The organism is Coprococcus sp. AM11-30B (assembly GCF_027674365.1).
GTDB lineage: Bacteria > Bacillota > Clostridia > Lachnospirales > Lachnospiraceae > Allocoprococcus > Allocoprococcus comes.
On sequence record NZ_JAQDVB010000007.1, the window covers coordinates 57987 to 115657 of the forward strand.

General features: G+C 42.9%; 51 protein-coding genes and 1 riboswitch (2 of these 52 cut by a window edge). Of the genes, 41 read left to right on the forward strand and 10 right to left on the reverse strand.

The window, feature by feature from the left end:
• The 16 genes from holB to PGU50_RS06245 all read left to right on the forward strand — a co-directional run.
• A protein-coding gene (holB, locus tag PGU50_RS06170; RefSeq protein WP_117558721.1) for a DNA polymerase III subunit delta' crosses the window boundary here: on the forward strand, positions 1-935 show its 3' portion. 55 nt of this gene lie to the left of the window's left edge; only the last 935 of its 990 coding nucleotides appear in the window; its start codon lies beyond the left edge, outside the window; its stop codon occupies positions 933-935.
• 3 nt (positions 936-938) lie between these two features.
• Positions 939-1850, forward strand: a complete 912-nt coding sequence (locus tag PGU50_RS06175) for a PSP1 domain-containing protein (protein WP_117558723.1) — start codon at positions 939-941, stop codon at positions 1848-1850.
• Positions 1840-2595, forward strand: coding sequence for a tRNA1(Val) (adenine(37)-N6)-methyltransferase (locus tag PGU50_RS06180; RefSeq protein WP_117558725.1), 756 nt, complete (start codon positions 1840-1842; stop codon positions 2593-2595). The genes PGU50_RS06175 and PGU50_RS06180 overlap by 11 nt, the downstream gene beginning before the upstream one ends.
• A gap of 2 nt (positions 2596-2597) precedes the next feature.
• Positions 2598-3437, forward strand: a complete 840-nt coding sequence (gene rsmI / locus PGU50_RS06185) for a 16S rRNA (cytidine(1402)-2'-O)-methyltransferase (protein ID WP_118218430.1) — start codon at positions 2598-2600, stop codon at positions 3435-3437.
• Between the two features lie 148 nt (positions 3438-3585).
• A complete protein-coding gene (locus PGU50_RS06190; RefSeq protein ID WP_117558729.1) occupies positions 3586-4698 on the forward strand; it encodes an ABC transporter ATP-binding protein in 1113 nt (370 codons plus the stop codon).
• A 302-nt stretch (positions 4699-5000) separates the two neighbouring features.
• The gene (locus tag PGU50_RS06195) at positions 5001-7610 is read left to right on the forward strand and encodes a cation-translocating P-type ATPase (RefSeq protein WP_195502287.1); all 2610 of its coding nucleotides are present in this window, start codon (positions 5001-5003) and stop codon (positions 7608-7610) included.
• 71 nt (positions 7611-7681) lie between these two features.
• Positions 7682-8923, forward strand: a complete 1242-nt coding sequence (locus tag PGU50_RS06200; protein ID WP_270246452.1) for an AI-2E family transporter — start codon at positions 7682-7684, stop codon at positions 8921-8923.
• A gap of 337 nt (positions 8924-9260) precedes the next feature.
• Positions 9261-9872 carry a nucleoside recognition protein gene (locus PGU50_RS06205; protein WP_270246453.1) on the forward strand — a complete coding sequence of 204 codons (612 nt, stop codon included), beginning with the start codon at positions 9261-9263 and terminating at the stop codon, positions 9870-9872.
• Positions 9873-10041: 169 nt separating this feature from the next.
• Positions 10042-11037, forward strand: a complete 996-nt coding sequence (locus tag PGU50_RS06210) for an ABC transporter substrate-binding protein (RefSeq protein WP_055155725.1) — start codon at positions 10042-10044, stop codon at positions 11035-11037.
• A 24-nt stretch (positions 11038-11061) separates the two neighbouring features.
• Positions 11062-11997 carry an ABC transporter permease gene (locus PGU50_RS06215; RefSeq protein ID WP_118218425.1) on the forward strand — a complete coding sequence of 312 codons (936 nt, stop codon included), beginning with the start codon at positions 11062-11064 and terminating at the stop codon, positions 11995-11997.
• 8 nt (positions 11998-12005) lie between these two features.
• Positions 12006-12800, forward strand: a complete 795-nt coding sequence (locus tag PGU50_RS06220) for an ABC transporter ATP-binding protein (RefSeq protein ID WP_172679847.1) — start codon at positions 12006-12008, stop codon at positions 12798-12800.
• A gap of 262 nt (positions 12801-13062) precedes the next feature.
• Positions 13063-14634 carry an ABC transporter substrate-binding protein gene (locus PGU50_RS06225; RefSeq protein WP_117824649.1) on the forward strand — a complete coding sequence of 524 codons (1572 nt, stop codon included), beginning with the start codon at positions 13063-13065 and terminating at the stop codon, positions 14632-14634.
• A 70-nt stretch (positions 14635-14704) separates the two neighbouring features.
• A complete protein-coding gene (locus tag PGU50_RS06230) occupies positions 14705-15655 on the forward strand; it encodes an ABC transporter permease (RefSeq protein ID WP_055297364.1) in 951 nt (316 codons plus the stop codon).
• A gap of 12 nt (positions 15656-15667) precedes the next feature.
• Positions 15668-16531, forward strand: a complete 864-nt coding sequence (locus PGU50_RS06235) for an ABC transporter permease (RefSeq protein WP_117824651.1) — start codon at positions 15668-15670, stop codon at positions 16529-16531.
• Positions 16524-17495, forward strand: coding sequence for an ABC transporter ATP-binding protein (locus tag PGU50_RS06240; protein ID WP_270246454.1), 972 nt, complete (start codon positions 16524-16526; stop codon positions 17493-17495). The genes PGU50_RS06235 and PGU50_RS06240 overlap by 8 nt, the downstream gene beginning before the upstream one ends.
• A gap of 13 nt (positions 17496-17508) precedes the next feature.
• Positions 17509-18486, forward strand: coding sequence for an ABC transporter ATP-binding protein (locus tag PGU50_RS06245; RefSeq protein ID WP_117824653.1), 978 nt, complete (start codon positions 17509-17511; stop codon positions 18484-18486).
• A gap of 266 nt (positions 18487-18752) precedes the next feature.
• On the opposite strand, the gene PGU50_RS06250 is transcribed toward PGU50_RS06245, so the two are convergent.
• On the reverse strand, positions 18753-20732 hold the full coding sequence (locus PGU50_RS06250) for an ABC transporter ATP-binding protein (RefSeq protein ID WP_270246455.1): 1980 nt from the start codon (positions 20730-20732) through the stop codon (positions 18753-18755).
• Positions 20729-22492 (reverse strand): ABC transporter ATP-binding protein, encoded by a 1764-nt coding sequence (locus PGU50_RS06255; protein WP_270246457.1) that lies wholly within the window; start codon positions 22490-22492, stop codon positions 20729-20731. Before PGU50_RS06255 ends, PGU50_RS06250 begins: the two co-directional genes overlap by 4 nt.
• A 203-nt stretch (positions 22493-22695) precedes the next feature.
• Between PGU50_RS06255 and PGU50_RS06260 the strand changes: the two genes are divergently transcribed.
• The 4 genes from PGU50_RS06260 to PGU50_RS06275 all read left to right on the forward strand — a co-directional run bounded on the left by PGU50_RS06260 (position 22696) and on the right by PGU50_RS06275 (position 28367).
• Positions 22696-24060 carry an MATE family efflux transporter gene (locus PGU50_RS06260; protein ID WP_270246459.1) on the forward strand — a complete coding sequence of 455 codons (1365 nt, stop codon included), beginning with the start codon at positions 22696-22698 and terminating at the stop codon, positions 24058-24060.
• An 87-nt stretch (positions 24061-24147) separates the two neighbouring features.
• Positions 24148-24672, forward strand: coding sequence for a spore maturation protein (locus PGU50_RS06265; protein ID WP_173690353.1), 525 nt, complete (start codon positions 24148-24150; stop codon positions 24670-24672).
• 186 nt (positions 24673-24858) lie between these two features.
• Positions 24859-27102 (forward strand): beta-L-arabinofuranosidase domain-containing protein, encoded by a 2244-nt coding sequence (locus PGU50_RS06270; RefSeq protein ID WP_270246460.1) that lies wholly within the window; start codon positions 24859-24861, stop codon positions 27100-27102.
• 212 nt (positions 27103-27314) lie between these two features.
• The gene (locus PGU50_RS06275) at positions 27315-28367 is read left to right on the forward strand and encodes a PTS transporter subunit IIC (RefSeq protein ID WP_270246461.1); all 1053 of its coding nucleotides are present in this window, start codon (positions 27315-27317) and stop codon (positions 28365-28367) included.
• A gap of 95 nt (positions 28368-28462) precedes the next feature.
• Here PGU50_RS06275 and PGU50_RS06280 read toward each other — a convergent pair whose 3' ends face one another.
• A complete protein-coding gene (locus PGU50_RS06280) occupies positions 28463-30226 on the reverse strand; it encodes a DUF885 domain-containing protein (protein ID WP_270246462.1) in 1764 nt (587 codons plus the stop codon).
• 185 nt (positions 30227-30411) lie between these two features.
• On the opposite strand from PGU50_RS06280, the gene nadA reads away from it, so the two are divergent.
• The 5 genes from nadA (at position 30412) to metG (ending at position 36446) form a co-directional block, all read left to right on the forward strand.
• Entirely contained in the window at positions 30412-31320 is a 909-nt protein-coding gene (gene nadA / locus PGU50_RS06285) for a quinolinate synthase NadA (RefSeq protein WP_270246463.1), read from the forward strand.
• A gap of 70 nt (positions 31321-31390) precedes the next feature.
• Positions 31391-32593, forward strand: a complete 1203-nt coding sequence (locus PGU50_RS06290) for an L-aspartate oxidase (RefSeq protein ID WP_270246465.1) — start codon at positions 31391-31393, stop codon at positions 32591-32593.
• 35 nt (positions 32594-32628) lie between these two features.
• Entirely contained in the window at positions 32629-33480 is an 852-nt protein-coding gene (gene nadC / locus PGU50_RS06295) for a carboxylating nicotinate-nucleotide diphosphorylase (RefSeq protein WP_022220419.1), read from the forward strand.
• Between the two features lie 110 nt (positions 33481-33590).
• Positions 33591-34106: a transcription repressor NadR gene (locus PGU50_RS06300; RefSeq protein ID WP_118218414.1), complete on the forward strand. Its 516-nt coding sequence runs from the start codon at positions 33591-33593 to the stop codon at positions 34104-34106.
• Between the two features lie 435 nt (positions 34107-34541).
• Positions 34542-36446: a methionine--tRNA ligase gene (gene metG, locus PGU50_RS06305; protein WP_117558753.1), complete on the forward strand. Its 1905-nt coding sequence runs from the start codon at positions 34542-34544 to the stop codon at positions 36444-36446.
• A 64-nt stretch (positions 36447-36510) separates the two neighbouring features.
• On the opposite strand, the gene PGU50_RS06310 is transcribed toward metG, so the two are convergent.
• The 4 genes from PGU50_RS06310 to PGU50_RS06325 all read right to left on the reverse strand — a co-directional run bounded on the left by PGU50_RS06310 (position 36511) and on the right by PGU50_RS06325 (position 39874).
• Entirely contained in the window at positions 36511-36747 is a 237-nt protein-coding gene (locus PGU50_RS06310; protein WP_117558755.1) for a hypothetical protein, read from the reverse strand.
• A 172-nt stretch (positions 36748-36919) separates the two neighbouring features.
• Positions 36920-38230 (reverse strand): phosphomethylpyrimidine synthase ThiC, encoded by a 1311-nt coding sequence (gene thiC / locus PGU50_RS06315; protein ID WP_055297334.1) that lies wholly within the window; start codon positions 38228-38230, stop codon positions 36920-36922.
• A 273-nt stretch (positions 38231-38503) separates the two neighbouring features.
• Positions 38504-39010 (reverse strand): energy coupling factor transporter S component ThiW, encoded by a 507-nt coding sequence (thiW, locus tag PGU50_RS06320; protein ID WP_008374099.1) that lies wholly within the window; start codon positions 39008-39010, stop codon positions 38504-38506.
• Between the two features lie 140 nt (positions 39011-39150).
• Positions 39151-39259, reverse strand: a riboswitch (TPP riboswitch).
• Positions 39260-39583: 324 nt separating this feature from the next.
• Entirely contained in the window at positions 39584-39874 is a 291-nt protein-coding gene (locus tag PGU50_RS06325) for a hypothetical protein (RefSeq protein WP_022220418.1), read from the reverse strand.
• A gap of 206 nt (positions 39875-40080) precedes the next feature.
• Between PGU50_RS06325 and PGU50_RS06330 the strand changes: the two genes are divergently transcribed.
• The 6 genes from PGU50_RS06330 to PGU50_RS06355 all read left to right on the forward strand — a co-directional run bounded on the left by PGU50_RS06330 (position 40081) and on the right by PGU50_RS06355 (position 45292).
• A complete protein-coding gene (locus PGU50_RS06330) occupies positions 40081-40842 on the forward strand; it encodes a TatD family hydrolase (protein WP_270246467.1) in 762 nt (253 codons plus the stop codon).
• 33 nt (positions 40843-40875) lie between these two features.
• Positions 40876-41760, forward strand: a complete 885-nt coding sequence (rsmA, locus tag PGU50_RS06335) for a 16S rRNA (adenine(1518)-N(6)/adenine(1519)-N(6))-dimethyltransferase RsmA (RefSeq protein WP_008374094.1) — start codon at positions 40876-40878, stop codon at positions 41758-41760.
• Positions 41750-42433, forward strand: coding sequence for a TIGR00266 family protein (locus PGU50_RS06340; RefSeq protein ID WP_270246468.1), 684 nt, complete (start codon positions 41750-41752; stop codon positions 42431-42433). The genes rsmA and PGU50_RS06340 overlap by 11 nt, the downstream gene beginning before the upstream one ends.
• A gap of 110 nt (positions 42434-42543) precedes the next feature.
• The gene (locus tag PGU50_RS06345) at positions 42544-43932 is read left to right on the forward strand and encodes a citrate/2-methylcitrate synthase (RefSeq protein ID WP_270246470.1); all 1389 of its coding nucleotides are present in this window, start codon (positions 42544-42546) and stop codon (positions 43930-43932) included.
• 155 nt (positions 43933-44087) lie between these two features.
• On the forward strand, positions 44088-44345 hold the full coding sequence (locus tag PGU50_RS06350) for an HPr family phosphocarrier protein (protein WP_022220417.1): 258 nt from the start codon (positions 44088-44090) through the stop codon (positions 44343-44345).
• A gap of 47 nt (positions 44346-44392) precedes the next feature.
• Positions 44393-45292: a LysR family transcriptional regulator gene (locus PGU50_RS06355; RefSeq protein WP_008374087.1), complete on the forward strand. Its 900-nt coding sequence runs from the start codon at positions 44393-44395 to the stop codon at positions 45290-45292.
• Positions 45293-45308: 16 nt separating this feature from the next.
• On the opposite strand, the gene PGU50_RS06360 is transcribed toward PGU50_RS06355, so the two are convergent.
• Complete coding sequence (locus PGU50_RS06360) at positions 45309-46397, reverse strand: DUF3810 domain-containing protein (protein WP_270246471.1); 1089 nt, start codon at positions 46395-46397, stop codon at positions 45309-45311.
• Positions 46398-47121: 724 nt separating this feature from the next.
• Here PGU50_RS06360 and PGU50_RS06365 point away from each other — a divergent pair.
• Both PGU50_RS06365 and PGU50_RS06370 read left to right on the forward strand, forming a co-directional pair.
• Complete coding sequence (locus tag PGU50_RS06365) at positions 47122-48255, forward strand: hypothetical protein (protein WP_004844113.1); 1134 nt, start codon at positions 47122-47124, stop codon at positions 48253-48255.
• Positions 48248-48616 carry a hypothetical protein gene (locus tag PGU50_RS06370; protein WP_004844112.1) on the forward strand — a complete coding sequence of 123 codons (369 nt, stop codon included), beginning with the start codon at positions 48248-48250 and terminating at the stop codon, positions 48614-48616. Before PGU50_RS06365 ends, PGU50_RS06370 begins: the two co-directional genes overlap by 8 nt.
• Before the next feature lie 170 nt (positions 48617-48786).
• Here PGU50_RS06370 and PGU50_RS06375 read toward each other — a convergent pair whose 3' ends face one another.
• The gene (locus PGU50_RS06375) at positions 48787-49626 is read right to left on the reverse strand and encodes a helix-turn-helix domain-containing protein (RefSeq protein WP_021865326.1); all 840 of its coding nucleotides are present in this window, start codon (positions 49624-49626) and stop codon (positions 48787-48789) included.
• A 283-nt stretch (positions 49627-49909) separates the two neighbouring features.
• Between PGU50_RS06375 and PGU50_RS06380 the strand changes: the two genes are divergently transcribed.
• From PGU50_RS06380 to PGU50_RS06395, 4 genes are all read left to right on the forward strand, one after another.
• Positions 49910-50242, forward strand: a complete 333-nt coding sequence (locus tag PGU50_RS06380; protein ID WP_009244196.1) for a hypothetical protein — start codon at positions 49910-49912, stop codon at positions 50240-50242.
• Between the two features lie 114 nt (positions 50243-50356).
• Complete coding sequence (locus PGU50_RS06385; protein ID WP_270246472.1) at positions 50357-51493, forward strand: replication initiation factor domain-containing protein; 1137 nt, start codon at positions 50357-50359, stop codon at positions 51491-51493.
• A complete protein-coding gene (locus PGU50_RS06390) occupies positions 51486-51671 on the forward strand; it encodes a helix-turn-helix domain-containing protein (RefSeq protein ID WP_004844108.1) in 186 nt (61 codons plus the stop codon). Before PGU50_RS06385 ends, PGU50_RS06390 begins: the two co-directional genes overlap by 8 nt.
• Before the next feature lie 67 nt (positions 51672-51738).
• On the forward strand, positions 51739-52944 hold the full coding sequence (locus PGU50_RS06395; RefSeq protein ID WP_009244191.1) for a tyrosine-type recombinase/integrase: 1206 nt from the start codon (positions 51739-51741) through the stop codon (positions 52942-52944).
• A gap of 358 nt (positions 52945-53302) precedes the next feature.
• Here the strand turns inward: PGU50_RS06395 and PGU50_RS06400 are convergent, their stop codons facing one another.
• Positions 53303-54673, reverse strand: a complete 1371-nt coding sequence (locus PGU50_RS06400; protein WP_117835388.1) for an MATE family efflux transporter — start codon at positions 54671-54673, stop codon at positions 53303-53305.
• A 235-nt stretch (positions 54674-54908) separates the two neighbouring features.
• On the opposite strand from PGU50_RS06400, the gene PGU50_RS06405 reads away from it, so the two are divergent.
• From PGU50_RS06405 to guaA, 4 genes are all read left to right on the forward strand, one after another.
• Positions 54909-55094 carry a hypothetical protein gene (locus tag PGU50_RS06405; RefSeq protein WP_055297325.1) on the forward strand — a complete coding sequence of 62 codons (186 nt, stop codon included), beginning with the start codon at positions 54909-54911 and terminating at the stop codon, positions 55092-55094.
• Positions 55095-55156: 62 nt separating this feature from the next.
• The gene (gene spoIIID / locus PGU50_RS06410; protein WP_055155744.1) at positions 55157-55411 is read left to right on the forward strand and encodes a sporulation transcriptional regulator SpoIIID; all 255 of its coding nucleotides are present in this window, start codon (positions 55157-55159) and stop codon (positions 55409-55411) included.
• Between the two features lie 100 nt (positions 55412-55511).
• Complete coding sequence (locus PGU50_RS06415; RefSeq protein ID WP_270246473.1) at positions 55512-56876, forward strand: MATE family efflux transporter; 1365 nt, start codon at positions 55512-55514, stop codon at positions 56874-56876.
• Between the two features lie 200 nt (positions 56877-57076).
• On the forward strand, positions 57077-57671 hold the 5' portion of the coding sequence (gene guaA / locus PGU50_RS06420) for a glutamine-hydrolyzing GMP synthase (protein WP_117558786.1). It continues 953 nt past the right edge of the window; only the first 595 of its 1548 coding nucleotides appear in the window; its start codon is at positions 57077-57079; the stop codon falls past the right edge of the window.

The following is a 57671-nucleotide window of genomic DNA, read 5'->3' on the forward strand; positions in this document are numbered from 1 at the left end:
ACGCGGTTACAGAAGATAAAGTATCACACGCTTATATTCTGAACGGCGAGAAGGGATCTGGAAAGAAGATGCTTGCAAGTCTTTTTGCACAGACTCTGCAGTGTGAAAAGGGCGGAACAGAACCGTGCTATGAGTGCCATTCGTGCAAGCAGGCAGTCAGCGGCAATCATCCGGATATTATCTGGGTAACGCATGAGAAGCCGAACAGCATCAGTGTAGATGATATCCGTGTCCAGATCAATGGGGATATTCAGGTGAAGCCTTATAATGGAAAATACAAGATCTACATTGTGCCGGATGCAGATATGATGACTGTACAGGCACAGAATGCTCTGCTGAAGACAATCGAAGAGCCACCTGCTTATGCGATAATTCTGCTTCTTACAGAGAATGCGAACAGTCTGCTCCCAACGATCTGCTCAAGATGCGTTATGCTGAAGCTCCGTAACATTAAGGATCAGCTTGTGAAAAGGTATCTGATGGAGCAGCTTCAGGTTCCTGATTACAAGGCAGACGTATGTACTGCATTTGCACAGGGCAATATTGGAAAAGCTGCTATGCTGGCAGGCTCTGAGCATTTTAATGAAATTAAAGATGAGGCAGTTCGTCTGCTGAAGAATATCGATACCATGGAACTCGGTGATCTGGTGGAAGCTGTGAAACGGATTTCCGCTTACAAGATTGAGATCACAGATTATCTGGACATCCTTATGATCTGGTATCGTGATGTTCTGATCTATAAAGCAACAATGAATATCGACAGACTGATTTTCGGTGAAGAGATCGACAGTATCAGGGAGCGTGCGAAAAAGAGCTCTTATGAAGGAATTGAGACAATTCTGGAAGCACTTGAGAAAGCAAAGGCGAGACTGCGCGCCAATGTCAACTTTGATCTTGTCATGGAACTTCTTCTGTTGACAATAAAGGAGAACTAGGGAATGACAAAAGTAATTGGAGTCCGTTTTCGGACTGCAGGAAAGATCTATTTTTTCTCACCGGGCAAATTTGAGGTGAAGCGTGGCGATCAGGTAATTGTAGAGACTGCGAGAGGAGTAGAATTCGGTAACGTTGTGATGGGACCGAAGGAAGTGAAGGATGAAGAGATCACCCAGCCTCTTAAGACAGTAATCCGCCTGGCGACAGAGGATGACCGCCGTGTAGAAGAAAAGAATCGCAAAAAAGAAAAAGAAGCATTTCAGATTTGTCTGGAAAAGATCCACAAGCATGAGCTGGAGATGAAGCTGATCGATGCAGAATATACCTTTGACAACAATAAAGTGCTGTTTTACTTTACCGCAGACGGGAGAATTGATTTTCGTGAACTGGTAAAGGATCTGGCAGCGGTATTCCGTACCAGGATTGAACTTCGCCAGATCGGTGTAAGAGACGAGACGAAGATCCGCGGAGGAATCGGGATCTGTGGACGAGAGCTTTGCTGCCACACCTATCTGTCTGAGTTTGCACCGGTTTCAATCAAGATGGCAAAAGAACAGAATCTGTCGCTGAACCCGACTAAGATTTCAGGTGTATGTGGCAGACTGATGTGTTGCCTGACAAATGAGGAAGAGACATACGAGGAACTCAACAATAATCTTCCGTCTGTAGGTGAGTCAGTGACAACTCCGGAAGGCCTGAAAGGTGAAGTACAGTCATTAAGCGTACTGCGTCAGCTTGTCAGGGTTATTGTAACTCTGGACAATGATGAGAAAGAAATCCGTGAATATCCGGCAGCTGACCTGAAGTTCAAACCGCGCCGCCGGAAAAAGGATGTGAAACTTTCCAAACAGGAAATGAAAGAGCTTGCAGCTCTGGAGAAAGGTGAAGGAGCGTCAAAGTTAGATGACAAATAATCTTAAGCCGGGAGAACGGCTCGATGATTTACAGATAAAAGGCTATGAGATCATCCAGAGCCCGGGGCGGTTCTGCTTCGGAATGGATGCAGTGCTTTTAAGTGCCTTTGCCAAAGTAAAAGCGGGAGAATGCGTTCTTGATCTTGGAACAGGAACGGGAATTCTCCCGATTCTTTTGGCCGCAAAGACAAAAGGGAAGCATTTTACAGGGCTGGAGATCCAGGAAGAGAGCGCAGATATGGCGCGCCGGAGCGTCCGGCACAACCAGCTTGAGGAGCAGATCGACATTGTGACGGGAGATATCAAAGAAGCGTCACAGATATTTGGACACGGTTCCATGGATGTGATCACAACGAATCCGCCGTATATGATCGGTGGGCATGGGCTTGCCAATCCGGAGAGTGCCAAGGCGATCGCAAGGCATGAAGTCCTTTGTACATTGGATGATATTATCCGGGAAAGTGCGCGGACTTTAAAAGCCGGAGGCAGATTTTACATGGTACACAGACCGTTCCGGCTTGCCGAGATCTTGACGGCAATGTGCGAGGCGAAGCTGGAGCCGAAGCGGATGCGCCTGGTGTATCCATATGTGGATAAGGAGCCAAACATGGTTTTGATCGAGGGAATCCGTGGCGCGAAATCGCGGATGACCGTGGAGCCGCCGCTGATCGTTTATGAGAAAGATGGCAGTTATACACGGGAAATCCTGGAACATTACGGAATGACAGGGACTGGAAAGGAGTAACTATGGCAGGAACATTATATTTGTGCGCAACGCCGATCGGCAATCTGGAGGATATGACGTTCCGGGTGATCCGGACGCTGAAAGAGGTTGACCTGATTGCAGCGGAAGATACCAGGAACAGTATTAAACTGCTGAACCATTTTGAGATCAAAACACCGATGACCAGTTATCATGAATATAATAAGATAGACAAAGGACATGCTCTGGTGGAGAAACTTCTTGCAGGGACAAATATTGCACTGATCACCGATGCCGGCACACCGGGAATCTCAGATCCGGGTGAGGAACTGGTGAAAATGTGCTATGAAGCCGGAATTACGGTCACTTCCCTTCCGGGAGCCGCTGCCTGTATTACGGCACTGACACTTTCCGGGCTTTCCACCAGAAGATTTGCATTTGAAGCATTTCTTCCAACGGACAAAAAGGAAAGACAGGCAGTCCTGGGTGAGCTTGTAGATGAGACAAGAACGATGATCGTTTACGAAGCACCGCACCGTCTGGTGAGAACCTTGAGAGAGCTTGGAGAAGTTCTAGGTGGGGACAGACATCTGACTGTGTGCCGGGAACTTACAAAAAAGCATGAGACTGTATTTCGCACCACATTTGCGGAAGCGGTTTCCTATTACGAGAGCAACGATCCGAAGGGGGAGTGTGTGCTTGTGATCGAGGGGAAGAGCCGGGAGAGCATTTTACAGGAGGAGCGCGCAAAATGGGAAGAAATGACGGTTCAGGAGCATATGGATTACTATATGAACCAGGGAATCGATAAGAAAGAAGCCATGAAAAAGGTGGCAAAAGACCGCGGAGTCGGAAAGAGGGACATTTATAAAGAACTGCTGTAAGGCTTTCGTCAATTTGTACACCTTCTTGAAAAATCTTTGTTCAACCCGGTCATAGACCGACGATGTAAAAAAAGATATACTTTATTTCAGAAACAAGAACAGCGACAGCGTGTGTAAGAATCGCACAAAGATTTAGGAGGAAAAATAAATGGCAAGCTTATCATTAAAGCATATTAACAAAACATATCCGAACGGATTTGAAGCAGTTAAAGATTTCAACCTTGAAATTGAAGATAAAGAATTTATCATTTTTGTAGGACCATCTGGATGTGGTAAATCTACTACACTTCGTATGGTTGCAGGTCTGGAAGAGATCACAAGCGGTGAACTCAAGATCGGTGACAAAGTGGTAAATGATGTAGAACCAAAAGACAGAGATATCGCGATGGTATTCCAGAACTATGCTCTGTACCCACATATGACTGTATATGATAACATGGCATTCGGACTTAAATTAAGAAAAGTTCCGAAACCGGAGATTGATAAGATGGTTCGTGAAGCAGCTAAGATCCTTGACCTTGAACCACTGCTTGACCGTAAACCAAAAGCTCTTTCAGGTGGACAGAGACAGCGTGTTGCTATGGGACGTGCAATCGTTCGTAACCCGAAGGTATTCCTTATGGATGAACCACTTTCCAACCTGGATGCTAAACTTCGTGGACAGATGCGTATCGAGATTTCCAAACTTCATCAGAGACTTGGTACAACAATCATCTACGTAACACATGACCAGACAGAAGCTATGACACTGGGAACCAGAATCGTAGTTATGAACGCAGGTGTTGTTCAGCAGGTAGATACACCACAGGTACTTTATGATACCCCATGCAACCTCTTCGTTGCAGGATTCATCGGATCACCACAGATGAACTTCCTTGATGCTGTATGCCAGAAGAAGGGTGACAAAGTTGTCCTCAAAGTTGGACCGGCTGATATTGAACTTCCACCGTCAAAAGCAAAGAAACTTATCGATGGAGGATATGAAGGAAAGACTGTTGTCCTTGGAATCCGTCCGGAAGATGTACATGATGAGCAGATGTTTATCACATCTTCACCGAATACAGTTATTCAGGCTAAGATCCGTGTATATGAAATGCTTGGTGCTGAAGTTTATCTCCACTTCGATTATGAAGGAGCTACAATGACAGCCCGTGTTGATCCTAGAACAACAGCAAGAACAGGGGATACAGTTACATTTGCATTCGATGCTGAAAAGATCCATGTGTTCGACAAAGAGACAGAAAAGACAATTACAAACTAAGATATGAAATTATTTGCCGGAGTTTCCGATTTTGGAGACTCCGGTTAAAATTTTCTTGACAATCGGGCTATTCGTGGTATATAGTTACGTTAATAAAGGGGAGTAACCTACGCAAGGGAATCCGCGTTTGTGGTGTCGTCAGTACGGTGGAAGCATCCGGTACCACAAGAAAATGGTGAGACTTTTATTGCATTATTTGTTGTGCAATAAGGGTTTCTTTTTTTGTACATTTTTATCGAAAGAGAGCTTCGTTGCATAAGAAATTCAGGAATGTGAATACTCAGAAACAGGAGGCGGAAAGGATGAAAGAAATTTATCAGTCATCGGTAAAAGAAGTGCTTGGACAGATGGGAAGCAGAGAAGAGGGACTTACGATAAAAGAAGTGGAAAAGTCCCGTGAAAAATGTGGATGGAATGAGCTTGCGGAGGGAAAGAAAAAAAGTGTGCTGCAGATTTTTTTGGAGCAGTACAAGGATTTCTTGGTGATTATCCTGATTGCATCGGCGATTATTTCAGGAATTTTAGGAGACGCAGAAAGTGCGGCAGTTATTGTGATCGTCATTACAATGAATGCGATTTTGGGAACCGTGCAGACGGTAAAAGCAGAGCAGTCGCTTCAGAGCCTGAAAAAGCTTTCAGGACCGGAGGCGAAGGTTCTCAGGAATGGTACAGTGACACCGATTCCGGCAAGAGAACTGGTAGTTGGAGATGTGATCCTTCTGGAAGCCGGGGATTATGTTCCGGCAGACGGACGACTGATCGAGAACGCAAGTCTGAAGATCGATGAAAGTGCACTGACCGGGGAAAGTCTTGCAGTTGAGAAGAGCCTGGATGAAATCGAAGAGGAAGTGCCGCTTGGTGACCGGAACAATATGTTATTTTCGGGAAGCTTTGTTACTTACGGACGTGGAAGAGCCGTTGTGACAAGTGTAGGTATGCAGACAGAAGTCGGAAAGATTGCCGGACTTTTGAAAGCAACATCTGAAAAGCAGACTCCGCTTCAGGTGAATCTGGAAGAGTTCGGAAAGAAGCTTTCGGTTCTGATCCTGGTATTTTGCGGAATCTTATTTGGAATCAGTGTATTTCGTGGAGAAAATATCGGAAGCGCGTTTATGTTTGCAGTAGCACTTGCGGTTGCAGCAATCCCGGAGGCATTAAGTTCAATTGTAACAATCGTTCTTTCTTTCGGAACGCAGAAGATGGCCAAGGAGCATGCAATCATTCGAAAACTGCAGGCGGTAGAAGGTCTTGGAAGTGTCTCCGTGATCTGTTCGGATAAAACCGGAACTCTCACGCAGAATAAGATGACTGTTGAAGATTATTATATAGAAGGCAGAAGAATCCGGGCAGATGAGATCGATATGGTAGATCCGGCACAGAGATTTCTGCTTGATTGCAGCATTTTATGTAACGATTCTACCAATGAAAATGGAGTGGAAATCGGAGATCCGACAGAGACAGCGCTGATCAATCTGGGAAGCCGCTATGGAGTGGAAGCTGCAGAAGTAAGAGAAAGTTATCCAAGAGAAGATGAGATTCCATTTGACAGTGACCGGAAAATGATGTCGACGCTTCACCGGATAGACGGCGAAAACCGGATGATCGTCAAAGGTGCGGTTGACCGTCTCCTGGATCTGACAGACCGGATCTGGACAGAAAATGGAATACGGGAGATTACAAAAGAAGATAAAGAAAAGATTCAGAGCCAGAATCAGGAATTTTCAATGGAAGGTCTTCGAGTGCTGGCATTTACCTTCCGGGAGATTCCGGAAGAACATCTGCTGACCGCAGAGGATGAGGACCATCTGGTATTTCTCGGAATGATCGCGATGATGGATCCGCCGAGGGAAGAGTCAAAAGCTGCAGTAGAAGAATGTATCAAAGCAGGCATCCGTCCGGTGATGATCACGGGAGACCATAAGATCACGGCAGCAGCGATCGCAAAACGGATCGGCATTTTAAAGGATTTATCCGAAGCCTGTGAGGGCGCGGAGATTGAAAATATGAGTGACGAGGAGTTGCGGGGATTTGTCCCGAAGATTTCTGTCTATGCAAGGGTTTCGCCGGAACATAAGATCCGGATCGTCCGTGCATGGCAAGAGCGTGGAAATATTGTATCGATGACCGGCGACGGTGTCAACGATGCACCGGCTCTTAAGCAGGCAGATATAGGTGTTGCAATGGGAGTAACCGGAACAGAAGTTGCCAAAGATGCAGCGGCGATGGTACTTACAGACGATAATTTTGCCACAATTGTAAAAGCAGTGGAAAACGGACGAAACTTATACCGTAATATCAAGTATGCGATCCAGTTTCTGTTATCGGGAAACTTCGGTGCAATTCTCGCTGTTTTATATGCATCGATCGCAGGACTCCCGGTTCCGTTTGCACCGGTTCATCTGCTTTTTATCAACCTGCTGACTGATAGTCTCCCGGCAATTGCACTGGGAGTAGAACCGCATACCAGTGATGTGATGAATGAGAAGCCAAGACCGGCAGATGAGTCGATCCTGACAAAAGATTTCCTGTCAAAGATTGGTCTGGAAGGACTGGTGATCGGTGTAATGACGATGATCAGTTTCCTGACAGGATATCATCAGGACGGTGCACTTCTTGGAAGTACTTATGCATTTGGAACGCTCTGTCTTGCACGGCTGTTTCACGGATATAACTGTAAATCAGATCATCCGGTGATTTTTACCAAACGGTTTTTCAATAATAAATGGATGCAGGGCGCATTTGCACTGGGCGCAATTCTGATCACGGCTGTACTTACAATTCCGGGGCTGCATCAGGTGTTCAAAGTAGAAACATTGAACTTTGAACAGCTTGGGACTGTCTACCTGTATGCATTTGCCTGTTTTCCGATCATACAGCTTCTGAAGTGGGTACGTGGAAAATTATCTGAGTAACAATATGGGAAAATGCTTACTGGTTGTAAAGGGATTAACCATAAATATATTGTAGTAGAATGGAGAAAATAGTGGATTTTAGTAAATTATCTATAAAAAAAATCCGGGAACTGATCGTATTTACAGCGCTGATCATAGTTGCATTGTGGAAATTTGATGTGGTTCTCGGCGTGATCAAGGCGGTATGGGGGATTATTTTCCCCTTCGCTCTTGGCGGTGCGATCGCGTTTGTGATCAATGTTCCGATGAGCTTTCTGGAGAAAAAATTATTTGGAAAGGCAAAAGAGAAAGGAAGTAAGGCGGCAGAAAAGCTTGCAAGACCGATCAGTCTTCTTCTTACGATCGTACTGGTAGTGGGGGTGATCGTGCTTGTCATGTTCGGTCTGATTCCGCAGCTTACGGCAACAATTGGAAGTCTGATGAACAGTATTGCAGAATTTATTCCGCAGATGCAGAGTTGGGTACGGGAATTTACACACAATAACCGGGAAATCATGGATCTTGTGAACCAGGTGGAGTTCAATCCGAATAAGGCAATCCAGTGGGGGATGAGTATTCTCGGAAATGGTGCGGGAAATTTTATGAATACAACGATGACAGCAGTTGGCTCCATCGTCAGTGGAGTTACTACATTTTTTATTGCCTTTTCCTTTGCCTGCTATATTCTTTTCCAGAAAGAAAAACTGCATGTGCAGGTGAGAAAAGTGTTTTTCGCGTTTATTCCAAAACGAAAAGCAGAAGTGATTCTTGAAGTTTGTTCCCTGACCTACCGTACCTTCGCGAACTTCCTTACCGGACAGTGTCTGGAAGCAGTCATTCTCGGAAGTATGTTTGTAATTACATTAAGCATACTGAAAATGCCATATGCCCTGTTGATTGGAATCATCATATCCTTCACAGCCCTGATCCCAATCTTCGGAGCTTTCATCGGCTGCGTACTCGGCTGCCTCCTGATCTTCATGGTGAGCCCGAAACAGGCAATCCTTTTCATCCTCGTATTTCTGATCCTCCAGCAGATTGAAGGTAACCTGATTTACCCACATGTAGTCGGCAGCTCCGTAGGTCTTCCTTCCATCTGGGTTCTCGCTGCAGTCACCATCGGCGGCAACCTTCTGGGAATCGTAGGAATGCTCGTCTTCATCCCGCTGGTATCCGTACTCTACACCCTCTTCCGGGAATATGTGTATTTGCGTTTGAAAAAACAACACATTAAGAAAGTGACGAAAACTGAAGTAGAAGAGTATACCCAAGAAGAAATTGACAAAATGAAAGAACTATATGAAAAAGAGCACCCTGAAAAATGTCTTGAATAAGGAAGCAATTTCATACATATAAATGTATTGAAATCGCAGCAAAAGCCTGCAACTTTGAGATGCAATCTCAAAGAGCAGGCTTTTCGACTCCTCATTTATAGTTTGGCGGAAAAGTATGACTTGTAGAATGTCAGCCGGGCGGAAAATAAATTGTGTTCAAATTCAATTTTTTGTGCAATGGAGACGAAACTCAGGAATCGTGAAAGCCATTGCTGAACACGATTCTCGCTCTAAGAGGTTCGTCGGAATGGTTTGCACAATTTGAATTTGAACACAATTTATTTTCCACCCGGCGTCCCCTTTCCCAACGTTTCCCCCATCCAAGAAAGGAGAAAAAATGCTCAACTACCTGTGGTCGGGAATGATTCTTATTGGCATCCTTTTTGCCGCTTTCTCCGGCAAAATGCCGGACATCACCACCGCCGCCTTAGATTCCTCCAAAGAAGCCGTCACCCTTTGCATCACGATGATGGGCGTCATGTCCTTTTGGACCGGACTCATGGAAATCGCAGAAAAATCCGGCATCCTGAAAACGGCAGCCGTCCGCCTTTCCCCTCTGATCCATTTCCTCTTTCCAGAACTTCCAAAGGATTATCCGGCAGAAAAACCAATTGCAGCAAACATCATTGCAAATGTACTCGGACTTGGCTGGGCGGCAACTCCGGCAGGTCTTGAAGCAATGGAAGAGCTTCAGAAGCTGGAAGAAGACCGCCGCCTTGGAAAAGCGGCAGGACCGGTAAGAAAAAGAGGCGTTGCAAGCAATGAGATGTGTACCTTCCTGATCGTAAATATTTCTTCACTGCAGCTGATCCCGGTGTCGGTGATCGCCTACCGGAGCCAGTACGGAAGCGTGAATCCGACAGCCGTTGTTGGACCTGGGATTGCGGCAACGGCGGTCAGTACCGGGGCGGCGATTTTGTTTTGTAGGATAATGGACCGGAAAAGCTAGAATTTTTGTAGCTTTTTGTAACATACCTTGACTAAAGTACAAAAAAACGCTATAATCAATATCACGGCAAAGCTTTAAACCATTGAAGTTTAAACCGCTAAAGTTTAAAGCTGTAAAGCCAAAACGGAAAAAGTTTGTTCGAAAAGAACATAGATGGAGGTATGTTATTATGAAAGCAAGAAAAATTTTAGCAGTATCACTTACTGCAGCAATGACACTGGCACTTGCTGCCTGTGGCGGAAGTTCATCAGACAAAGAATCTTCTTCAAAGGATTCATCAGACAAGGTATATAAGATCGGTATCTGCCAGCAGCTTGAGCATGCAGCTCTTGACGAGGCAACCAAAGGATTTGAAGAAGCCTGTGAAGAAAAATTCGGAAAAGACAAAGTGAAGTTCGATCTTCAGAACGGACAGGGCGAACAGGCAAACTGCGCAACCATCGTAAACAATTTTGTGGCAGACAATGATGACTTGATCCTTGCAAATGCAACAACTGCTCTTCAGTGTGCAGCAGCTGCAACAAGCACGATCCCGATTCTTGGAACATCTGTTACAGATTATGCAACTGCTCTTGATATTTCTGACTGGACAGGATCAACAGGTATGAACATTTCAGGAACCTGTGACCTTGCACCGATCGATGAACAGGAAGCAATGCTTAAAGAGCTCCTTCCGGATGCAAAAACAGTAGGTATCCTTTACTGTTCAGCAGAACCGAACTCAGCATACCAGGCGAAGAAGTTTGAGGAAGCACTTGAAAAAGATGGAATCAAGTATAAAGAATACACAGCAGCAGATTCTAATGAAATCCAGTCTGTAGTGACAAGTGCAGTAGATGAGTGCGACGCACTTTACATCCCAACTGATAATACAATGGCATCTAACACAGAGATTATCAACAATATCTGTCTTCCGGCAAAAGTACCGGTAATCGCAGGTGAACAGGGAATCTGTGAAGGCTGTGGTATTGCAACTCTTTCTATCAGCTACTATGACATCGGATACAGAGCAGGTGAAATGGCTTACGATATCCTTGTAAATGGAAAAGATATCTCAACCATGGATATTGAAAGTGCACCGAATGTTACAAAGATGTATAACAAAACAATTTGTGACGAACTCGGAATCACTGTTCCGGACGATTACGAAGCAATTGAGGAATAATCAGTATAGAAAGAGGCAAGAACAATGTATTTAGCAGCTTTAGATCCGATGTCTCTTGTGCGTGCACTTCCGGGAAATGTAGCGCAGGGGATCATCTGGGGAATTATGGCGCTTGGCGTTTATATCACCTTCCGCATTCTGGATTTTGCGGATCTGACGGTTGACGGATCGTTAGCTACAGGTGGAGCAGTTGCAGTTATGCTGATCCGCGGCGGTATGAATCCGGCACTGGCACTTCTTTTCGCATTTCTGGCAGGTATGGCAGCCGGATTTGTGACAGGTATTTTACATACGTTTTTTGGAATTCCGGGCATTCTGTCCAGTATTCTGACGCAGATCGGACTTTACTCGGTGAATCTCGGAATCATGGGAAAATCCAATCAGGCAGTCAATGTTATGCAGTATAAATTGGTTGCATCTCTTCGTTATGTGACCGGCGAAGGAAGTGAACTGTTTTTTGTAAAACTGATCGTGGCAGCACTTATCCTGATCGCAATTATTTACTGGTTCTTTGGAACTGAGCTTGGTGCATCGATCCGTGCAACCGGATGTAATCCGCAGATGGCAAGTGCACAGGGAATCAATACAGGCTTTACAAAGGTTCTGGCGCTTATGATCTCCAACGGACTTGTGGGACTTTCCGGTGGGATTTACGCACAATACCAGGGAGCAGCCGATGTTAATATGGGACGTGGTGCCATTGTAATCGGACTTGCAGCCGTTATCATCAGCGAAGTTATTTTTGGGAAATTCTGTGCAGGCAGAAAAGCAGCCTTTGCATTTACACTTGGAGCAATCTTTATCGGAGCGATTATTTACTATATTGTAATCGCACTGGTATTGTGGCTGAAGATGCCTTCTGATTATATGAAACTGTTCTCAGCGGTAGTGGTTGCATGCTTCCTTGCAGTTCCGTACATGAAGGGTAAATATTTTACAAAGAAACGGAGGACTGCATAATGGGATATATGTTGGAAATCCAGAATATTCATAAAACCTTTAATCCGGGAACGATCAATGAAAAGGTCGCACTTAACGGAGTGAATCTGAACCTCAATCCGGGTGATTTCGTGACTATCATCGGTGGAAATGGTGCAGGAAAATCCACCACACTGAATGCGATCGCAGGAGTGTGGTCTGTAGACGAAGGAAAGATCATCATTGACGGAGTGGATATTACAAAGCTTTCAGAGCATAAAAGAGCACTTTATCTGGGAAGAGTTTTCCAGGATCCGATGACTGGAACTGCGGCAACTATGTCGATTGAAGAAAATATGGCGATCGCAGCCAGACGTGGCGAGCGCAGAGGTCTTGGATGGGGCATTACGAAAAAAGAGCGGGAACGCTATAAAGAAGCCCTGAAAGAACTTGATCTTGGACTGGAAGACCGTCTGAGCAGTAAAGTCGGACTTCTTTCTGGTGGACAGCGACAGGCGATCACTCTTTTGATGGCGTCTCTTAAAAAGCCAAAGCTTTTACTTCTGGACGAGCATACTGCAGCACTTGACCCGAAAACTGCAGCGAAGGTACTTGCCATCTCTGATAAGATCATTCAGGAGCATCAGCTTACTGCAATGATGGTAACACATAATATGAAAGATGCCATCGCGCACGGCAACCGCCTGATCATGATGCATGAAGGAAAAATTATCTACGATGTATCAGGAGAAGAGAAGAAGAATCTGAAGGTTGCAGATCTGCTGGCGAAGTTTGAAGAAGTCAGCGGCGGCGAGTTTGCGAATGACCGGATGATGTTGTCGTAGAGAATAATTTAAAAATGAAATAATAGTAGAAAACAGGAACGAGGTTTTACGATTGATGTAGAGCCTCGTTTTTTTGCACGTCTTGTTTAAATGTACTATAAAAAAACTGAGCGGATTCTGAAATACTATAAAATTATAGAGAATACCTATTAGTAATACAGGATAGAAATTATCAATTGGACTTATAAATAGAGTAGTAGTACAATAGAAAAAACAGCAACATGTCGAATGTCGACAATGTTATATTATTAGGAGGTTTACAATGAAGAAGAAAGTACTCAGCGCTTTACTTTGTGCAGCTATGGCAGTTTCTATGCTTGCCGGATGCGGCGGATCAAAGTCAGACAGCAAAGAAGCTGACAAGAGCGCAACAGAATCAACAAAAGCAGCAAGTGATACATTTACATTTGCAATCGGTGGGGACACAGGTAATACACTGAATCCGATTACTGCAGATGACCGATGGGGACTTATGACATGTCATATGGTTTATTCACCTGCGTACTATATTTACCAGGATGGAACAATCGACTGGATTCTTGCAGAAAGCATGGATGCGTCAGAAGATGGTAAAGTTTATACGATGAAGTTAAAAGAAGGATTAAAGTGGAGCGATGGAGAACCGTTAACAGCAGATGATATTGTATTTACTTTTAATTCTATTAACGATATGAAGCAAAATCTTTATGTAGGTGGGGAACCGATCAAAGTTGAGAAAGTAGATGATACTACAGTAACATTTACACTTGCAGAACCAAGTGCTTCTGTAGTAGAACTTCTGTCGGCAGAGACATTTATTGTTCCAAAGCATATCTTTGAAGGAAAAGGAAGCTTTGACGTGAATATGCTTGAAGATAAAGTTGTTGGATCTGGTCCATATATGCTTGAAGAATATAAGACAGGTGAACATCTTAAATTTGTGAAGAATCCGAACTACGCAAACGGAGAAGCAAATATTGATACAGTTGTATATAGAATTATTGAAAATTCTGATACAGCAGGTCTTGCACTTCAGAAACAGGAAGTAGATGCACTGAGCGTAACTGTTGATCAGGTTGACACATTTGAAGGTGATGACAACTTTACCGTTTCAAAATACAGCGAAGGTCGTGTTTCTTATCTGAGACTGAACTCTGTTGCACCGAGTATGAAAGACAAAGATTATCGTGAAGGAATCTTCAGAGCTCTTAATCGTGATGAAATCATGACTGCAGCATTTACAAGTGAAGATTATTACAAATTAGGATATACGTTCCTTCCGTACTCAAGCAGCTACTACACAGAAGACGGAGTTGAAAAGTGGGATCAGGATATAGATAAAGCTAAGAAGCTGACTGCAAATGGTGCAAAATCCTTAAAACTCTGCTATGTTGAGGAAAGCACAGAACAGAAAAATGAAGCACTTACAATCCAGGCTGAATTAAAAGCAGTTGGTATTGATGTTGAGTTGTGTGGTGTGAACCAGGCCGCATACATGAGTGCAGCTTATGATCCGGAATCTACAGATTATGATATGTTCCTTGGAGCATACGTAATGGGTATCGACCCGGATACATTTGCACCGCTGTTTGATTCAACAAAAGATGATATGATGAACTTCCACAATGCAGACATTGATGCAAAATTCAATGAAGCAGCTACAACTCTTGATGATTCTAAGAGAAAAGAGCTGTATAGCGAACTTCAGGTTTTGGTATCGGAAGAAGCACTTCAGTATCCAATGGGTACAAGTATGAAGACAGTTGTTACAACTGCTCGTGTTGGAGGACTTGATGATGCACAGTTCGTACCGATTTATACATTCGGAGATGTATCAAAATTAACTTTAAAATAATGGATGACGGGGAGGAGGGTTAATAAGCCTCCTCCCTTTTTTAGCAGAAACTATATTTGGAGGAAGAGGAATGAAATATATTGTAAAACGTATTTTACAGGCAATTCCATTACTGCTTATCATTACATTTATCTGCTTTATGCTGATCAATCTTGCGCCGTATGATGCAATTGATTCAATTACGACACCGGATATGACAAAACAGGAGATAGAGGCAAAGCGAGAAGCGTATGGACTAAATGATCCTGTAATTGTTCAGTATGGAAGATGGCTTGGGAATATCTGCCGGGGTGAATTTGGTTATTCACTGAGATCCAGAACAAGCATTTCTTATGATCTTAAGAGCAGAATTCCGTCTACGATCAAACTGGTGTTGCCGTCATATCTGACAGCTTTTTTACTGGCAATCGTATTAGGACTGGTTGCCGGAAGTCATAAGAATCAGTGGCAGGATAAGCTGATCGATGGAATCTGTTCCATCGGAATTGCGACACCAACTTTCTGGTTTGCGATGATCATCATGTTTTTCTTTGGTTATAAGTTAGAGCTGTTCCCTCTGATGGGAATGCATACGATTGGAAAAGAAGATTCTATTCTGGATTTTCTGCAGCATTTTATTATGCCGTATGTAGTTCTTACTGTTGGATTTATCCCTGATCTGACCAGATATGTGCGTGGCTCTACAATTGGGCAGCTGAAAGAAGATTATGTAATTGTGCAGAAGTCATTTGGCGCAAGCAAAGCAGAAATTTTGTTCAAGCATGTCAGCAAGAATGTCCTTCTTCCGCTGATTACCAAACTTGGTATGGCGCTTCCGATGCTTGTAACCGGAGCGGTTATTACAGAGACGATCTTCTCATGGCCGGGTATCGGACCTTATTTTGTAAGTGCAGTACAGGCAATGGATTATCCGATCGTTATGAGTATTCTTGTGCTTTCAGGAACCCTTGTTATTCTCGGAAATCTGTTATCGGATATTTTATATTGTGTGACAGATCCTCGAATTAAGTCAATGAAATAGAGGGGGGTAAAGATGAAAAAGAAGAACAGAAGACTTGAGAATGTAAAATATGAGTTTAAACATAATAAGCTGGCTATTTTTGCGGCGGTATATTTGATTGCAATTATTTTAGTCAGTGTTTTTGTTGTATTCAGCAGTGTAGATCCGGATGCTCTTGACGTAGCGCATAAACTGCAGTCACCGTCATCTGCACACTGGTTTGGAACAGATGAGCTGGGACGGGATTATTTTATCCGTGTATTATACGGTGGACGTGTATCACTGGTTGTTGGGGTACTGGCGATGCTGACTTCGATTGTAATTGGTGTAACCGTTGGTATGGTAGCGGGCTATTTTGGCGGAATTGTGGATAATATTCTGATGCGTATTGTTGATGTGTTCAGTTCTATTCCATGGATCATTATGGTAACCGTTGTCGGACTGTTATTTAAGAAAGGTCTTGTATCTATTATTATTGTAATTGGTCTGTTCAGCTGGATGGAAATTGCCAGACTGGTGCGTTCGGAAGTGCTTTCTGCAAAAGAGAGGGAGTATGTGCAGTACGCAGATTTTATCGGAATTCCTTCTGGAAAGGTTATCATGTCACACGTATTTCCGACCGTATTTCCAACGATCATCACAGCAGCAACAGCGCAGATAGCAAGTGCGATCATGGTAGAAAGTTCACTTAGCTTCCTGGGACTTGGTGTTGCGGCACCGATGTCCAGCTGGGGAAGTCTGCTCCAGAGCTCACAGCAGTATCTTCAGAAGGCACCTTATATGGCAGTTCTGCCGGGCATTCTGATCATTCTGACCGTGTATTCTTTCAATAAATTAGGGGATGTACTTCGTGTGTTTGTAGAACCGAGAATTACAGCAGGTGATAAAGATGAGTAAGAAGAATGTATTAAATGTAAAAAATATGAATGTTTCTTTTAAAAGTCATGGACAGGAAGTAAAGGCTGTAAGAGGAGTCAGCTTCAGCGTAGATCAGGGTGAAATCGTAGGTCTGGTTGGAGAATCCGGAAGTGGAAAATCTGTAACCATGAAAGCAGTTATGGGGATTCTGCCAGACAACGCAGAAAGAACTGCTGAGTCTATCTTTTTAAATGAAAGAGAATTAAAAGATCTGTCGGATGAAGAATGCAGAAAGGTCCGTGGAAAAGAGATGACCATGATTTTCCAGGATCCGATGACCGCACTGAATCCACTGAAGAAAATCGGAAGCCAGATCGAGGAAGTTATTATCCGGCAGAAAAAATGTTCTAAGAATGAAGCGAAAGAAAAAGCATTAGAAATGCTGAAGAAAGTAGGTATCCCGAATCCGGAAGTCAGACTCGGACAGTATCCACATGAATTTTCGGGCGGTATGCGCCAGAGAGTTCTGATCGCGATGGCACTTGCCTGCGAACCGGAGCTGCTGATCGCAGACGAACCGACGACAGCACTTGATGTTACGATTCAGGCGCAGATTCTGGATCTTTTACATGAACTGAAGGATGAATTCCATACTTCGATCATGCTGATCACACATGATATGGGTGTAGTAGCAACTGTCTGCAGTAAGGTTATCATTATGTATGGTGGTCTGGTGATGGAGAGCGGTACGGTTGAAGAAGTATTTTATGAACCAAAGCATCCATATACAAAGGCACTTCTGAAAGCAATTCCTTCACTGGATCTGAAAGAAGGCGAGCGTTTACAGTCTATTCCGGGACTTCCGCCGTCACTGATCGATCCTCCGAAAGGATGTCCGTTCGCGGAACGCTGTGAGTATGCAACTGAAAGATGTAAAAATGAGAAACCAGAGTATACCGAATTTACAGAAACACACAGAGCAATGTGCTTTTTAAATGAGTAAGGTGGGGAGATAGATGAATAAAGAAATATTAATATCTGCAACGGATTTGAAGAAGTATTTCCCGGTTCATAAATTTATGGGCGGTAAGCAGTATGTAAAAGCGGTAGACGGTGTAAGCCTTGAAATCAATAAAGGTGAAACTTTTGGTCTGGTTGGAGAATCAGGCTGTGGAAAATCAACACTGGAACGTACCCTGATCCGTATGTATGATATCACAGATGGAAAAGTAACCTATAAAGGAAAAGATATTACAAATGAAAAAGCGAAGAATCTGCAGTGGATGAAGGATGAAGTGCAGATCATTTTCCAGGATCCGTATTCTGCTTTAAATCCATTCTGGAATGTTCGCGAAATTATCAATGAACCTCTTAAAAAAGCCGGAATGGAAGAGAAAGAGGCAGAAGAAAGAATTGAATATTTATTAAATAAAGTTGGAATGTCAAAAGCAGATATGGATAAATTCCCGTATGAATTTTCCGGTGGACAAAGACAGAGAATCGGAATCGCAAGAGCACTTTCAGTTAATCCGGAATTCATTGTATGTGATGAGCCGATCGCAGCACTTGATGTATCGATCCAGGCACAGGTCGTCAATATGCTGGAAGATCTGCAAAACGAATTCGGTCTGACGTATCTTTTTGCAGCACATGACCTTTCAATGGTACGTTACATCAGTACCCGAATCGGAGTTATGTATCTTGGAACATTGGTTGAGGTGGCAGAGAGCAATGAACTTTATACCAATCCGATGCATCCGTACACAAAGGCACTGCTTTCCGCAATTCCGATCGTGGATCCGTTAAAAGCAAGAGAACATAAAAGAATCCAGCTCAAAGGCGAGCTGCCAAGTCCGATGAATATCCCGGAGGGCTGCCGTTTTGTGACTCGTTGTCCATATGCGACAGAAGCCTGTAAAAACGGTGTCCCGAAACTCCAGGAGATTTCCAAAGGACATTCCGTTGCATGCCATAGGGCGAAAGAAATCTTGTAAAGAAAATTGACATAAAAGTGTAAAGATGCTAGTATAATAAATAGAAAAGGTGCTACCGATGACGGTTCGCCTGATATTATTTGGTTATTAAAAATAACCGCTCATGTTTTCTCAGGACGATGGGCGGTTATTTTTGCGTCTTGGAATCATGCTTTCCACGCACATACCCAAGACTGTAAAAAGTCGCACACAGTGAAATAGCACCTTGAACTTATGGTAACAAACATAAAGAAGAAAATCAATATAAAATAAAATGACAGAATTGTCTAATCCATCAACTGCAATTCATACAATTTTTTATACAACCCATCCTTCGCCAGCAGCTCCTGATGGGTTCCGGATTCTTTTATTTCCCCGTGATGCATCACAATAATTTTATCTGCATGCTGGATCGTAGAAAGCCGGTGTGCGACCATGATCGTAGTTCTTCCATCCATCAGCCGTGCAAGTGCCTGTGTGATCAGTGTTTCGGTTTCTGTATCGATGTTGGCAGTTGCTTCATCGAGAACAAGGATCTTCGGATCATAAGCAAGTGTCCGTGCGAAGGACAAAAGCTGGCGCTGACCGGCAGATAGAGTACTTCCGCGCTCTGTGACCGGCTCATCATATCCGTGCGGCAGTTTCTGAATAAATGGATCTGCATTTACAATTTCGGCAGCCCGTCTGACAGCGTCCGGTGAGATTTCTTCATTATTCAGCGAGATATTACTTTTGATGTCTCCGGTGAAGATGAAGACATCCTGCTGAACCTGACCAATCGCACCGCGGAGCACATCCAGATCAATTTCATGAATATCAATCCCATCAATCAGGATCTGTCCCTTCTGGATATCAAAATATCTTCCGATCAGATTTAAAATTGTAGATTTTCCTGCCCCGGTAGCGCCGACAAAAGCAGCCTTTTCACCCGGATGGATTACAAAATTCACATCTTTTAAAATATAATTTTCCTCTTCGTAGGCAAACCAGACATGGCGGAATTCAATTTCACCAAGAATATTGACCGGAGCCGGATCGGCCGGAGATACGATCTCTGGTTTTACATCAAGAACACTGAAAATCTTTTCTGCGGAAGCAATGGAAGACTGCAGGGTTCCAAGCTGTTCGGAAAGCTCTTGGATTGGCTCGAAAAAGGAGCTGATGTAGGTGATAAACACGAACAGAGTTCCGAGAGAAAGATTTCCATTTAACACAGAAAGGCTTCCGGTTCGGATAACAAGGATCATGGCAATGACCGAAACCATATAGATTGAAGGCCGGAAGATCGCAAAAGTCATGATCTCGCGGAAATTGGCACGGTACAGTTCCATAGATTTGCCTTCAAATTCACTGTATTTCTCTTTTTCGCGTGCAAAGATCTGGATCAGCTTCATACCGGAAATATGTTCGGACAGGAAGGTGTTCAGCTCTGTGATTTTATTTCTTGTGATCTGGTAAGCTTTTCTGGAGAGATGCCGGAAAACAAAAGTCAGGATTGCAACCAGAGGTAAAAGCAGGAAGGATATACCTGCCATTTTCACATTAATTGAGAGCATGACAACAGCGTAACCAATAATCTTTACAACGTTTTTAAAAAGTTTCACAAGAATGGTGGAAAACAGTTCGTTGACTGCTTCAGTATCGTTAGATACACGTGTTACGAGCTTTCCAACCGGTGTTATATTGAAAAAAGAAAGTGACAGGCTGTGTATATGTGTAAATGTTTCTTCACGCAGTTTGTACACAATCTGCTGGCCCATCTTCTGCAAAAGCCAGGTGTCGGCAAGGTTCAGGAAAAATCCGCTAAAAAGCAGCAGAAGAAACAGAATTCCGGCTTTTAGGATCCCCTTAAAATCATTTTGTCTTAAAACCTTCAGATCATTGGAAGTAAGCTTCTGGGCACCTTCTCTGACATAACTTTTTAAAACAGATGTATCGGCATTTTGCAGTGCAGTACATTCAGAGCGGGTGAGATTTTCTGCCATGTAATAGTGATCCTTCCAGAGAAAAATCTGATAAAAGGAAGCAGAGTCCGCCGTGGATACTGCCTGGTTGCGCGACAATACAAGACCGTTCCAGTTTATAGCGTCCGGAGCGGAAACGTCAGCTTCTACATACGGATGATAATAACCATTGATATACTGGTCGATTGCATTTCCGATGATGATCGGGCGGTAAAGTTCCACAGCAATGATGAAGAGAACCAGGACAGTTGCCAGGGTCATTACCCATTTATGCGGTTTTAGATAACTTAAAAGTCGTTTCATCTTATGGCGACCTCCTGTTCTCCAATGGAAGCTTCCAACTGTTGCTTTTCAAACATATCTTTATAAATACCATTTTTCTGAATCAGTTCGGTGTGTGTTCCAAGCTCTTTCATTTTCCCGTTTTCAAGTACCATGATCAGATCGGCATGCTGTACTGTGGAAATGCGGTGTGCGATCAGGATCGTTGTTTTCCCTTTACGATCGTCCCTGAGATTATGCAGGATATGTTCTTCCGTATCGGTGTCGACAGCGGAAAGGGAGTCATCAAGAATCAGGATCGGCGCATTTTTCATCAGGGCGCGGGCGATGGAGCTGCGCTGTTTCTGACCGCCGGAAAGCGTAACGCCACGTTCGCCGACGATCGTATCATAGTTGTCAGGAAAATTTGCAATATTATCGTGAATGCAGGCTGATTTTGCTGCGGCGATAATACGGCTCATATCCTGTGACTTTGTGCCGAATGCAATATTTGCTTTCAGAGTATCGGAAAAAAGAAAATTATCCTGTGGTACATAAGCAATATTTTCACGCAGAGTTTTCAGCGGAATTGTGTTGATATCATGGTCATCCAGATAAATCATGCCTGGCTCGGTGTTGTAAAGCCGGAGCAGGAGATTGACCAGAGTGGACTTTCCGTTGCCGGTGCGCCCGATGATGGCAAGGGTTGTCCCGGATGGGATGTCCAGATTGATATCATGCAGTACCGGAGAAGTATTTCCAAGGTGTGCAAAGGTCAGGTGGTTAAAACGGATATCCCCGTGCAGGGTGTCTAAAGTCGTGACAGAAGCAGTATCTTTTACATTTGTCTGCGCTTCCAGAATTTCCTGTACACGACGGATGGATGCAGTTCCCTGGGAAAACATGACGGCAGCTTCGGAACAGGCGAGCATCGGCCATACCAGCATATTGACATACTGATTGAAAGCTACGAAGCGTCCGAGCGTAATCTGTCCGATCAGGGCAAGGTACCCCCCATAAAGGAGTGAGGCAAGACTGGAAAATCCGATGATCACATCCAGAAGCGGGATCAGGATGGCTTCCAGCTTTGCGATGCGCATACTTTTATCCATGGTATCCTGGTTCTTTTTGGAAAAAGAAAGGATCTCGGCCTGCTTGCGGACAAAGGCCTTGATCACACGGATCCCGGAGAAGCTTTCCTGTATAAAGTCGGCAAGATTGGAAACACTGTCCTGACGTTCGGTGTAGAGGGCATCCAGTACCTTTCCGTAATGCATATAGCCGAGGCAGATGATGACCATCGGGATCAGTGCCAGAAGTGTCAGTTTTACATTGACATAATACATCATCTGGCAGACAACCAGGATCGTCATGACTACGGAATCAAAGATGCAGATGACAGCAGGACCAAGTGCCATGCGGACCGCATTTAAGTCACTGGTAAACCGGGTCATCAGATCACCTGTTTTGTGGCTGTTGTAGTATTCCACATCCATGGTTTCCAGATGGGAAAACATTTCATTACGCAGTTCGCGCTCGATAATACGTGCGGTTCCAAAAAGAAAATAACGCCACAAAAAACGGCCGACTGCGAGCAGAAGACCAATCAGAAAGATTCCAAGAAGACAGGTACGAATGGAACTCCAGGTAATGCTGCGCGCGGTAAGACCATCGGTAATGATACCGGTAAGTTTTGGAATAAATACACTTGCTGCATCTACAGCAAAAAGAGTAAGGATTCCGGCAATATAGCGATATTTGTATCGTCTGACATATTGCATGATAAAGGGCAGTGGTTTCATATCAATGCCTCCTGAAAATGATAAATTTTTTCTATATTAACTATTATAGAGGATAGAATCTGGGGTGTCAAAGATTCCGTCAAATAAACGGAAAATACTTTGTGAAACAGGGGAAAATTCGTGAAAACGACAATTGCTATTTAAGATACATTTTTCTATAATGACGGGAGGTAAAATGTTAATGAGATAAACAGAGGGATTATATGAAAACATTACAGAAAGATTTGACGACCGGGAATCCGGGAAAAATTATTTTTAATTTCACACTGCCGATCTTCATTGGAAATGTATTTCAGCAGTTCTACAGTATGGCAGATACGATTATCGTAGGAAAGTTCGTGGGAACCAAAGCACTTGCGGCTGTTGGAAGTACGGGAACGATCATGTTTCTGATCAATGGATTTATTCTGGGAATGACGGCAGGATTTACCGTACTTACGGCACAGAAATTTGGCGCGGGTGATATGAAAGCAATGCGCAAGACTGTAGGAAATGCCGCGATTCTGGCGATTATTATGTCTCTTATTATGACTGTGTTCGGAATGATGGCAATGAAACCGCTTCTTGGGATTATGAAGACGCCGGATGATATTTTCAAGGATGCCTATGCGTATATTATGGTAATCTGTGGTGGAATTGCGGCGCAGATGCTATATAACTTTTTATCCAGTGTCTTGCGGGCACTTGGTAACAGCAAGGTTCCGCTGTATTTCCTGATTCTTGCGGCGCTGCTCAACATTGTGCTGGATATGGTATTTATCATTGCATTTCACATGGGCGCAGCCGGTGCGGCATGGGCGACCGTGATTTCACAGGGGATTTCGGGAATCCTGTGTCTGGTATATATTGTGAAGGCGGTTCCGATCCTGCATTTACATAAGGAGGACTGGCGTCCGAGCGGACATCTGCTGAAGATCCAGCTTGAAGTCGGAATTCCGATGGCTCTTCAATATTCGATCACAGCAATCGGAACCATGATGGTACAGACTGCCCTGAATCTGCTTGGCTCCACACAGGTAGCAGCATTTACCGCAGCGAATAAGATCGAGCAGATCGTGACGCAGGCATATGTTGCGATGGGAACCACGATGGCAACCTATTGCGCACAAAATATTGGAGCAGGTAAGATCAAAAGGATCCGTCAGGGATTTAAGTCAATTACGATCATGGGAAGTATCTATTCAGTCGTAGTTGCGGCGATCATTATGACGGTTGGAAAATATATGACGTATCTGTTCCTGTCTGGAGATTTGACAGAAATTATGCATTCCGTGGATATTTACCTGAAGTGTGTCGGTACTTTCTTTATTCCGCTTACCGTTGTAAATGTTTACCGGAATGGAATCCAGGGAATGGGATATGGACTGCTCCCGATGATGGCTGGTGTGGCTGAGTTGGTTGGCAGGGGTGTTGTTGCCATGATCGCGGCAGGGCAGAAGAGTTACTTTGGAGTATGCATGGCAAGTCCGGCGGCATGGATCCTGGCAAGTGCATTGCTGATCGTGATGTATTATTATGTGATCCATCAGAATGAGAAGCGGTTTGCGAAGTATGCGGATGAGGAATAGAAAAGTTTTCTTTATAAAGCAAACGGAATGAATAACAGCTCCGGCGAATATACTTTTTAGTAAAGTGGTTCGCCAGGAGCTGTTTTTATGCGCCTTTTTTTATACATATCTGACTTTATAGTCCCTTTTATGATTTTGTCCATTCTTATATATGGAATTTTTGCAGGAGTGAATGTATATGATACTTTTATTCAGGGAGCAAAGCGTGGATTTTGGACGGTCGTGCGGCTGATGCCGACGTTGATCGGATTGATGGCGGCAGTGGGGATTTTGCGTGCATCGGGTTTTCTGGAATTTATATCGGAAATAATTGGAAATGTGACGGAGCAGATTGGATTTCCGGGGGCATTGGTTCCGCTTACGATTGTGAAAATGTTTTCGTCCTCTGCCGCAACGGGATTATTGCTTGATATCTATAAGGAATTTGGAACGGATTCGAGAAACGGAATGATCGCTTCAATTTCGATGGCGTGTACGGAAACGATTTTCTATACGATGTCTGTGTATTTTATGTCAGCAAAGGTGAAAAAAACCAGGTATACTCTTGCCGGAGCACTTATTGCAACATTTGCAGGGCTTGTAGCGAGTGTGTGGTTGGCAGCACTTGTATAAATAAAAGTTGTATATAAAAATTATCGAATGTTGTATTCAGATCTTTTTGAAAAATGTATATATCGCACAATAAAAATGACTACAATTAACAAAAAATGTGCAAAATCTTGACAAAGAATGGAGAGAAACATAGAATATAGTCTATAGATGGTTCGAATCCAATTTTTATACGAAAAGGAGCAAAACATGAACGCAGCAGAAATTATTAAAAAAGATTTGGATGCAATTTATATTGGGAATCTGAGCACGGTAGATGACAATCTTACACTCCCGGAGAACGGAAAATATGGTGCTCAATTTACCTGGGAGACAGGGGAAGAAAGATTTATTGACAATACAGGAAAGATACATCGTCCGCTGCATGGCATGGGAAACCGTAAGGTTACACTGACGGTTACTGCAACCTATGAAGGATGTAGTGAGTCAAGAGAATATGTGGCGACCGTATTGCAGGAAGCAAAAGAAAATATCGTAAAAGAAGTACGTAAAGTCGTCCTTAATGCACAGGTCGGTGAAGAAGCACATCTTCCGTCTGTTGTGATCGCATATACAGAAGATGGACGCCGCATGACAATGCCGGTGAAATGGAATACATATGAGCCGGCAAAAGAAGAGACAGTGGTTGCAGTTGCAGGTGTGATTGATGGAACAGAAAAGGAAGCATCTGCAGAGATCCATTATAAAAAGGAAATAGTACCAGTAAAAGGACCGGAGAAAAAGGTGGATTATGTTCCACTTGGACAGGTTCGGTTGAAAGAAGGAACTCTTTATTATAAATACCAGAAGCTGATGGAAGAATATCTTCTTGGAATTGACGATGACCAGATGCTTTATAATTTCCGCAAAGCGACCGGACTGGATACCAAAGGAGCACCTCCGATGACCGGTTGGGATGAGGAAAGCTGTAAACTGAAAGGGCACACGACCGGACATTATCTGTCAGGTATTGCACTTGCATTTGCAGCAACCGGCAATCCAAAATTTTTAGATAAAGTCAATTACATGGTAGCAGAGCTGAAAAAGTGCCAGGATGCATTTGCGGCAACCGGCAAATATCACAGAGGATTTTTGAGCGCATACTCAGAGGAACAGTTCGATCTTCTGGAAGTATATACTAAATACCCGGAAATCTGGGCTCCGTATTATACTTTGGATAAGATTATGTCCGGATTATATGATTGTCATGTACTTGCCGGAAATGAGACGGCAAAAGAGATCTTGGACTTGATGGGAGACTGGGTATATGACAGACTTTCCCGTCTGCCAAAAGAAACACTGGATAAAATGTGGGCAATGTATATTGCAGGTGAGTTTGGTGGTATGCTTGGAACAATGGTAAAAGTCTATGAGCTGACCGGAAAAGAAAATCATCTGAAGGCTGCAAAACTTTTTGAAAATGAAAAGTTATTCTATCCGATGGAAGAAGAATGCGATACATTGGAGGATATGCATGCAAACCAGCATATTCCGCAGATTATCGGTGCAATGGATCTGTATCGGGCAACTGGTGATGAGATTTATTGGGAAATCGGAAAGAATTTCTGGAATATCGTGACTGGTGGACATACATATTGTATCGGTGGGGTTGGTGAGACTGAGATGTTCCATCGTGCAAATACAACGTGTTCTTATCTTACGGATAAGGCTGCTGAAAGCTGTGCAAGTTATAATATGCTGCGCCTGACCAGTCAGTTATTTGAATATACGCGAAGCGGCAATCTGATGGATTATTATGATAATACGCTGAGAAATCATATCCTGACATCAAGTAGTCATAAATGTGATGGTGGAACGACTTATTTTCTTCCACTTGGTCCGGGTGGCAGAAAAGAATTCTTCCTTTCAGAGAATTCCTGCTGTCATGGAACCGGTATGGAGAGCAGATTCCGTTATATGGAAAATATTTATGCGCAGGATGAAGATGCGCTTTACATTAACCTTCTTGTAGATTCCGTGCTGACGGACGAAAATGGAAAAACGATGATTGAACTTCAGAGTGTGGATGAAGAAGGTGTAATGGAAATCCGTTGCCAAAAGGATCAGAAAAAAGTTCTTAAAATCCATATTCCGGCATGGGGGCAGAAGGATTTTAACGTGTCTGTAAATGGAAAAGTTCTTGCAGATACAGCACTTCATGATGGATATCTGGTAATTGATGCAGATCCGAAAGCCGGAGATGTGATCCGACTGGAACTTCCGATGGAATTCCGTGTGTTGGATAACAAGTCTGATGCGGCATTTGTCAATCTTGCATATGGGCCATATATTCTTGCGGCACTTTCAGAGGAAAAAGAATTCCTTGCAGCACCGGCAGTAGAAGAAATTCATATGGTTGATGGAAAATTACAGTTTGAAGCGAATGGAATGAAGATGATCCCTCTTCCGGAAGTAGATATGGAAGCTTATCATGTATATTTTCATAAAGAATAAAAATAAGAAATAAAAAGCAGGAGTGTGCAGTTAAAAAATGTACACTCCTACTTTTTTGTCATATCAGTTATATCATACTTTTGCGAAGATAAGAGATTTAAATAAAATCTTCTTGACGGATTCTACAAAACAGTGGATAATATTGCACAGTAATCACATGTGACAAGACAGTAGATTATACACTAAAAGAATGACAGGAGCAGGAGAAAGTTATGAAAGAGTTTCTAAGAAAGAAAAATATTATCTTTTCAGCGAAGCGATACGGAATCGATGCGCTTGGTGCAATGGCGCAGGGACTGTTTGCATCGCTTCTGATCGGTACGATCATCAGCACACTCGGAGAACAGCTTGGTATAGGAATCCTTGTAACAGTAGGCGGTTATGCGAAAGGAGCAACCGGAGCTGCGATGGCAATCTCGATCGGAGTAGCACTTCAGTGTCCGCCACTTGTATTGTTTTCACTGGCGGCAGTCGGAATGGCAGCAAATGAACTTGGGGGTGCCGGAGGACCTCTTGCGGTTTTGGTCGTTACGATTTTTGCAGCAGAATTTGGAAAACTGGTTTCAAAAGAAACAAAAATAGATATTATTGTGACACCATTTGTGACGATCTGTGTGGGGGTTCTGCTTTCACTGGGATGTGCACCGGCGATCGGAGCAGCGGCAAGTACCGTAGGAACTGCGATCATGTGGGCGACTGAATTACAGCCATTTTTCATGGGAATTATCGTATCTGTGATTGTTGGTATTGCACTGACACTTCCAATCAGCAGTGCAGCGATCTGTGCGGCACTTTCACTTACCGGGCTTGCAGGAGGTGCTGCTGTAGCCGGCTGCTGTGCACAGATGGTTGGTTTTGCGGTTATGAGTTTTAAGGAAAATAAATGGGGTGGTCTTTTTGCACAGGGAATAGGAACCTCGATGCTTCAGATGGGAAACATTGTGAGAAATCCGAGAATCTGGCTTCCGCCAACACTGGCATCCGCAATTACCGGTCCGGTCGCAACCTGTATCTTTCATCTGAAGATGAATGGTGCGGCAGTGGCATCCGGAATGGGAACCTGCGGACTGGTCGGACAGATTGGTGTGTACACTGGCTGGGTAAATGATATTGCTGTGGGAACAAAGGCTGCAATCACCGGAATGGACTGGGCAGGACTTGTGTTGATCTGTTTCATCCTTCCGGCAGTACTTTCCTGGGCAATTGCGATTCCGATGAGAAAATGTGGCTGGATCAAGGAAAATGATCTGAAGCTGGATCTGTAGATTCAGGTGTAAATTATATAAAAATGTGTTTGAGGGGCTATCCTGTGGGAATATTTTGGATTCTCACAGGATAGTTTTTTGTGTGTGAAGCAGGATCAATCTAATAAATTTTTTTCCACCTCATCATATACGATCTCAAATGGCGCCGGTCCCACATCCAGTACCGCCCTGTGAAATTCTTTTTGAGAGAATTGATTTCCCAGGGTATCTGCCATCTCCTTTTTCAATTCATATAATTTCAGGTATCCAATATAGTATTTCAGATAATTGGCAGGACTTCCAATGATCAGTTCGTAGACACTCTGTACTGCATTTGCATCATTGATTCCGTAATCGCTGAAAAAGCGGACTGTATCAGTTACAGACCAGCCGTCATAATGAATTCCCATGTCTGCAAGCGCATAAAGTCCAAGAATGACAGAACTGTTTTTCTGGAGAAGGGATGCTTCCGTCTTAGAGAGAGGTGCAAGGTAGTAGGACATCATTTCCGAATAGGTGGCCCAGCCCTCAACGTATCCGCCAAAATCAAGAATACTCCGGATAGGATCCGGCTCAGAAGCAGAAAAATAGACAGTCTGGTACAGATGTCCGGGATAGCCTTCGTGAGCAAGAGTCGTGTAGAGATTCAGCCCTGAGGCGGTCTGTCCGTTGTTAATATAGATGACATTTTCCGTCAGATTGTCAATGGCAGGGATCATATAGAAAGCGGGACTTAGATAATCCTGCATGGATTCCGGAACATATTTGACCTGGAAATCAACATCAGGAATTTCCGGGAATGTATCTGTGATTTTAGACCTGAGATCATCCAGCATGGAATCAGGAGGTGTCTGCTCCAAAACGGATGCCTGGGTAAGTGCTGCATCGGCAGGGAAGAGAACCTTCTGCATGGCACTTAGATCTTCCAGTATCTGTGCCCTGGTCATCAGTCGCAGACGGGAAATGGATTCATTGCAGCCGGTAGTCTGACGCACCAGATATTCATAGTATTTTTTCCCATAAGGGAAATGGCTAAGTCCCTGTTCATTCGTTCCTTTTCCTTTCAGCGATTTGATAGCGGTGATCAGATTTTGATAAGCTGGATAAATCTCTTCTGTTACAAGTTTTATATTTTCTTTCTGAAAAGAATCTTTTTTGTTTTCAGGTAAAAGATCCAGTGACGCGATCCGTTCGCTAAATGTACTGATCAGATAATTCTCTTTACCCATATCGATAAAAGACTGGCAGGTGTCCAGAACAGAGTCAGCCTGGTAATCCGGCATAAAAAGACCGGAAGCAGCTTTTTTCTGCTCAAACCGGATGACAGAATCAAAATAGGCAGGCGTTTCTTTTAAGAGAGCCAGATAGGTTTCTACATCCTGTGTGTCGTAAAAGCTGTATTCCGAGAGCAGAACAGGCAGCTGGGTATGAATGCCGGATACGGGGCTGAGAGGCTCCTGATAAAGCAGATAATCTGTTCCTGTGGATGCATTTTTAAGATAGGTATCCAGGATTTTAAAAGTCAGTGCATTTTCCGAAGAAAGAGTGCCGGGATCAAATTCCTGCAGAGAAGAGAGAACATTTCTGACAGAAGCTTTCGCTGCAACGGGATCAGAAGAAAGACTGCCATATGTAGCCGGGATGTCCGCGATTCCATAGTCAGAAGGAGAACGCAAGGTATAGTGAAGACTGATGGTATTTGCGGATACTTCCGTCTGGAAAAGACTGCGTGTGAAGGTACGGAATTGCCGGTCGGAAGATTCTGTATGCAGGGAGTTCCAAAACGCATTGCCAGACAGAAAAGAAATCAGAATGACCAGCAGACAACAGGGAAGAATCAGAAATATTTTTTTCCGGTGTTTAAGAATTAAATGAAACATAAAACTCCAGAAGAAATGATGTTGTTTCTATGTATATGATTTTGATTCTGAAAATATGTATATCAAACGAAACTTTACAGAAATAAAACAAGTGTCTTGTCAGATGTAAAGTACGGTGCTATAATGGGCACTATGCTGCAAAAAGATCAGAGATGAGAAAAGAGTCAGTAAGGGAGGATCACGTTATGACAACGGTGGAAAAGATACAGAAGCTTAAGAAAGAGAAGAATGCTGTCATTCTGGCACATTATTATGTGCGGCCGGAGGTGCAGGAAATAGCAGATTATATAGGGGATTCTTTTTACCTGAGCAAGGTAGCGACGAAGCTCCAAGAAAAGACAATCGTATTTTGTGGCGTTTCCTTTATGGGGGAGAGTGCGAAGATCCTGAATCCGGAGAAAACGATTCTGATGCCGGATATGACAGCAGACTGTCCGATGGCGCATATGGCAGATGTGGAGACGATCCGGAAGATGCGGAAAGAATATGATGATCTTGCTGTTGTCTGTTATATCAATTCAACGGCAGCACTGAAAGAATACTCGGATGTCTGTGTGACATCTGCAAATGCAGTGAAGATCGTAAAAGAACTTCCGAACAAGAATATTTTCTTTATTCCGGATCGGAATCTGGCACACTTTGTGGCCGATCATGTACCGGAAAAAAATTTTGTTTACAATGATGGATTTTGTCCGACTCATGAACGGATGGAACCAGAGGATGTAGCCGAGGTGAAAAGGAGACATCCAGGGGCACAGATCGTCGCACACGGAGAATGCCGTGCAGAACTTCTGGCGATGGCAGATTACGTGGGAAGCACATCAGGAATCATCCAGTATGTAACGGCAAGTGACTGTCAGGAATTCATTATCTGTACAGAAGAGGGTGTGGGCTACAAGCTGAAGGAACAGAACCCGGAGAAGACATTCTATTATCCGGATAAGCTTCCGGTATGTCCGAATATGAAAAAGAATACGCTGGAGAAGGTGCTATATGTTTTGCAGACTGGTGAAAATGAGGTTCACGTAGATGCAAAGCTTCGGGAAAATTCCAAAAAACCGTTAGAGAAAATGCTGGAGCTTGCTGCAAAATAAAAGAACCGGAAAATCAGAAATAAGAAACAACAGGTGACCGGCTAAGAGAACCGGAATTGGAGGGATAAAGTTGGAGATTAAGACAGATGTAGTGATCGTTGGAACGGGAGTTGGTGGAGCGTTTTCAGTACTGAATCTTCCGGAGGATAAGCAGATCCTTATGATTACCAAGTCAGATCTGGAAAGCAGTGATTCATTTCTGGCACAGGGTGGAATCTGTGTACTTCGTGATGATGAGGATTATGAGGGATATTTTGAAGATACAATGCGCGCAGGCCATTACGAGAACAGGAAAGAATCGGTGGATATTATGATCCGCAGCTCGCAGGAAATTATTCATGATCTGATTGAATATGGTGTGGATTTTGCTAAAAAAGACGGAAATCTTGCATTTACAAGAGAAGGTGCGCATTCCAGACCAAGGATTCTTTTTCATGAAGATATTACAGGGAAAGAGATTACGAGTAAACTGCTCATGCATGTAAAGAAACGAAAAAATGTACAAATACACGAATATACAACTATGACAGACATAATTGTTAAAAATGGAAAATGCGCAGGTATTTTAGCGAAGACGGCAGACGGTGAAGAGATGAAGATCTATGCACAGGATACGATTTTTGCAAGCGGTGGAATCGGAGGAAGATACCAGCATTCTACAAACTTTCCACATCTGACAGGAGATGCGCTTGATATTTCCAGGAAGCATGGAATCCGTCTGGAGCATCTGGATTATGTCCAGATCCACCCGACAACTTTGTATTCTTCAAAACCAGGGCGAAGATTTCTGATTTCAGAATCTGTCCGTGGAGAAGGCGCAGTTCTTTATAATAAAGACGGAGAACGTTTTGTAAATGAGCTTCTTCCGAGAGATGTGGTGACAAAAGCAATCCGGGAACAAATGGAAAAAGACGGAACGGATCATGTATGGCTTTCCATGGAAAATATTGATAAGAATACGATCCTGGAGCATTTCCCAAATATCTGTGAGCGGTGCCGGGAAGAAGGCTATGACGTGACAAAAGAGTGGATCCCGGTTGTTCCTGCACAACACTATTTCATGGGAGGCATCTGGGTAGACAGCGACAGCAGAACTTCGATGGAGCATCTGTATGCGGTTGGAGAGACCAGCTGCAATGGCGTCCATGGGGCGAACCGTCTGGCAAGTAATTCTCTACTTGAGAGCCTGGTGTTTGCAAAACGTGCGGCACATAAGATTTCCGGAGTGGAAAATGCAGTAAATCCTGTACTGTTCTGTAAAGAGGCAATATAAAAGAAAAAGATCTGTTTAGAATGAGGAAAAAAGAAATGAATAAGATTACGATGACATTGAATGTAGACCATCTGATAAAAGAAGCACTGCAGGAGGACATTTCCAGTGAGGACGTGACCACTAATGCGGTGATGAAAGAAGCGGTGACCGGAGAGGTGCAGCTGATCTGCAAACAGGATGGAGTAGTTGCCGGGCTGGATGTATTTCACAGAGTATTTGAAATTCTGGATGAAAATGTGAAGACAGATTTCTATTGTAAAGACGGTGACGAAGTGAAAAAAGGAGAATTGATGGGGATTATTACAGGCGATATCCGTGCGCTGCTCTCAGGGGAACGGGTGGCACTGAATTATCTGCAGAGAATGAGTGGAATTGCGACTTATACACATTCGGTTGCAATGCTTCTGGAAGGAACGAAGACGAAGCTTCTGGACACCAGAAAGACAACGCCGAATATGCGTATTTTTGAAAAATATGCGGTCCGTGTCGGTGGAGGATACAATCATAGATATAATCTTTCCGACGGAGTGCTTTTAAAAGACAATCATATCGGAGCGGCAGGAAGTGTGGCAAAGGCGGTGGAAATGGCAAAGGAATACGCACCGTTTGTCCGCAAAATTGAGGTAGAAGTTGAGAATCTGGATATGGTGCGTGAGGCTGTTGATGCGGGAGCAGATATTATTATGCTGGATAATATGTCGCCGGAGGATATGAAGGAGGCAATCCGGATTATTGACGGACGTGCAGAGACAGAATGTTCCGGAAATGTAACAAAAGAAAATATTGACCGTCTGACGTCTCTTGGAGTAGACTATATATCAAGTGGGGCACTTACCCATTCTGCTCCTGTCCTTGACATTTCGCTGAAGAATCTGCATGCTATTTAAGCCGGTCTGGATTCAGTAAGAGTGAAGACAGGATTTGGCAGACAGAAGAGGAAAGTCTGTAATACGTCAGGCACAGAGCAGAATTGCAGAAAAAGGAGAGTTATATCGGGATGACAGGTTCCAGACGAAGAGAAGAGATTGTCAGCAAAATAAAGAGCAGTGAGGTTCCGGTACCCGGGAAAGAACTGGCGAAGGTATATGATGTAAGCCGTCAGGTCATTGTACAGGACATTGCGCTGATCCGTGCAGCCGGATATGATATCATTTCAACCAACCGGGGATATATTCTGAATGCACCACATTCGGTAACAAGAGTGTTCAAAGTCAGTCATACGGATGAACAGATGGAGGATGAGCTTTGTTCGATCGTAGATCTGGGTGGCAAGGTGGTAAATGTAATGATCAATCACCGGATTTATGGGCATATGGAAGCGCCTCTTGATGTGGCATCGCGAAGAAATGTCAAAGAATTCATGGAAGGAATCCACAGTGGAAAGTCCAGTCCGCTTAAGAATATCACTTCCAACTATCATTATCACACAGTTGAAGCGGATTCGGAAGAGACACTGGATCTGATCGAGCAGGTATTGAAGGAAAAAGGCTATCTGGTGTCAAATACGCCTTGACAAGTTTCTGATATCTGTGATACGATTTTTCTGATATAGGAAAAGCGATGATGAAGAGAGTAGGTCTTTTGAATGTTTACAGAGAAGTCCCGCAGAGGCTGAGAGGGATGGCTGGAGAAGGACTGAAGATGGCTTCTGAGCAGCGCAGGTGAACATAAGGAAGCAACGAATCAGTTTCTTGTGCAAGCATGCGATGGGTTCCGCCCGTTACAGCGGCGAGTGCAGATATAGACTGCCAAAAGCAGCAGACTGTACCCGGTGAGATTCTTCCTGTGAGGGAAGGATGAAGAGAAGTGGTAACACGGTAATAATCCCGTCTTCTATATTTTATAGAAGGCGGTTTTTTATTTAACAGGAAGTCTTTGTTAAATAAAAGGCACTACGTGCCGGAGATGTGCACTATTTTTAATTTATAGAAAAAGGAGATAAAGAATCATGGCAGACAAACCAAAATATTATATTACAACTGCAATTGCCTATACATCAGGCAAGCCACATATCGGTAACACATACGAAATCGTGCTGGCAGACGCAATTGCACGTTATAAGAGAAGTCAGGGATATGATGTATTTTTCCAGACAGGAACTGACGAGCATGGACAGAAAATTGAATTAAAAGCAGAAGAAGCAGGTGTTACACCAAAGGAATTTGTAGATAACGTATCCGGGGAGATTAAGAGAATCTGGGATCTGATGAACACTTCTTATGACAAATTTATCCGTACAACGGATGATTATCATGAGAAAGAAGTGCAGAAGATATTCAAGAAACTGTATGACCAGGGAGATATTTACAAAGGACACTACGAAGGAATGTACTGTACTCCATGTGAATCCTTCTTCACAGAATCCCAGCTTGTAGATGGAAAATGTCCGGACTGCGGACGCCCGGTACAGCCTGCAAAAGAAGAAGCATACTTCTTCAAGATGAGCAAATATGCAGACAGACTGATTGAATATATCAATACACATCCGGAATTTATCCAGCCGGTAGCACGTAAGAATGAGATGATGAACAACTTCCTTCTTCCGGGACTTCAGGATCTTTGTGTATCCAGAACTTCTTTTAAATGGGGAATTCCGGTAGACTTTGATCCGAAGCACGTAGTCTATGTATGGCTTGATGCACTTACAAACTATATCACTGGTATCGGATATCACTGTGATGGTGAAAGCGATGAAATGTTCAATAAGAACTGGCCGGCAGACCTTCATCTGATCGGAAAAGATATCATCCGTTTCCATACGATTTACTGGCCGATCTTCCTGATGGCACTTGGACTTCCGCTTCCGAAGCAGGTATTTGGACATCCGTGGCTTCTTCAGGGCGATGGAAAGATGAGTAAATCAAAAGGAAATGTACTCTATGCAGATGAGCTGGTAGATTTCTTTGGAGTAGATGCGGTCCGTTACTTTGTTCTGCATGAGATGCCGTTTGAAAATGATGGCGTAATCTCCTGGGAGCTGATGGTAGAAAGACTGAATTCCGATCTTGCCAATACACTTGGAAACCTTGTAAATCGTACCATTTCTATGACAAACAAATATTTTGGTGGTACTGTTACTGATAAAGGTGTGGCAGAAGAAGTAGATGCAGATCTGAAAGCTGTGACAGAAAATACACCAAAGGCAGTAGAAGCAAAAATGAACGAGCTGCGTGTGGCAGATGCAATCACAGAAATCTTCAATCTGTTCAAACGCTGCAACAAATATATCGATGAGACCATGCCGTGGGCACTGGCAAAAGAAGAAGACAAGAAGGATCGTCTGGAAACAGTTCTGTGGAATCTGATCCAAAGCATTTCCGAAGGTGCAAAACTGCTTGAATCTTTCATGCCGGAAACAGCTGAAAAGATCCTGGCACAGCTTGGTGGCGGACATGTGGTAGAAAAACCGGAAATCCTGTTCCAGAGACTCGACCTGGAAGAAGTCATGAAAAAAGTAGAAGAGCTTCATCCAAAGGTTAAAGAAGAAAAGGAAGAGGAAGAAGAAGGAATCGACATCGAAGCAAAACCGGAGATCACTTTTGAAGATTTTGAAAAGATGCAGTTCCAGGTAGGCGAGATCATTTCCTGCGAAGCAGTCAAGAAATCCAAGAAGCTTCTCTGCTCACAGGTTAAGATCGGAAGTCAGGTAAAACAGATCGTTTCCGGAATCAAAGCACACTATACACCGGAAGAAATGGTAGGTAAGAAGGTTATGGTTCTTGTGAACCTGAAACCTGCAAAACTCGCCGGAGTGCTTTCAGAAGGTATGCTGCTCTGCGCAGAAGATGCAGATGGTAATCTTGCGCTGATGACACCGGAGAAGAAGATGCCGGCAGGAGCAGAGATCTGCTAATCAAATGATTGGATAAATAAAAACGAGGAGAAGAATCCAGGATCTGGAAACTTCTCCTCAATTTTTAATGTTGAGAATTGTCTGATTTTTTTTCATCTGTGATACTTTCTTCGCTGTTCAGCTTTGATTCTAAACCTGTATTCTTTTCTTTCAGTGTGGCAAGCTGGTGATTCAGCTCCAGATTTTGTGAGTACAGTTTTTTGTTCGACTGTTTGAGTGTATGTATTCTGCACATCGAAAAAATAAGGAGAATAGCAAGTACAATAAGAGTAACATCTTTCCACATTATTTTATTTTTCATAAACCTTTCCCTCCCGTTGCATCCTTTTTGCTGTGTAATAATTATACAGCAAACTCGAAAATTTACCACTGGCAAAGTGCTATATTTTGTAGAACAAATAGAGCGAAAATTAGTGAAAAAGAAAAGAATCGGATAATTTCCGATTCTCTTCTTTTGCAAGCAATCTTTAAGTTTACAGAATATCAATATATTCTCCGGCAAGTGCTTTGTTCATACTTCTTACAGCACAGAATTTTCCGCACATACTGCAGGTATCGCTGTGGTCGTCTTCTGGTTTACGGCTGTCACGGATCGCTTTTGCTGTTTCAGGATCGAGAGCGCAGGCGTACTGTGCATCCCAGTCAAGAACACGGCGTGCATCTGCCATCTTGTCATCGATATCACGTGCATGCGGGATACCTTTTGCAATATCAGCGGCATGGGCTGCAATCTTAGAAGCAATGATTCCCTGCTTGGTATCATCGACATTTGGAAGTGCAAGATGCTCGGCAGGTGTGACATAGCACAGGAATGCAGCTCCGCTCATTGCTGCAACAGCGCCACCGATGGCTGCAGTGATGTGGTCATATCCAGGAGCGATATCTGTTACCAGAGGTCCGAGTACATAGAACGGTGCGCCCATGCAGATGCTCTGCTGTACTTTCATGTTGGCAGCGACCTGATCCAGCGGTACATGTCCAGGTCCTTCGACCATAACCTGTACATTATGATCCCATGCACGTTTGGTCAATTCTCCGAGACGTACAAGTTCTTCAATTTGGCATACATCTGTTGCATCAGCAAGACATCCCGGACGGCAGGCATCACCAAGAGAAATAGTTACGTCGTATTCTTCGCAGATGTCGAGGATTTCATCGTAATGTTCATAGAATGGGTTTTCTTCTCCGGTCATGCACATCCATGCAAAGACAAGACTTCCTCCACGGCTTACGATGTTCATTTTACGTTTATGTTTTTTGATCTGTTCGATGGTTTTTCTTGTGATTCCACAGTGAAGTGTGACGAAGTCCACGCCATCCTCAGCATGAAGACGGACAACATCAATAAAATCCTGTGCAGTAAGAGTTGCCAGGTCTCTCTGATAATGAATAACACTGTCATAAACCGGTACGGTTCCGATCATAGCCGGGCATTCGTGAGTCAGCTTCTGGCGGAATGGCTGGGTATTACCATGGCTGGAAAGATCCATGATTGCTTCTGCGCCGAGATTAACGGCACTCATAACTTTCTGCATTTCGATATCGTAGTCTTTGCAGTCGCGGGAAACACCTAAGTTAACATTGATCTTGGTACGAAGCATGCTTCCGACACCTTCCGGATCAAGGCAGGTATGTTTTTTATTTGCACAGATGGCAACTTTTCCTTCTGCGACAAGCTGCATCAGTTTTTCAACCGGCATATGTTCTTTTTTGGCTACAGTTTCGATTTCCGGAGTCAGAATTCCTTTTCTGGCAGCGTCCATCTGGGTTGTGTAATTTCTCATGTTGTTTTGCCTCCGTTTCTTATTGGTTTGTGAGTATCACAAAAATCTGGCGTCAGCAAAACACGGACAGCGTACACGAAAAAAACCAGACACAGCCTGATTGGTACACTTCCAGTTCGGAATGATAGAATTGCTAACGCCTTTGTCGGAAAATTTCCGGCAATGAACAGGATTTTATTTGAAAATCTCTGCCTTTTATTACGCGATACAAGGTGGTGTCCCCGGTGTAACGCGGTTTCATTTACAGCAGAGTGCTGTAAGAATGAATGATGATTATGCTTCTTTGATCTGTGACATAACGCCGCCTTTTTCCAGAACTGTGATCAGGATGAAAGCAAGGATGCTTCCTGCGACAGTGGAAATAAGGAATGGAACGACATAAACGAAAAGTCCTGCCGGCGCAATTCCCATCAGATACAAAGCAACCGGATAAGCGGCAAGTGCGCCAAGGAATCCGGTTCCGATCGCTTCGGCAAGGCAGGTAAGACTTAAGATGTGGCATTTTTTGTAGACAAGACCACAGCATAAAGCACCGACCATGCTTCCAGGGAAAGCCATAAGGCTTCCGAGGCCGAGCAGATTGCGGAGTAAACTTGCACAGAATGCAATGCCGACGCCCCATGCAGGACCAAGTGTTACGGCGGCAAGAATGTTGACCATATGCTGTACTGGAGCGCATTTGCTTCCGGCAACCGGTACACTGATAAAGCTTCCGACGATTGCAAGCGCGGTGAGAACACCGGCAAGTGCGAGTTTCTTTGTTGTATTATTTTGTTTCATAGTAGAGTTCTCCTTCCTTTTAAATAAAAAAGGAACTCCACACCTGAGTGGAGTTCCTGCTGTCCGTAATCACGGAACACGTTGTCAGCGTGTTCTGATCTGTCATGTAAAAAAATAAGAGATGCGGAGGCATCTCTATCAAATACATGGTATACATTCCCTCCGTTGGCATTATCCAAATCAGGTTACAGGTCGGGACAGATAAAATCCCCTCTCAGCCAGTTATCTCCAGCTCCCTGGTACATATGAACTTGTACAAGTAGAATTATAGCGCGGCAAGCCGGATTTGACAAGAGAAAATGAAAAAGTATCTCAGAAAAGACATTGTGCAGTTACTGTTCACTCCCGTGTCAATCACTTCGCTGATTGACACGGAGGATGCATGTTTTGGCTTGAATGCATCTCGCCCCATCGCCAAAGGCGATTTAAAATGGCGAGATGCGTTGCTGGTCGCACATCGTGTGAACAGTAACATTGTGCAGAATCAGAGTACATTTTTGTACAATAAAAGACGGACAGAAAGTTCTGCCCGTCCAGAATTTCATTACCGTTTTATGTAGAATACAGCAGAGATTAGCTGAGCTCTACCTTTAAAGCATCTTCCGGTTTGAATTCATTGTAAAGGTCATAGATGTTGTGACCAGTAGACTCGCTGAGGACACGACCTTCCAGAGAGTAGCAGCGGATGAAACGCTTTTTATCGATTGCTGACCAATGCTCTACATCCCAGCTCATGTATCCGTCTTCATCAGACTTCTTTTCTTTCAGGTATACATCAACCTGGCGTCCGTCTACCATAATGTCTACAAGTTTCTTTGTGTCGGCTTCCAGCTCGACATTGTTTACAGTGTCAAATACTTTCATTTTAAAATCCTCCTATAATATCTGATCAGAATCTTCAGAAATATATTCCCCATACATTTGCAGATGTGATCTATTTGCACTATCTATAGTATACATAGAAGAAACCGGATAAGCAAGTAAAAAAAGTGACTATTCAGCGGCTAAGAATGTGTGGTATACTTAGAACATCTTAGAGCAGTCAGTAAAAAGAAAGCGAGACGAAGGAAATGATATTTGATACACATGCACATTATGATGATGAACAGTTTGACGGGGACCGGGATGAGCTTTTAAAATCTATGCCGGATCTTGGAGTTGGAACAATCGTGGATGTAAGTGCGACTTATGAATCCTGTGAGAAGGTTTTGGCACTTGCCGGAAAGTATCCACATGTTTATGCTGCAATCGGTGTGCATCCGGATGAGGTTGGAGAACTTAACGAAGATAAGATCCAGCACATGAAAGAACTCTGCTGTAACAAAAAAGTGGTTGCAGTCGGAGAGATCGGTCTGGATTATTATTGGGATAATGAACCGCATGAGGTACAGCAGAAGTGGTTTATCCGCCAGCTGGAGCTCGCGGGAGAAGTAAAGAAACCAGTAATTATCCACAGTAGGGAAGCTGCCGCAGATACCATGTATATCATGAAAAATTATGCACAGGGGCTTGGCGGAGTTATTCACTGCTATTCCTATTCGCGTGAAATGGCTGAAGAATATGTGAAGATGGGATTCTATATTGGAATCGGCGGAGTCGTCACATTTAAGAATGCAAAGAAATTAAAAGATGTCGCAACTGCGATCCCGATCGAGAAGATCGTGCTGGAGACAGACTGCCCGTATATGGCACCGGAGCCGTACCGTGGCAAACGGAATCAGTCTTCTTATATCCGGTATGTGGCTGAGAAAATTGCAGAGTTAAAAGAGATGAGTCCGGAAGAAGTGATCGCTGTGACAGAGAAAAATGCGAGAGATCTGTACGGCATCTAAGACGCAGGCAATGAATAATCAGGAGAATAACAGATGAAAACACCTACACTTGGAAATCCGCAGAATACCATTGAGATTCTGCAAAAATATAATTTTAATTTTCAGAAAAAATTTGGACAGAACTTTCTGATCGATGAGCATGTGCTGGATAAGATCATTCGTGCAGCCGAGATCACAAAGGATGATTACGTATTGGAGATCGGTCCCGGAATCGGGACGATGACACAGTATCTTGCCTGTGCGGCAAGAGAAGTAACGGCAGTTGAGATCGACCGTGCGCTGATTCCAATTTTGGAAGACACGCTGAAAGAATATGACAACGTATCGATCATCAATGAAGATATCCTGAAGGTGGATATTGCAGCACTTGCAAAGGAGAAGAACGGGGGACGGCCGATCAAGGTGGTTGCGAATCTTCCATATTATATAACGACACCGATCATCATGGGCTTATTTGAAAGCCATGTGCCGCTTGAGAGTATTACGGTTATGGTACAGAAAGAAGTGGCTGACCGTATGCAGGTAGGGCCGGGAACAAAGGATTATGGTGCACTTTCACTTGCTGTACAGTATTATGCAGAGCCGTATATTGTTGCAAATGTACCACCGAACTGTTTTATGCCGCGTCCGGCAGTCGGATCAGCAGTAATCCGCCTGACAAGACATCAGAAGCCTCCGGTAGAGGTTATGGATGAAAAGCTGATGTTCCGCCTTATACGGGCATCTTTTAATCAGAGAAGGAAGACTTTGGCAAATGGCCTTAAGAATTCAGGAGAGTTGAATCTTTCGAAGGAAGTCATTACTGCTGCGATAGAGAAACTCGGAAAAGGAAGCAGTGTCCGGGGCGAAGCACTGGATCTGGAAGAATTTGCCAGACTGACTAATATTATAAAGGAGGAAATGGAGCATGAAGTATGAAATCAAGGGTGATACCCTTCCGGTAGTGATTTGCCATCTGGAAGCTGGCGAGCGGATGATCACAGAGCGGGGATCCATGGCATGGATGTCTCCGAATATGAAGATGGAGACTTCGACAAATGGAGGATTTGGAAAAGCATTTGGAAGAATGTTCTCTGGAGAAGCGATGTTCCAGAATATCTATACCGCACAGGGCGGGAATGGACTGATTGCATTTGCATCCAGCTTTCCGGGTTCGATCAAGGCATTTGAAATCGGACCGGGGCAAGAATATATTTTTCAGAAAAAAGCATTCCTTGCTGGCGAACCTGGAGTAAATATATCTGTTCATTTTCACAAGAAAGTGGCTTCAGGACTATTTGGAGGAGAAGGATTTATCTTGCAGAAGGTATCCGGAAATGGAATTGTATTTGCAGAATTCGATGGACATGTGGTAGAATACGAATTACAATCGGGTCAGCAGATCGTGATTGATTCCGGTTATTTGGCAGCGATGAGTGTAACATGCCAGATGGATATCCAGACTGTGCCGGGACTTAAGAATATTGTCTTTGGCGGAGAAGGATTATTTAATACGGTTATTACAGGACCGGGACATGTATGGCTTCAGACAATGCCGATCAGCAGTGTGGCAGATTCATTGAGACCATATTTTCCAACAAGTAGTAAGTAGTTTACAAATAAGAAGAAGGGACGGGGGACGATGCTAAAAGTGCGTGTTTCCGTCCTTCATTCATACTTTCTGCAGTATTTGCAGAGCCTTTAACAGAAAGGAGTAGGTGTATGACAAATTCAGTGAACAGTGCGAAAGATCTGGATAGCATTCTGTTTGATATTTCGCCGAAAATCAAGGAACTTGCCGGATTATGTGAAGCGAATACCGGGATCGACAAAGAACTTTTTGTAAAGCATGATGTAAAAAGAGGTCTCCGTGATGTAAACGGAAAAGGAGTCCTTGCGGGACTTACCAACATTTCCGATGTATGTGCCAAAAAGATTGTAAATGGCGAAGAAGTTCCGTGTGCCGGTAATTTGTATTATCGAGGCTATAACATCAAGGATCTGGTTCGTGGATTCTTGGATGCGGATCATTTTGGATATGAAGAAATTGCATATCTGCTTCTTTTTGGTGAACTTCCGACGGTTGTACAGTTGGATGGGTTTCATGAGACACTGACGGAGAGAAGGACACTTCCGCCGAATTTTGTGCGCGATGTTATTATGAAGGCACCGAGCCATGATATGATGAACAATATTTCAAGGGCGATTCTGAATCTGTATTCTTACGATGAAAAAGCCGATGATACTTCAATCCCGAATGTTCTCAGACAGTGTCTGAACCTGATCAGTGAATTTCCGATGCTGATGGTCTACGGATATCATGCATACAATTATCATCAGGGTCAGGATATGTACATCTATGCACCGGATCCGCAGAAGTCCACCGCGGAAAATATTCTGATGATGCTTCGTGAAGACCGACAGTATACGGAGCTGGAAGCAAGGATTCTGGATATGGCACTTGTGCTGCATATGGATCATGGTGGTGGAAACAACTCTACATTTACTACCCACGTTGTCACTTCGTCCGGAACAGACACTTATTCTACAATTTCTGCTGCAATGGCATCGTTAAAAGGTCCGAAGCACGGCGGTGCGAACATCAAAGTGACGCAGATGTTTGCTGATATGAAAGAAGAGGTCAAAGATTGGGAAGATGACGATGAGGTAAGAGCATATCTGGAAGGTCTGCTTGCAAGGGAGAGGTTTGATAAAAAAGGTCTGATCTATGGAATGGGTCATGCGATTTATTCAGTATCTGATCCACGTGCTGAGATTTTCAAGAAATTTGTGGCTCAGCTTGCACATGAAAAAGGATACGATAAAGAATACGCACTTTATGAGAAAGTGGAACATATGGCACCGGAAATCATTGCCGAAAAAAGAAAGATGTATAAAGGGGTAAATGCAAATGTCGATTTTTACAGCGGACTGGTTTACCATATGCTTGGAATTCCGGAGCAGCTTTATACGCCGATCTTTGCCGCAGCGCGAATCGTTGGATGGAGTGCACATCGTCTGGAAGAGCTGATCAATGTGGATAAGATTATTCGTCCGGCATATATGCCACTGGCAGAGTATAGAGAATATAAAAATTTAAATGACCGATAGTGTTGACAAACTGCTATGTAGTATGTAAAATAAAGAAACAACTGATATGCTCAAATGACATATCAGACATTTCAAAGAGATATTTCTCAAATTGTACGATATTGTGTAAACTAGACATCAGGAAAAAAAGACTTGCGGAGGGTGGTTGACCTATTATGGTACAGAAGAATATACGTTTTATGACTACAGGACAATTGATGACTTTTTGTAATGTTTGCCAGAAGATGAATGCAGATATTACGGTAAAGGATGTGACAGGACGTTTCGAGATCGATGCCAAATCGATCGTGGGACTGATGACGATAAGAATGGGAGAGAAGATGCATCTTCTGATCGAAGGCGAAGAGGAACATCTGGCCGACAGTTATTTTGAAAAATTTGACTGTACACCGGTTACGATTCCGTTCAGTTAAAGGCGGCACTGGATATGCCGGAGATATACGGAACAAGGAGCAGGAAGATGGAAGTTACCTATGATTATTACCGTATTTTTTATTATGCGGCAAAGTATAAAAGTTTCTCACAGGCGGCGACAATCCTGATGAGTAATCAGCCGAATGTAACGAGGGCAATCCACAATCTGGAAAGTCAGCTTGGATGCAGATTATTTATCCGGTCTAACCGGGGAGCAGAGCTTACACCGGAGGGAGAACGGCTTTATTCACATGTTGCAATTGCATACGATCATCTGCATGCAGCAGAGCTAGAGCTTGAAAATGAAAAGAAGCTGGAACAGGGAACCGTAACGATCGGGGTAAGTGAGATTGCATTGCATTTGCTTCTGCTTCCGGTGCTGGGAGAGTTTAGAAGAAAGTATCCTAAAATCAGACTTCGCATTTCGAGTTATACAGCACCACAGGCGATACAGACGGTTCGGAACGGACTTTCAGATTTTGCGGTAGCATCTACACCGGCAGAGGTGAAAAAGCCTTTAAAGGCAATTCCGCTTCTTTCATTTAAAGAAATTCTGGTTGCGAATGCGGCGTACAAAGATATGTTTAAAGAACCGGTAAGTTTGAAAAAGCTGGTAGAGTATCCATTTATCTGCCTTGGGAAAAACACGTCAACTTATGATTTTTATACCAGATTTTTTCTGGAGCATGGAATTGCAATGACGGCAGATACCGAAGCAGCAACCATCGATCAGATTCTGCCGATGGTAAGACAGAATCTGGGAATCGGGTTTATTCCGGAACCGCTTGCACAGGAAGTGATCGAGCAGGGCATTGTCATTCAGGTTCCACTATTGGAAGAACCACCGGTAAGAGAAATCTGTTTTGTGGAAGATAAGAGCAGCCCTCACAGCATGGCGGCAAACGTATTGAAAGAGATGCTGTTTCAGGCTGGAGAGAAAGAGTAAACTTTATAAGAAAGAATTATTTTGACCGGAACCAGGTGATCATCAGATCAACCATCCGGTCATAACTTTTTATCCCGTCACTTTGGCCATTTGCTTTCAGATAGTGGTCATTGATCTGACCAGATACTTCGGCGACCTTGCTGTCATATCGCTTCCAGAAGCTGCTGTTAGCCGAAAGATCTGCCTTTACATTGTCAGAGAGCCTGTTGTAGATTTCCTCAAAGGTGTCGTAGTCGGCTTCGTAAAGTTCATTGGTTGCGTAGATCCAGCCAAGAAGATAGCCGCTGTAGTTGAAGGCGGTATCGTCGGCATTTACACAGGCGAGAAAACCGATAAAATTTGCTTCTTCCTCCTGCATAAATCCACGCAGATGCGAAAGCTCGTGACAGATGGTAAATGGAAGATTGTAGGAAACCATTGCGGAGTTATAGTTTGCCTCAATGGTAAATGGTGAATAGATCCCGGAAAGATTCTGTACTGAGAGAAAAGCCGGAAATAAAAGACCTTTTGGCTGTGGATAGTATCCGGAAAGTTCAGGGTAGGTAGCACCGAGGGAGAACATAGCAGCCCGTGCACGATCCTGCAGATCCTTACCCATATCAGCAAGACCGTCAGAATCCCGGTCTAAAGAATCAGAAAGTGCATTTAACTGATCAGTCAGTTCGTTGCATAAAGAGGTCAGTTCAGCCAGAGCATACTGACCGGATTCCAGGTGATATTTTTCTGCAAATGAAGTATGTCCGTAGTTGATTCCGCAGAAAAAAGTATAAATGGTAAACAGACATCCGCAGAGAAGCAGGAGTGAGGAACCGTAGCCGAGCCAGGCCGGGGTCTTTTTTTTGGCATACATTTTGTAAATGGAGCTGACCAGCATCCGGATCAAGGAAAGAAACAGAAGAATGACAAAAATATACAATCCAATTTCAGAAACAGAAAATGGGAAGATTCCGAAAAAGCGTCCGATGGACGAAACGAAAAGCGGGTAAATGGTGGAAGAATACCAATCCGCGAATGCAGAGCTTTTGTGGCTGATGAAAAGAGCAAGGAAACTTATGGCAAATAAAAGAATTGAAAAAATCAGTTTATGTAAAGTAGGGCGTTTCATAATAAATCCTTTCCGGTAATTGAGGATAAAAAGTATGATGTACCAGAGAGACATTCGTGCAAGGTTGTAAAAGGTTTGAGTTCATTTGATGATGAATGGCCGTGACTAACGTTCTGTGCAGGTAGATATCCGGGCACACGGTACTGCATTTACAAATAAAATATGGGACGGAGGATAACCTTCGTCCCAGAATAATATTCTGTAAAAATCAAAGTGCGGCAATCGGGCATGCCCGATTGCGCTCACTTTATGAGGGGGGAGATAGTTGTTTCCCAACTATCCATTTATTACTATACGATGAAAATGTGTCAAAAGTGTTAAGAAATTATAAAATCTGATTAAAAATATAAAAATGATAGGTTTATAGAATATTAAAAAAATCCACAACGCAAGAACCTCTCCATAATGGAGAGGTTCTTGGTGTTTTTATTGTTATCTAAAAGGAATGAGGGATTATCGAACTGGTTTATATTGTGTTACAAAGTGTTGTAAAGCCCGGAATTACAGGCTTTTTTAAAATTGACTTACATATAAAGTGTTATATTTATTTATCCTGATTTGACCGAAATTTGCCCCGAGATTCTTTGTTTGGATTTGTTTGAAAATAGTTTGATAAAAATAAAATAGAATGAAATATTTGAAATAAACATAAAAAAATATAGACAAAATAGGGAATAAGATATAATATTAAAGTAAATATATAATCTAAGGAGGAAGGATATTTATGAGAAAAATTTTTAAACGATTTGCTTCACTTTTGACAATCTTTATATTGACTATTATGTCAATAGTTCCTGTCCATGCATCGGAGAATACTTCTGTTGTAAATGTTACGGATGATTTGGCGATACAGATGGCAGAACGTTTTGCAAAGGGAATAGGAGAAAATAGCAATATTGTTGCTAATAATCCGAGAAAATTTTATGATACAACAGGTCAAGCTATTGGATATATTGTAAATTACAATTTAGAAAACAAACCATATGGATATGTAGTTTTTGATACTACGTGTGAATCTTTGATATCAGAATACTCATTTGGTAATAATTCAGCAAATCCATATGAGGTGATTTATCAAAGTGAAGCAAATGTATTTAGTGAAAAAGCAAATACCTCTGAAATATATAAAATAGCTCCGTTTGAATATGGTATTGTTGATAATTTGGGAAAGATTAGAACGAATTATGGTGAAACATTAGAAAAAACAGTACTGTCCTTGAATGAGAGTAGGGGAAAAGACCCAGCTACTTGGGATGAGGTTTTGCTAGATATTGATGAAGTTTATGAAAACTACACGCTTGTTTCAACAAATCATCTTCAAGAATTTATTTCCTTTAATGAGCCGTATATAGAAAGTGTAACAGGACATTATGCATGTGCAGTTAGTGCATTATTAGCATGTGGTGCATATTATAATGCTGTTGATTATACAGATATTGCAGGTGATTATATGGATATTTGGGATTCAACAGGAACGACAGTTTCATCGGAGAGTGGAGGAATAACATATGGTTCAACAACTATTGGCAATATTGGACCTGGATTTGTGGACTTTTGTGCTGGAAAGAATGTTTCTGTAACACAAAATACTGACTATAGTCCCAATTATAATTTTTTCACTAATTGCATTGATAGAGGAGATATAGCAGTTGTCCATTGTGGTATAATTAGCAGTGATACTGGAGAACGTGCGGGGCATTCAATGGCAGCAGAGGGATATGCAACTTTGCGAGCATATAATTCTGGAAATACAGTACATACATTGATGGTATTTGATGGATGGGGGGATACAGTACGTTATTTGAATTTTGATTTTGATAGTTGGACAGACATATCGGGGACTACATTTAATGGATAAGAAACGATTGATTTTGTTAATCATACTTTTGCTTGCAATAGTATTAATTGTGCTTGGCGTAAAAGGAAATGTTTTTAAGGAGAATCGTCAAAATATGGAGTTGCGTTCTAGTGGAGATGATAATTCTCATTGGTTTCATTTGAGTGGGGTTGTTGTAGAGAAAACTTTTGATACACTTTTAATAGAACTAAATGAGAAGGAAGAAAGTAGTCTATTTTTTGATACGACAAAAGTTAGTTTAGATTGTACTAAGTGTAAAGGTGATCTAGAACAAGTATCAGAAGGAAATGTTATTAAATTTTATTTTTTTAAGTATAATATTGATGGTGAAACGGTAAAAATTGAAAGAATAGTAAGATAAAAGTATAAGTAAGAGTTCTGCTATCAGAACATTATTATTAGTGAGGTAAAGGAACAAGGCGAAGCCGAGACGCCGTAGGGCAGTCCTTTACGGAACGGACACAGCCAATACCATCATGATACATAAGTGGACTTGAAAGGTCACAAACCTTGCAAGTCCTCTTGTTTATCTTATGGGTTACTTCTGTCGGATTGCATTTTCCGATAGACCGCTTCTTTCGTGGCTTCTCGGAAAAAGCTATCCTGTCTGGTATATGACAGATGTTCATTCTGGATATAAGCGTCTGATTCGCAATCATATTCGTAAGGGATTACCTGTGCTGTTCCCTGTTTTTCATCAATTCCATAGATAATTACTTTGGAATCTCTCAATGCCAGTCCGAGTGTCAGAAAGCCGGAAGTGAAATAATTGTTGTTGTGTGGAGCGGTTATGCTTTTCAGTGCATGAAAGAAGTCTGCTACTTCCTCAGTCTGTCCATTCTCAAAAGCCGGAATGATATGTAAGGTGTTGTTTGCCTTATCTGCATATGCCCGGCAGACCAGAACGGAAGAATCCGCTTTTTGTATGATACCGTCAAAATAATCGCCGGAGTATGCAGTTGGCTGATAGAAAATGGCGGTTTCTTTTGTTGTAAGGTTATGATAAGTCAGAAAGCCGTTTACAAGCCGGACAATCTCGATATCATCCCCGTAGGTAAATCCGTTCTGCTCTAAAAGAGAATAGAAAGTTCTGGTAAATTCTTCCGGCAGTTCAATCCCCAGTTTTTCTGTGATAAGCATATCTACATATTCTTTAAATGAACCATACAGAAGTTCATTCAGCGTCATATTGCCCAACGTGGCAATCTGCTTCAAGCGTTTCTCATTGGGAAGATTCACACCCTTTTCCCAACTGTTTACAGAGCCTTTCGGGGCATTATCTATGATTTCCCCAAACTTCTGCATACTGTAACCGTATTTCTTGCGTATCTGTAAAATTCGTTTTCCTACTGCTTCTTTATTCACAAACATATGCACACCTCGTTTCTGTTTTCATCATAACACAAGATAAGGATAAATGTAAGGGTAAAATTATAATAAGTTATAAAAAGATATAGTTAAGCGTTTGAAATACAAAAATAAAAAGTAAGGGAAAAAGTAAAATAATTGTTGACAAGAAGAAAAAACAGGTCTATGATGAGGTTAAGAGGTAAGGAGAAAAGTAATGAAATAAATATAGACGTGGATATGAAAAGGACTTGTCACACTTACCAGACACTCATTCACCATGATTTCAAAAAAGGAGAAATGTAGCATGCAGATTACATTGACAAAAGAACAGGTCAGAGAAGCGTTCGGGGAACTCCGTTACATGGGAGCAGACTACTGCTACAAGTATGATAAGGAAACCCGGAAGAAAACCGAGGAAGTGGAAGCATTGAAACTTCACCTCGGAAGCATGAAACTTGGAAACAGCGTAGATATCCGTCTGGAAGCAACAGAACTTCCAAAGGTAGAGCCTTACACAGTGGTAGAACTAGAAGAAGCGGTATATGCCCCTTATGTGCAGAGAGGAAACTTCCCGGTATTGGTGGACAGAATCTCCTGCAAGGGTATCCGTGTTGTTACCGGAAAAGGAAACGTGTAGAGACTGTTCCCGGAAATTCTCTGCGGACTGCTCCGTACAGCGTGAAAGGAGCAAAGGGAGTAGAGGAAGTTCCGGGAACGTGGCGAAAGCCACGGCATACTACGAAAGGCAGGGATGATGATAACAGAGGTAATGAAAATTTCAGAACCCCCCTATACTAACAGGGGGGTAACTCGTCAGAAAGAAGATTTGACAGCACTGATTGACTGGTGTCAGATTACTGTCAAAGGTGTAGACGTGTTCATAATCATAGAAGATATCTTGCGGATTCCACTGAGTTTTATGGAACTGCATGGTAAGGAAAAAGGAATTGCTGGACACGAACTGATAGCAAGATTTGACAATATCAAGATTCTGAAACCGACAGGAAATGCACAGTATGAGGGATTTCAGATTCTTATGAGTGGTTCGGGGTGCAGGAATTATGAAAATTTCCTTATGATGAATAAGGAAACATGGTTTGATTTTCTGGAAAGAGTTTGCAGATACCCGGTGAATTTTCCGAGGATAGACTTGGCAATCGACGATACAAAGCCTTATCTGTCTATCCCGGAATTGATTCGTCTGAAAAACGAGGGGCTGATATCTAGTCAGTTGCGTGATACAGCAGAGAATCGTTCTGATAGACTGAAAGAGGATGAAATAGAAGCGCAGGGAAAAACACTATATCTCGGCAGTAAACACAGTGATTTTCGGATTACATTCTATGAAAAGGGATATGAACAGGCAGAAAAGTTCGGAAAAGAACTCAACCCGGACTGGAACAGATATGAACTTCGATTCCGGCACAAAAAAGCGGTCAGATTAGTAGAAGAACTTCTGAAAGACAGGGATGTGGCACGGATTGCGTTGTCTGTATTAAACGAGAAAGTGCGGTTTTTACAGAAGCCGGAAAACAGCACGGTTACAAGAAAACGGCTTTATCCTACTTATCCCCCGTGGGAAGAACTCATGCAGGATGTAGGGAAGATAAAGTTGACCATGAATCCAGAGAAAAAGACACTGGAACGAACATGGCAGTGGCTGAACGTAGCAGTTTCGCCCTCTTTAAAGCTAATGGATAAAATCGGAAAACTGGATAACAGAGATTATATCCGCCAGCTAATAGAACGGGGGCAGATGAACGAAGAACAACAACGCATATATGAGGACTATAAAAAATCTTTCCTTTTGAGGGAAGAAGAAAGGAGAATCTTTGACAGAACACACACAGAAAACGATACAGACAAAGAAAGCCCTTACAGTGAATGAAGCGTCAGAGTATACGGGAATTGGAAGAAATAATCTGCGAAAGCTGATTACATGGCAGAAGATTCCGGTCATAAGGATTGGAAATAAGATTCTTATACGCTCTGAGGTTTTAGACCAGTTTTTGAAGAAAAACGAAGGGCATAATCTGAAAAATAAATATGAAGTAATTGCAGTATAAACACAAATAAGCATATAATACTGTCAGACCAGTTCTGATAGTCCTTGCACGGAAAGGAGCGTGCAGATTGGGCAAGGACTTAAAAGGAAATCCATTACCGCCGGGAATTATGCAGAGAAAAAGCGGAATTTACAGAGGGCGGTTTTATTACAAAGGAGAAACGTATACAAAAGATAATGCGGACTTAAAAAAGTTAGTTCAAGAAATGGAAGATTTACGCTATGAAGTCAAGCATGGGTTGAAAGGAAAGGGCGATAATATCACTCTGGATACATGGTTTGATATCTGGCTGAATACCCATAAGAAGCGGACTATCAAGGAGAGTACACAAGTACGTTATGATGATTTTTACAGACGTTACATAAAGAAGCAGATAGGAAAACAACGTGTGGCAGATTTTAATCCGATTATTTTGGAACGTCTGCTTCAGAATATGGCAGATGATGATTACAGCACAAAGACTATACGGGATGTGTATAATATTCTCAATGCTATGTTCAAATATGCAGTGCATAACAGGATTCTTACATTCAACCCATGTGCAGGAGTGGAAGTTCCCAAAACAAAGACAAAACAGATACGGGTACTGACTGTGAAAGAACAACGGGAAGTATTGGAACACGCAAAGGAGAGAATACACGAGAATCTCATACAGGTAGCACTCGGAACGGGAATGCGTGGCGGAGAACTGCTTGGGCTTACATGGGATGATGTAGATTTTCGGAAACGGGAAATTTCTGTAAATAAAACGTTGGTGTATATCAAAGATAAGGAAACAAAGAAGTATGTATTCAAGTACCAGACACCAAAGACAAAGAACAGTATACGGACGATTCCCATGCAGGACAGTGTGTATAAGGCTTTAAAACGTCAGTGGATTCAGTTGAAAGAAATGCAGTTGTCAGCTAGTGAATGGCAACCATTAGAGGGATTTGAAAATCTTGTGTTTGTTGGAAAGAACGGAAAACCGATTACAGAACACACCTTTCAAGTGACGTTAGACTGGATAGAAAAATCTATCAATAAGGAACGAAAAAAGCAGGCAGAGAAAAACAAGACAGTGTTTATACCGATTCCGCATTTTTATCCACATGCACTTCGTCATACTTTTGCAACGCGTTGTTTTGAAGCCGGGATTGACGCAAAGGTAGTACAAGGATTCCTCGGACATTATTCCATAGCAATCACACTGGATTTGTATACGCACGTCACAGATGATAAAGCAAAATCGGAAATGGATAAATTACAGAATTTGTATAAGGAAATCATATAATCAGAACAAGAATAAGAAAGAGAATAGAAAAGGTGCAACATTTCTTTAGAAAATTATTTGACCGAGATTTGACCGAAGCGGATTTTGCAACAAGTACAGAACAGCGAAAACCCGCTAACCACAAGGGCTAACGGGCTTCGTTGTTTTATAGTTATCTAAAGGAATGAGAGTAAAGTGCAGCAATCAGAATTCTGACTGCTTCTACTTTATGAGGGGGAGATAGTTGCTTTATCAACTATCTGATTATTAGTATACAGATAATTTGTGACAGAAATATGTTCAAACTCTAAAAAAAATCAAAAAAATATGAAGAAGAAATAAACAAAACAGGAAAAAATAAAAAAGGTGGGTAGTTAAATTAATTGTCATTAGCGTCAGGTAGGTGTCTGCTGGTGTGGTGGAAGGTGAAGTAGAAAACAATTCCTTTGGTGATAGAGGTAATTGTAAGTGCCCACCATACACCATTCAGACCGAGGCTGGTTTGAGTGAGGATCATGGCAAGTGGGATTCTGGCACTGGTGAGGACAATGCTGATGATACTGCAAAGCTTTGTCATACCAAGACCGGAAAGTGCGCCGATGGTCATAAGCTCAATGGTCATAAAGGTTTCGCTGAATCCGATGATGATCAGATAGTTGATCGCAATCGCCAGAACATCTTTTTCGTGGAAGAAAAGGGAAGCAATCGGTCCTGGCAGGAATACGAAAGCACCGGTTACAATGAGTCCCCAGACAGCGAGGATTTTAAATGAAATATTATATCCTTTCCGAATACGGTCTGGTTTCTTTGCACCGTAGTTCTGACCAACGAAAGCATTTAACGCAGCAGCAAAGCCGTCAGCAGTGTTCCATGAAACAGATTCAATCTGTCCGCCGACTCGCTGTGTGGCAATGGCACCTGCCCCGAATGCAGAAACCATTCGTGTGAGAATCATGGAAATCATGCAGTAAATACTGCTCTGTACTGCTGTCGGAAATCCAATTTTAAAAATACTGATGTAGTATTTTGCAGGGAAACGCGACAGTACATGCATGTTTTGCAGAATATTTGGTTCCAGATCAGAGTGCATAATCCGAATCAGCATGACGATCAGAACCAGTATCTGCGAGGTCACGGTAGCAACTGCAGCGCCAACAACCTCAAGCCTTGGAAATGGTCCAAATCCGAGGATCAGAATCGGATCCAGGATCATATTACCAACCAGTCCAAGAAGATTTGCCATAAGCGGTGTCTTGGAATCTCCCTGCGCAGTAGAAAGTCCGGTCAGAGTCAGATTTAAAAATGAAAACAGAATCAGTCCGCAGGTGATCAGTGTATATAATTTCGCAGCGGTATAAGTTTCTGCATCTCCGAGGTTAAAAAAGCCGAGCAGCGGATGAATAAACACGATACATATTGCAGCAAATAAAATTCCCAGTAAAAATGTAAGTCGCAGAGCGGAAGCGGCATATCCCCTTGCCTGTTCATAGTCTCCGCGTCCGCAGGCCTGTGCGACATTGACCTGTCCGCCCATTCGCGGAAGTGCCACGAGCCCTTGTGAGAGCCAGACGTACATTCCCCCAACGCCCACCCCGGCAACGGCTTTGGAACCCAGCATGCCGATCCATGCCATGTCCGTAATATTGTAGGCTGTCCCCAGCAGCGAGGAAGCCATGATCGGAAGTGCCAGCTCTGCCAGCGTCTTTAGAATCGGCCCGGAAGTCAGGTCGATTGTTTTTGTTTTACTCATTTTCTCAAATCCTTACCTGTAAAAATAATAAAATTCACCAGTGCTGCAAATATGTCAGCATGGCGTACTATGATAAGGATAACTTATGAGGAGGGGAAAGTCAATCTGGAGAATTCGCGAAATAAACATGCCCTTTCAAGGAAGGATGGAGAAGATAACCAGAATTCCAAAATAAAAGCCTTTGACTGCACGCCGCGTGCAGCTATAGGCTAGAAAGGAAAAGCAGGGGAAGCTGATGGAAAAAATAATAGTACAAAAACTTCATGAAATAGAAGAAAAAGAGCATGGTAAAATATTACTGGCAGGTCAGTGGATTCTGGAGAGTGAAATAGCAGGATTGAGAGAGAAAGCGGGAAAATTAGGGGAAGAAAAAAAGGTAAGTTGGGAGAAATTGAATGAGATATTTTTGAAGGAAGTTTAATCAGACATACATCCCTTCGCCTTTGCATAGATTGTAAAAAAACAAACTATGCAGGGGTTTTTATGAAAGATTATATCGAGGAGAGAGCGGTTGAGATTGCTTATTATATTATTGAAAATAAGGCGACGGTGAGGCAGACGGCGGTGGCGTTTGGGGTAAGTAAGAGTACCATACATAAAGATGTAACAGAACGCCTTCTCCAGATCAACCCATCTCTTGCAGGTGAGGCGCGAAAGGTTCTGGATCTGAACAAATCGGAACGGCACATCCGGGGCGGACTTGCTACCAGAGAAAAGTACCTGCATCAGCACGCATAAAAAATCCTTTTCTTTGCAAAAAGATGGTGTATTACATTTTTACAGTATATAATAGAGAAAACGGGGATATACAAAAGAGAAGGGACAGGAAAAGAGAAGAATGGGGAAAACGAAACAAAAACAGGATCGAAGTCATTATTTGTTTTCCAATCGGGAACTGGCAAATCTGATCGGACCTTTGGTAATCGAGCAGTTATTGGCAGTTTTTGTTGGGATGGCAGATTCTATTATGGTTGCAAATGTTGGAGAAGCAGCTGTGTCGGGCGTGTCGCTGGTTGACAATATTATGATTCTGATCATCAATATTTTTGCAGCACTGGCGACTGGTGGAGCAGTTGTTGCCGGACAGTATATTGGCAGGAAAGATGAAAAATCAGCATGTAAAGCGGCTACACAGCTGGTATGGTTTGTGAGTCTTAGTGCGGTTGCGATCATGATATTGGTTTACTTCGGAAAAGATATAATTCTGAATCAGGTATTTGGTCACATTACAGCGGAAGTAAAAGGAAATGCAGATATTTATCTGCTAATTGTAACAGCTTCGATTCCATTTATCGCGTTATATAATGGTGGGGCAGCAATTTTCCGTGCGATGGGGAATTCGCAGGTATCCATGCGGGTATCGCTTTTGATGAATGCAATCAATGTAACCGGAAATGCAATTCTTGTGTTCGGATTACGGATCGGAACGGCGGGTGTTGCAATACCGACACTGATTTCCAGAATGGTTGCCGCGATAGTGATAACAGTGTTGCTCTGCAATCAGACACGTATCTTGCATATTGAGCGGACACTGAAAATCCGGTTTGATGGAAGAATGATACGGAAAATACTTGCAATTGGGGTTCCCAATGGTCTGGAAAACAGTATGTTTCAGCTGGGCAAAATTTTAGTGCTGAGTCTGGTTTCAACCTTCGGTACTTATGCAATTGCGGCAAATGCAGTTTCCAATGCGATTGCGCTGTTCCAGATTCTTCCTGGAATGGCGATCTCGCTGGCAATTACGACAGTTATTTCCCAGTGCGTCGGCGCAAATGACTATGAACAGGTACGTTACTATCTGAAAAAACTGCTTGCGATCATTTATGTGGCAATGGTGGGAACGGTAGCACTTATTTTCCTTGCACTTCCATTGATTTTGAAAGCATACAATTTGTCAGATCAGACAGCTGCGGCAGCAACAAATATTATTCATTTCCATGGAATCAGTGCAATGATTATCTGGCCACTTTCATTTGCCCTTCCAGCAGCGTATCGTGCGGCAGGAGATGCAAAAGCCTGTATGTATACATCGATTGTGTCGATGTGGATTTTCCGGATCGGATTCAGTTATCTGGTAGGAAAATATATGGGACTGGGAGTATTTGGCGTGTGGGTTGCAATGGTGATCGACTGGGTAGTACGTGCAATCTGTTTTATTATCCGGTACTTTAATGGAAAGTGGAAACATGGGGCAATTGTGTAAATACAGAAGAAAGTTGTCATTTGTAAGATGGTTAGAAAGATGATGCCTGAATATGAGTTTTAATTGCAGACCAGAGTTCAAACTTTGGTTCGGGCGATAGAAAATGCTTGTAAAACATCCAGAGCTCTACTATAATAAAATATAAAAGCAATAAATAGAAAAAGCGGTCTGAAAGGATCGTATTTTACAGGAGGAAAACCTTGAAGAACGAATTAGTGATTGTACTTGACTTTGGTGGACAGTATAACCAGCTTGTCGCAAGACGTGTCAGGGAATGTAATGTATATTGCGAAATTTATTCTTATAAGATTGATATCGAAAAGATTAAAGCAATGAACCCGAAGGGAATTATCCTGACAGGAGGACCGAATAGCTGTTACGAACCGGATTCACCGACTTATTCTGAAGAACTCTTTAAGCTTGGCATTCCGGTACTTGGTCTTTGTTATGGTGCACAGCTTATGTCTCACGTACTTGGCGGAAAAGTTGAAAAAGCTGACGTCAGAGAATATGGTAAGACAGAAGTCATCATCGACAAGAAAGATTCCAAAGTATTTGAAAATGTATCTGCAACAACAACCTGCTGGATGAGCCATTTTGATTATATTTCGCAGGTGGCACCGGGATTTGAGATTACTGCACACACAGCAGACTGTCCGGTAGCAGCAGCAGAAAATGCAGCAGAAAAGCTTTATGCAATCCAGTTCCATCCTGAAGTGCTTCATACACCGGAAGGAACCAAGATGATCAACAACTTTGTAAAGAATGTCTGTGGATGTGTCGGCGAATGGAAGA

Bases quoted from the DNA above. Each gene is read 5' to 3' on its own strand.
- PGU50_RS06325 (WP_022220418.1), bottom strand. From the start codon at position 39,874: ATGAAAGTATTTGACACTGTAAACAATGTCGAGCTGGAAGCCGACACA.
- PGU50_RS06365 (WP_004844113.1), top strand. From the start codon at position 47,122: ATGAGAAAAATTTTTAAACGATTTGCTTCACTTTTGACAATCTTTATA.
- PGU50_RS06245 (WP_117824653.1), top strand. From the start codon at position 17,509: ATGAATAAAGAAATATTAATATCTGCAACGGATTTGAAGAAGTATTTC.
- PGU50_RS06355 (WP_008374087.1), top strand. From the start codon at position 44,393: ATGGAAGTTACCTATGATTATTACCGTATTTTTTATTATGCGGCAAAG.
- PGU50_RS06230 (WP_055297364.1), top strand. From the start codon at position 14,705: ATGAAATATATTGTAAAACGTATTTTACAGGCAATTCCATTACTGCTT.
- PGU50_RS06340 (WP_270246468.1), top strand. From the start codon at position 41,750: ATGAAGTATGAAATCAAGGGTGATACCCTTCCGGTAGTGATTTGCCAT.
- PGU50_RS06205 (WP_270246453.1), top strand. From the start codon at position 9,261: ATGCTCAACTACCTGTGGTCGGGAATGATTCTTATTGGCATCCTTTTT.
- rsmI (WP_118218430.1), top strand. From the start codon at position 2,598: ATGGCAGGAACATTATATTTGTGCGCAACGCCGATCGGCAATCTGGAG.
- PGU50_RS06210 (WP_055155725.1), top strand. From the start codon at position 10,042: ATGAAAGCAAGAAAAATTTTAGCAGTATCACTTACTGCAGCAATGACA.
- spoIIID (WP_055155744.1), top strand. From the start codon at position 55,157: ATGAAAGATTATATCGAGGAGAGAGCGGTTGAGATTGCTTATTATATT.
- PGU50_RS06310 (WP_117558755.1), bottom strand. From the start codon at position 36,747: ATGAAAAATAAAATAATGTGGAAAGATGTTACTCTTATTGTACTTGCT.
- PGU50_RS06300 (WP_118218414.1), top strand. From the start codon at position 33,591: ATGACAGGTTCCAGACGAAGAGAAGAGATTGTCAGCAAAATAAAGAGC.
- PGU50_RS06275 (WP_270246461.1), top strand. From the start codon at position 27,315: ATGAAAGAGTTTCTAAGAAAGAAAAATATTATCTTTTCAGCGAAGCGA.
- PGU50_RS06415 (WP_270246473.1), top strand. From the start codon at position 55,512: ATGGGGAAAACGAAACAAAAACAGGATCGAAGTCATTATTTGTTTTCC.
- PGU50_RS06405 (WP_055297325.1), top strand. From the start codon at position 54,909: ATGGAAAAAATAATAGTACAAAAACTTCATGAAATAGAAGAAAAAGAG.
- PGU50_RS06180 (WP_117558725.1), top strand. From the start codon at position 1,840: ATGACAAATAATCTTAAGCCGGGAGAACGGCTCGATGATTTACAGATA.
- PGU50_RS06270 (WP_270246460.1), top strand. From the start codon at position 24,859: ATGAACGCAGCAGAAATTATTAAAAAAGATTTGGATGCAATTTATATT.
- PGU50_RS06380 (WP_009244196.1), top strand. From the start codon at position 49,910: ATGCAGATTACATTGACAAAAGAACAGGTCAGAGAAGCGTTCGGGGAA.
- nadC (WP_022220419.1), top strand. From the start codon at position 32,629: ATGAATAAGATTACGATGACATTGAATGTAGACCATCTGATAAAAGAA.
- PGU50_RS06385 (WP_270246472.1), top strand. From the start codon at position 50,357: ATGATGATAACAGAGGTAATGAAAATTTCAGAACCCCCCTATACTAAC.
- PGU50_RS06260 (WP_270246459.1), top strand. From the start codon at position 22,696: ATGAAAACATTACAGAAAGATTTGACGACCGGGAATCCGGGAAAAATT.
- PGU50_RS06220 (WP_172679847.1), top strand. From the start codon at position 12,006: ATGTTGGAAATCCAGAATATTCATAAAACCTTTAATCCGGGAACGATC.
- thiC (WP_055297334.1), bottom strand. From the start codon at position 38,230: ATGAGAAATTACACAACCCAGATGGACGCTGCCAGAAAAGGAATTCTG.
- rsmA (WP_008374094.1), top strand. From the start codon at position 40,876: ATGAAAACACCTACACTTGGAAATCCGCAGAATACCATTGAGATTCTG.
- PGU50_RS06235 (WP_117824651.1), top strand. From the start codon at position 15,668: ATGAAAAAGAAGAACAGAAGACTTGAGAATGTAAAATATGAGTTTAAA.
- PGU50_RS06400 (WP_117835388.1), bottom strand. From the start codon at position 54,673: ATGAGTAAAACAAAAACAATCGACCTGACTTCCGGGCCGATTCTAAAG.
- PGU50_RS06265 (WP_173690353.1), top strand. From the start codon at position 24,148: ATGCGCCTTTTTTTATACATATCTGACTTTATAGTCCCTTTTATGATT.
- PGU50_RS06190 (WP_117558729.1), top strand. From the start codon at position 3,586: ATGGCAAGCTTATCATTAAAGCATATTAACAAAACATATCCGAACGGA.
- PGU50_RS06345 (WP_270246470.1), top strand. From the start codon at position 42,544: ATGACAAATTCAGTGAACAGTGCGAAAGATCTGGATAGCATTCTGTTT.
- PGU50_RS06255 (WP_270246457.1), bottom strand. From the start codon at position 22,492: ATGAAACCACTGCCCTTTATCATGCAATATGTCAGACGATACAAATAT.
- PGU50_RS06240 (WP_270246454.1), top strand. From the start codon at position 16,524: ATGAGTAAGAAGAATGTATTAAATGTAAAAAATATGAATGTTTCTTTT.
- PGU50_RS06175 (WP_117558723.1), top strand. From the start codon at position 939: ATGACAAAAGTAATTGGAGTCCGTTTTCGGACTGCAGGAAAGATCTAT.
- PGU50_RS06215 (WP_118218425.1), top strand. From the start codon at position 11,062: ATGTATTTAGCAGCTTTAGATCCGATGTCTCTTGTGCGTGCACTTCCG.
- metG (WP_117558753.1), top strand. From the start codon at position 34,542: ATGGCAGACAAACCAAAATATTATATTACAACTGCAATTGCCTATACA.
- PGU50_RS06370 (WP_004844112.1), top strand. From the start codon at position 48,248: ATGGATAAGAAACGATTGATTTTGTTAATCATACTTTTGCTTGCAATA.
- PGU50_RS06280 (WP_270246462.1), bottom strand. From the start codon at position 30,226: ATGTTTCATTTAATTCTTAAACACCGGAAAAAAATATTTCTGATTCTT.
- PGU50_RS06330 (WP_270246467.1), top strand. From the start codon at position 40,081: ATGATATTTGATACACATGCACATTATGATGATGAACAGTTTGACGGG.
- PGU50_RS06225 (WP_117824649.1), top strand. From the start codon at position 13,063: ATGAAGAAGAAAGTACTCAGCGCTTTACTTTGTGCAGCTATGGCAGTT.
- thiW (WP_008374099.1), bottom strand. From the start codon at position 39,010: ATGAAACAAAATAATACAACAAAGAAACTCGCACTTGCCGGTGTTCTC.
- PGU50_RS06350 (WP_022220417.1), top strand. From the start codon at position 44,088: ATGGTACAGAAGAATATACGTTTTATGACTACAGGACAATTGATGACT.
- nadA (WP_270246463.1), top strand. From the start codon at position 30,412: ATGACAACGGTGGAAAAGATACAGAAGCTTAAGAAAGAGAAGAATGCT.
- PGU50_RS06250 (WP_270246455.1), bottom strand. From the start codon at position 20,732: ATGAAACGACTTTTAAGTTATCTAAAACCGCATAAATGGGTAATGACC.
- PGU50_RS06360 (WP_270246471.1), bottom strand. From the start codon at position 46,397: ATGAAACGCCCTACTTTACATAAACTGATTTTTTCAATTCTTTTATTT.
- PGU50_RS06195 (WP_195502287.1), top strand. From the start codon at position 5,001: ATGAAAGAAATTTATCAGTCATCGGTAAAAGAAGTGCTTGGACAGATG.
- PGU50_RS06375 (WP_021865326.1), bottom strand. From the start codon at position 49,626: ATGTTTGTGAATAAAGAAGCAGTAGGAAAACGAATTTTACAGATACGC.